Below are 55,551 nucleotides of genomic sequence, written 5' to 3'. Positions count from 1 at the left end.
CGTGACCTCAACGCCGAGAGGGTGGAGGACGCGCTCGGCGACATGGGCGCGTCCCGGGCCGAGGTCCGGGACGCGCATGCCCAGTGGACGAGGATGGCCCACTCCATGAGGGGTCCCAAGGGGCGGGCCGCGTTGCGGACGGCGCTCGGCCCGCCGTCGTACGAGGGCGCGAGACCGGTCGGGAGCGTGTCCTGCGAGGTGGCTCGCTGGGCGCTGCCGTCCTGGCCGGGCCTGGAGTTCGAGGTGCTGTCCGGTCCCGGTGGCGAGGTGTGGAACCAGTGGTTCGTCCGCCCCCGCGGCGACAGGGCGCTGGCCTTCGCGGACCTGGTTCCGTGGCGGTGCGTCGTCGGCGATGTCGGCACGAGTTTCCCCGGGGCCTCCCAGCGGGAGGGGGCGGCCCCGCACCACTGGGCGGTCGACTTCGTCCACGAGGGCACGGCCTACCGCGCCCTCTTCGTGTACGGCCTGTACCAGCGCCTCGACCGGTCGCCCCCTACAGTCGCCTGGTGATCAGGGCCAGGTCGCCGCCCGCCACCACGTCCATCACCCAGTTTCAGGCGCCGGTTGTTTTGACCGCCGACCCCGGGAGTCCTGCCGTGCCGGCCTTTCTCGCGGGGGGAGGCCAATCACGAAGGTCCGGGGCCGGGTCGCGGCTGTTTCAGTGAGAGGTAGCCGAGATGGCCTCCATCAACTCGCCGATCTTGTCTTGGGGCAGCTTTGCCGCGAGGTCGGCCTGGCTGATGATGCCGACCAGTTCCTTGTTCTCCAGCACCGGAATGCGGCGGATCTTGTGCTCGGCCATCTGGTGCAGGACCTCGCCGATGTCGGCGTTGGCGTCGATGGACCGCACCGGGGCTTTGGTGGTGAGGTCGCCGGCCTTGACCTCGGCCGGGTTCTTGCCCTTTGCGATGCATTTCACCACGATGTCGCGGTCGGTGATGATCCCCTTGAGCTGGCCGTTCTCATCGCAGACCGGCAAGGAGCCGACATTCAATTCGGCCATCCGCCGGGCGGCCTCGGCAAGGCTGTCGTTGATTCGCAGGCACTCACAGCCGCGGTGCATGACATCACGTGCTGTCGTCATAGTTGCTCTTCTTCCTCTCTGGGCCCTTTTCGCCTTTCCTACTCCGCCCGCCGGGCCGGGAAACCTCGCTCAACGGGTCCTTGACCTGCACCTTCGACAACCAGATCCGGAACATGGACAGCGCTGGGGACGCCCCCTACCCTCCCCTCCGAGGGACTGCAGAACTAACTGGACAGACCCGCGTTCCTACGCCCGCCACCGCGCGGCGATCACAGGGGCGACCGGCGACGGTGCTCCATGCGGGGCCGGCACCGCCGCCGCGGCACGTCGGCCGGACGTAGGGGCCCGTGGTCCACGGTCGAAATCAGTCTGCGGACGAAACTGCCCTGACCGGCCACGCAACGTCGTCAATCGCGAGCCACGGCGCGACGGCCACGGCCGTGGGCGTGAGCCCGGCGAACGACTGGACCTCGCGGTGGAGATGGGACTGGTCGACGTAGCCGCTCTCGGCGGCAACGCCGGCGGCGGCGTGACCCGCCGCGAGAAGGTGGGCGGCGTGGTCGAAGCGCACCAGTCGGGCGGCGCGTTTGGGGGTGATGCCCAGTTGGGACCGGAAGCGGGACCACAGGCGCTTGCGGCTCCAGCCGACCTCGTCCGCCAGGCCGTCGACCCGCACCCGCCCCCGGCTGGTGAGCGTCCGCCGCCAGGTGTAGGCGACCTCCGAATCGACCGGTGGGTGGGCGCCCAGTCGGCGGCCGAGGATGTCCTCCGCGATCGTGAACCGTTCGTCCCACGACGCGGCGGCGCGCAGCCTGTCCTCGGCTCGCCCGGCGTCGCGGCCCCAGACATCCTCAAGGGACACCACCGTCCCGCTGAGCTCGGTTGATGCGCCGAGCACCGCAGCGGCCGCGACCGGCTCCAGCCGGATCTGGAGGCACTCGCCGACCCCTCGGCCGGTTGCTCGAAGATCGCCGGGGAGGAGCCCGATGACGACATTGCCGCGTTCGTGCCGGCCCTGGGTGTCGTAGACGAGGCCTTCGCCCTCGCTCAGGTCGATGAGCAGGGTGACGGATGGGTGCGCGACCATGGCGATGTCCACGAGTGCGGGGGCACGGTGGCGGAACCCGGCCATGCTGATCCCCGGCAGCCGACCTGACCGGCGCGGGACTGCTACGTCCACCCACGCCCAGTCGGGAGGTGTCCCGGTCGACAGCACGTGACCATTCTAGGCCTCAGGGATCACCGGCGGGCTGTCAGCGGTCGTTGCCGTGAAGCCCAGCAGCAGTTCGCTGGTCGCCTCGGGAGCTTCGAACATGGGTATGTGCCCGACGCCGGGCAGCAGTTCGACCCGCGCGTTCGGCACCGCGTCGTACTGGTGGGCCGACGACGGCTCCCAGCGGCGGTCGGCGGTGCCGAAGATCACCAGCATTGGGACTTCGAGGGCGGCGAGCCGGTCGGGCACACCCCGCTGGGCGATGTACGCGGTGTTGCGGCGCAGCACCGTCCTGAACGTGCGGTACGTGGTGCCCCGTACATCGGCGACCAGGTCGTCTGGGATATCCACGGGGCGAGCGCACGTCGCGCTTATCGCCCTGCGGATCATCGCATCCGAACGCCTCGGCCACAGGAGCGGGCCGAGAGGCGGGGCCAGCAGGGCCCGGAGAAGCAACGGCTGCGGAAGGAGCGCATCGAGACTCGGGCCGGTGCTGATCAGCGCGAGCGACCGCACCAGGTCGGGGCGCTGTTCGGCAAGCGCGGTGGCGGTGTAGCCGCCGCTGGAGTGCCCGACCGCGGCGACTTGTCGAAGGCCGAGGTCGTCGAGCACCGCCGCCACCCGGCCCGCCTGCACGGGCACGTCGTATGACAGCGCGGGCGGGGACTGGCCGCAGCCCGGGAGGTCGACCCGGATGACGTGATGGTGGTCGGCGAGTGCCGGGACCATCGGGCTCCAGGAAGCGCCCGAAAACCCCGATCCGTGTATGAGCAACAGCGGCGGCGCCTCCCGCGGGCCGTCGTGAACCACGTGCATCCCATGCGACCGCTCAAGGTCATACTCACTCATGCAGAAGACGATGCATGGGCTGCCTACCATCGGTCTTGGACAAATGTCGTCGGCCGAGGTCGTAGGGGTACTCGCCGTGAGGGCTTCCTCATCTTTTCGCCCGTCTTCTTTGCCGGTCGGCAGCATCGAGGGCGCCTGCTTCGCTTCGTGCTCTACGCCACCGCCTTGACGGCCGAGCCCGCCTCGGCCCGGTCCCCCGTGACGCGGCGGCGCCGGGTCGGCAGCCCGAGCGTCGGGTTGGCGACGCCCCAGGCAGCGGTCTTGCAGACCAGTTCCTTGTAGACGGCGGCGAGCCGTCCGGTCAGGACCGCCTGCACCGCGCGGTCGTCGGCGGTGACGTACTGGATCAAGCCCTCCTTACGGCCCAGTGAGATGCACTGGTTGAAGTAGCGGATGGGCGCGTTCGGGAGCTTCCCGCCGGTCAGGCGAGCCGCGATCGCGTCGGCGGCCTGCCATGCGGTCGGAGTTCCCGAGGCGCACGACATCCGCAGCGGCTTGTCCCCGGGGCCTATCGCCATGGCGGCGTCGCCGACGGCGTACACGTCCGGGTGCGAGACCGACCGCATGGTCCGGTCGACCACGATCTGGCCGGTGCCGGTGACCTCCAGGGCGGTCGCCTTCGCGATCGTGTGGACCGTGAAGCCGGTGGTCCACACGGTGACCGTGGCCGGGATGGCCATGCCACCGGCGGTGGCGACGCGGTCGGCTTCGACGCCGGTGACGGCGGTGTGCTCGTGCACGGTGATCCCGCGCTTGCCGAAGATTTTCCGCAGGTGCTCGCGGCCCTTAGGCGAGAGCCAGTCGCCGAGGCCGCCGCGGGCGGCGAGGGCGACATCGAGGTCCGGGCGGGCCTCGGCGATCTCGGTCGCGGCCTCCAGGCCGGTGAGACCGCCGCCGACGACGACCACGGTCTGCCCGGCGTCGAGGCGGGCCAGGCGCTCGCGCAGCCGGAGTGCTCCAGGGCGGCTGGCGATCTCATAGGCGTGCTCGGCGGTCCCGGGGACGCCTTGGGCGTTCCAGCCGCTGCCGAGGGCGTAGACGAGCGTGTCGTAGGCGAGTTCTTCAGCGCCGGACCCGGGCGCGATCAAGCCGGCGCCGTTCGCGTCGATGAGGGCGACGGTCTTGCGGTCGACGTCAACGCCTGTGACCTTCGCGAGCCTCAGTTCGACGCCGGTGCCCGCGAACATGTCGCTGAATGGCCGGGACTTGAGGTTCTGGCCGACCGCCAGCTGGTGCATGCGGACGCGTTCGACGAAGTCGGGCTCGGCGTTGACGAGGGTGATGGCGACGTCCTCGCGCCGGAGCCGCTTGGCGAGGCGGCCGGCGGCGATGGCTCCGGTGTACCCGGCTCCGAGGACGACGATGCGGTGCGGCATTTCCTTGCTCCTGTCTTGCGCGGCTTTGCCACTTGAACCGGATGGCCCGCCGTTTCCTGACAGGAACGCGATGTGAAGCACCTCACATAGCGTTCAGAAGGCGTTGAACAGGGGCTCCCCGTGGTCGGTGGTCGCCCAGTGCGCGGTCGCGCGTTCGAGCTTGTCGGGGTTGATCTGGTTGCGGAGCGCGGCGATGCCCTCGGCGGTGACCTCCAGGCACAGGACGCCGACGACCCGGCCGTCCACGACGGCCACGACGGCGGGGTCGCCGTTGGCGGTCCAGGCGTAGACCTCGGGCGCGCCGCCGACCATGGCGCGCTTGGCCGCGGCGGGTTTGAGCAGGCCCCATAGGAACTTCGCGACCGCGACGGCGCCCTCGAACGCCTTGGCGCGGGCCGGGACCTTCCCGCCGCCGTCGCCGATCGAGATGGCGTCCTCGGTGAGCAGGCGTACGAGCGGCTCGATCTGGCCGCTGGTGGCGGCCGCCAGGAACTCCTCGACGATCCGCCGGGCGCCGGCCTCGTCGATCTGGGTGCGGGCCTTGCCGTCCGCGACGTGCTTCTTGGCGCGGTGGAAGATCTGCTGGCTGGCGGCCTCGGTGATGTCGAGGATCTCGGCGATCTCCCGGTGCGGGTAGTCGAAGGCCTCCCGCAGCACGTACACCGCCCGCTCGTTGGGGGTGAGGCGCTCCATGAGGGTGAGGACCGCGTACGAGACCGATTCGCGCTGCTCGGCAGTGTCGGCCGGGCCGAGCATCGGGTCCCCGGCGAGCAGCGGCTCGGGAAGCCATTGGCCCACATAGGTCTCGCGGCGTGCCCGCGCGGATGCGAGCTGATTGAGGCACAGGTTGGTGAGGACCTTCGTCAGCCAGGCCTCGGAGACCTCGATGCGGTCGAGGTCGGCGGCATGCCAGCGCAGGAACGTCTCCTGCACGGCGTCCTCGGCCTCCCCGGCGGAGCCGAGGAGGCGGTAGGCGATGGCCTCCAGGCGCGGTCTGGAGGTCTCGAACCGGTCGACGTCATTCGCGGGCAAGGACATGGCCCGATCCTAATTAGCCCGCGCGCGGATCGGCCGCCGCCGCGATGGAGCCCTTCACCGTCCGACGCGCCGCACATGCTCGGAGGAGCCCGTCGACGGCCACGCCATCCGGGAACACTGTTCTGTCGCAGCGAAGGTTGAGCGGTTCTCATCGAAGGTTGAGTGATCGTGCCTCGGCTGTGCCCCGTTCTCAGACGATCTGAAGCATGGATCACTCACTGCGCTGAGTGCCTCAGACAGTGGGACGACATCGAGGAGCGGGAAGTCTCGTCGATCATGAGGCATATGACTCAAGGCGTGGCCAAACTCCTGGCCCGCGCTCACAACGCGATGGGGCGATAGCTGAGGGCGGCTTCGACAATCTCCTCGGCTGTGGCGTCCTGTAATTCTTCCGGCGGCCGGAAGATCAGATCACTGACGCGTGGATGGAGCACATTGGCTTCTAGCAGGCGCAGGTAGTAGTCCGAGCCAGGGCTGGCCGCCATGATTCTGCGGGCAATTTCGGCGAGTTCTTCCCGTGTGATGTCCGATACCTTGGGCCGTTCCGGGCGGGCGGCATCGCGGGCGAGTTCCTCCAGATCCCGCGATTCCCAGTACGCGGCGAAGTCCGACGGCTCGTAGCTGTGTCCGGTCTGCATGTTGAACGCGGCGACGGCCTCGCGTGCCTCCATCAGCCTGCCGGTTTCCATGAGTTCCGCGATCCGGTCGATCTCCCTGCCTAGCTGCTCCTGGCGCTCGTGGGAGACGGGCGGGGGAAGCAGCTCCGGTCGTAGATCCATGCCCGGCATTCTGCATGCCTCTTATCACGCCGGACTATCTCCCGGGATGTCTCACCTCAACGGGAACCGCCTCAGATCAGACTGCAGGCGTCAGCTGTGCTCTCAGCTGCCTTCTGGCGTTGCTTGCGGCGTTCTCGGTAGGCCCATACTCGGCACGCGTCTGAGCACCAGAGCCGAGGCAGACCACGATCGCATCGACCGCATCGTCGGCGCGGCAGTTGGCCGGCTCGGCGGCAATCACGAGAGCACCAACGAGACGGAGCAGATGAGCTGAAAGAAGTTCCGCATGCCTCGCATGAGTTCACGACCGGCGGTTGAGGCGCTGGTCGGAAACGTTCGGGATGGCGCTGGCGATACGCCATCTGGCGGCAAGTGGCCGAACACCAGCGAGCTGCTCCCTGCACTCCGAGGCGGAGCGGGGCGGCGCACCTCTCGCAGAGGAATCCGGCAAGGGTGCGCCGCAATACGTCCCGGGCGCGTCCGCTCGCGGCCGCGAGTCGGTCCAGCTGCGGGCACCCTCGGAAGTCCGATGACTCCTGCAGGTGCGCCCGCAGGAGGGTCGGTGCGAGGTGGTTTGCGATGGCCAGGTGTTCGACGTAGGAGGCGACGCTCTCCCCCTGGCGGGGGCGGACGTTGATGGGCAGGCGGGCGGGTAGGCGGTGGTCGTCCGGGCTGCTGGCCGGCCCCGCATGGTCAGATCCGGGTGCGGGTCGACACACCGGAAGCGATCCAGCTGATCGGATCAAACCCTCATCGCGGCATGAGAGCGCAACAGTAACGGCCGGGAATCTGTCACCAGAGCGCTTTACCGTGGGTATGGTCGCCGAGTGCCCGATGCGATCTTTTCTCACCCTCGTCTCGCACGCATCTACGATGCCTTCGACGGAGACCGCGACGACCTGACGGCCTATCTCAACATCGCTGATGAGTTGGGCGCGGACCGTGTGCTCGACGTCGGCTGCGGGACAGGATGCCTGGCCGTCCTGCTTGCTGAAAGTGGCCGTACTGTCGTGGGCGTCGATCCGGCCGAGGCATCACTGGAGATCGCGAAGTCGAAGGATCGAACCGCAAGAATCACCTGGGTCCATGGTGATGCCACGACAGTGTCAGCGCTCGGTGCTGATCTTGCGGTGATGACGGGAAATGTGGCGCAGGTTTTCCTCACCGATGACGACTGGACATGGACGCTCCAGGGCATCCACGCCGCACTTCGTCCACGTGGCTACTTTGTTTTCGAGACGAGGCGTCCCGAACGCCAGGTCTGGGAGGAATGGGCTGCCGACGCTGCTCAGGTCATCCTCGATATCCCAGGGAGTGGACCTGTAGAGCAGCGTCGTGAGGTCACCGACGTGAGCCTTCCGTTCGTCTCCTTTCGCCACACCTACAGATTCCTGTTGGACGGCACGGTGGTCACCTCCGACTCGACACTCCGGTTCCGCAGTCGCGACGAGGTGGAATCGAGCCTGGTCACCCACGGCTATCGAGTGCTGGATGTGCGAGAAGCCCCTGATCGCCCAGGGCGCGAGTTCGTGTTCATCTCCGAGCGCACGACCTGAACCAGTGGGACAGTTCCAGAGCCCACTCACATCGATCACTGCCTGCCACGCGTCGGCGGACGGCCACGCGGCAGACGCGCAATGCGGCCTCTAACGGCAGACCACCGAGACCCCAGCGATCGTGGGAGCAGCCCATCCTACTGGCTCAGGTGGCTGAGAAACTCAGCCTCATGGCTCAGATCGAGTGAGAATAGCCCACTTCCAATAAAAAGGGACAAACACGGCAAGATCCCGTCCGATCGGAGTGATCAGGCGGGATCTCGTCAACGCGCTTCAGGCCATCTCGAGAACGGCCCACGGTGTGGCCCTGGCAGGTCAGGGACCATCCCCGCGTGCACGGGGGGCATTGGCCGACGCCCGCCCGGACGACCTCCTGGTGCCCGCGCTCGCCGCCGACCCGGCCGCCCGCCTGGCGGAGGAGCCGGGGTGTGCCACCCCGGCGCGGGGGCGGGTCGTCGTGGCGGAAGGTGGGCAGCGTGGTGGACGCCTTGATCGCTAACATGTTGAGATGACCGTATGGATGCCATGTCGGTCTTGCCGGTAGGTACGCTCTTCGGGGTCCCCGCCAGTCGCGACCTGTCCACGAGCAGGCTCGTCGTGATGGGGGTGCCGTTCGACATGGGATACCACCCCACCCGCATCGGCGCGCGTTCCGGTCCCGCGCACGTGCGGGCGCACTCGGCCCTCGTCGCCGAACACCTCGACGGGTTCGGGGTGAACCTGCTCCAGAAACTCGGTGTGGTCGACATGGGCGACGTCGACGTCCTGCCGGGCGATGTCGGGAAGAGCTTTCCCGCGATCCAGTCCGGGGTCTCGAGGATTCTTGCGGCGGGTGCGGTGCCCCTGACGCTCGGCGGTGACGGAGCGGTGACGCTTCCGCAGCTACGTGCTTTGAAGCAGCATCGTGACGATGACTTCGCCGTCATTCACTTCGACGCGCACACCGATGCCTACGATGGCATCTACCCCTACGAGTACAACAACGCCAACACCTTTGTTCACGCCGTGAACGAGGGATTGATCGACCCCGCAAGGTCGCTGCACGTGGGGATGCGCGACACGGACTACCGGGGCCATCCCGGGATCGTGGGCGTGGCCCGAGACCTCGGGTACGAGGTCATCACCATGGACGAGTTCCAGGCCATGGGCGTGCCCGCGCTCGTCGAGCGGATTCGTGCCCGGTTCGCCGGCATCCCGGTCTACCTTTGCTGGGACATGGATGTGTTCGATCCTTCGGCGGCGCCCGGTGTGGTCACGCCATCCTGGGGCGGGATCTCAGTCCGGGAGGGGCTGAGCATCCTGCGCGGGATGCGCGGGCTCGAGTTCGTCGCCTTCGACGTCAACACCGTGAGCCCACCACATGATCAGGCCGGCATGACCGGCAGCCTCGCGGCTCAGGTCGCGATGGAGTGCGTATTCCTCCTCGACGAATCCCGGCGGTAGTGGCCGGCGTCAGCCTTCGAACGCAGCGACGAACCAGCGGGTGATGCGGCTCGGGTGGGTGCTGGCGGCGCCGGCCGAGCGGACATGACAGGCCACCCTCGACCGCGGTGGCACACCCGCTCCCTGTGGTGCCTGAGCACGGGGGGCAACGCGCGGTAGGCTCCTGGCTACTGGGCCGAGGCGTTGATGTCCGCACCGGGGAGCCGAATGACAGACGTTCCAGCACTGCGTGTGCTCATGGGCTACGACGGCTCGCTGGCGGCGACTGCGGCCGTCGGCGTCGGCGCGCTGTTGTTTCCCGGCGCGCACGCCCGGATCGCCTACCTGTGGACCCCACCGTTCGCCCGCGAGGACCTGCGCCGCCGGTTGTGGACCGGCAGGTCGCATGTCAACGAGTTCGTGGAAGCCGTCGAACGCGAGGGCCGGTGGGAGGCCGACCAGATCGCCGCGGTGGGCACCACGCTCGCCCGGGCGGCCGGATGGGAAGCTGAGCCACTGGTCGAGCGCAGCTACGGTGGTGAGGGATTCAAAGTCGCCCAGCTTGCGCAGGAGCTGGACTCAGACGTGGTGCTGGTTGGATCGCGTGGCTTGAGCGGCGGCGCAGCGGTGCTGGGCAGCGTATCCGACATGATCGTGCATTACAGCCCGAAGCCCGTGCTGGTGGCCGCACATCCACTGCTCATCGCCGAACACGCCGCGCTGGCCGGCGGACCGGTCCTCATCGGCTGGGACGGATCGGCCGGTGCACACAGTGCCTTGACCGAGGTTGAACGACTGTTCCCAACTCGGGATCTGCTCCTGGTGTCCGTTAACGACGAAGGGGCGGCCGAGCAGCCGGCCGGTTTCACCGGGTCCGACACCGGCCGCCGGGTGGTTCGGCTGTCAGTGGAAAGCCGGCATGGGACGTCCGAGGGCGCCGTGGCGGACACGCTCGCCGGCCTCGCCCGGGAGCGGCACGCGGCGCTGGTGGCCGTGGGCTCCCGCGGCCGTACCACCCTGCGCGAGATTCTGCTGGGGAGTGTGGCGATGGGGACTCTGCACCGCGCTCATCGGCCTGTGCTGGTGGTGCCGCCGGCCGAGCGCCGCTCGGAGTATGTAGGCGTTTAGTCCTGCGGGACTTCTGTGGGTCTGGCCCGCTTTCCGCGACCCGCCATGCCTTCCAGATCACGATCATGTTGAGCCGGGGGTGCGGGCGGGCGCGGGTGCCGGGACGCCGCTCTGTGTCGATCATGGCACTGTTGTCGGTCGTGTTCCCGCACCTTGCCGCCGTTCGTATCGAGCGGGTGCGTCGGATGGGCGCAACCGTGCGGGTGAAGGCCGCAGCGACGGAGCCGGAGGGCGAATGCCCGGCCTGTGGGTTCGAGTCGGTGCGGGTTCATAGCCATGGAACCTACGTTGCCGTCGCGGTCGCGGTCGCGGGTGGTGCCGGAGGCCAGCGGTCGGCGGGCGGCTCCGGGAAGTGCGCCACGACCGACGGAGCTTGTGTTGAGGCTATCGTTTATTTGACTTGTTCCAGAAAAGGCGACTAGGGTTCTGGCGTGCTGACCATTGATGCCGCTGCCCTCTTGCGGGAGGCTTCACTGCGGGTGACCAGTTCGAGGGTCGCCGTGCTGAGAATGGTCGCGGACAACCCTCACGCGGACACTGACACCATCGCGAAGGCCGTCCGCCGCGAACTGGGCTCGGTGTCCACCCAGGCGATCTACGACGTCCTGCGCGCGCTCACCGACGCGGGCCTGGCCCGTCGCATCGAACCGGCCGGCTCACCCGCCCGGTTCGAGACCCGAGTGGGCGACAACCACCACCACCTGGTGTGCCGCTCTTGCGGTGCCATCGCCGACGTTGGCCGCGCGGTGGGCGAGGCGCCATGCCTCGACGCCGGGGACCCACACGGATTCGTGCTCGATGAGGCCGAGGTGACCTACTGGGGAACTTGTCCTGACTGCCTTGCACGCGACGAATGACCATGCGACGAACAACTCAACGAGGAGCGAGCTTTGCCTGAGAACAACCAGAAACCGTTGACCACGGTCGCCGGCGCGCCGGTTCCCGATAACCAAAACTCCTTGACCGCCGGTCCCCGCGGCCCGATGCTTCTGCAGGACGTGTGGTTCCTGGAGAAGCTTGCCCACTTCGACCGCGAGGTCATCCCGGAGCGCCGGATGCACGCGAAGGGCTCGGGCGCTTTCGGCACCTTCACGGTGACCAACGACATCACCCAGTACACCAGCGCGAAAATCTTCTCCGAGGTCGGCAAGAAGACCGAGATGTTCGCCCGCTTCTCAACCGTTGCCGGTGAGCGCGGCGCGGCCGACGCCGAGCGTGACATCCGTGGCTTCGCGCTGAAGTTCTACACGGACGACGGCATCTGGGACCTTGTCGGCAACAACACTCCGGTGTTCTTCCATCGCGACCCGCTGAAGTTCCCCGACCTCAACCACGCGGTGAAGCGTGACCCGCGCACCAACATGCGCAACCCCGAGAACAACTGGGACTTCTGGACCAACCTGCCCGAGGCGTTGCACCAGGTCACGATCGTGATGTCAGATCGCGGCATCCCGGCCTCCTACCGCCACATGCACGGTTTTGGCTCACACACCTACAGCCTGATCAACGCCGAGGGCGAGCGGTTCTGGGTGAAGTTCCACCACCGCACCCAGCAGGGCATCAGGAACCTCACCGACGCCGAGGCCGAGGCGCTGGTCGGCAAGGACCGCGAGTCCCACCAGCGCGACCTCTTCGACTCGATCGAGAACGGCGACTTCCCGAAGTGGAAGCTCTACATCCAGGTCATGCCGGAGGCCGACGCCGACAGCTACCGGTATCACCCCTTCGACCTCACCAAGGTGTGGTCGAAGAAGGACTACCCGCTGATCGAGGTCGGCCAGTGGGAGCTGAACCGCAACCCCGACAACTACTTCGCCGACGTGGAGCAGGCCGCCTTCAGCCCGGCCAACGTGGTTCCGGGCATCGGCTTCTCTCCCGACAAGATGTTGCAGGGCCGGCTGTTCTCCTACGGTGATGCTCAGCGCTACCGCCTGGGTGTGAACCACCATCAGATCCCGGTCAACGCGCCGAGGAACCCGGTCAACTCCTACCACCGCGACGGCGCCATGCGCATCGACGGCAACCAGGGCGCCACCCCGGGCATCGAGCCGAACTCGTACGGCCGCTGGCAGGAGCAGGCTTCCTACCGCGACCCGAGCCAGGCTGTGGGCGCCGTCGCCGACCGGTTCAACTACCGCGAGGACGACGACAACTACTTCGAGCAGCCTGGCATCCTGTTCAGAAACATGTCCCCTGAGCAGCAGCAGGTGCTCTTCGAGAACACCGCACGGGCGATCGACGGCGCCTCGCAGAAGACCATCGAGCGGCACATCGCCAACTGCACCCAGGCCGACCCCGCCTACGGCGAGGGCGTCCGCAAGGCGATCGAGGCGCTGGCGGCCGGCAAGCTCTGAGACCCTGCCACCCGCGAAGACCACCCGACGTGTTACACGGTCACGTGCAACACGTCGGGTATGGGAACGGATTTCGGCGACGCGATCAGGAAGAGTTACTCATGAGCGATGGTGAACTGACTCCGGAGCAGACCGAGCGCGTCGTGGCCATAGCCATGGATCTTGCCCGGGAAGGCAACACCGGGCAGTTGGCGGAGTTCGTCGACCACGGACTCCCCGTCGACGTGGCCGACCCGAATGCGAACACACTGCTCATGCTCGCGGCCTACCACGGACACGCCGAGACGGTGCGCGCCCTGCTTGACCGCGGCGCGAATCCGGATCTGCGCAACGCGCGCGACCAGACCCCCATCGCCGGTGCCATGTTCAAGGGTGCGGACGAGGTCGTGGCTGTGCTTCGCGAGGCGGGCGCAGACCTCGACGCGGGTACGCCGAGCGCACGGGCCGCCGCAGCCATGTTCGGCCGGGAGCACTTGCTGGCCGGCTGAACCGCCAACCATCCGGCGGGCGACCTGAGGCCAAAGACACCCCGGGGCGTGTTGCGCGACGTTCGAGATGAAGCCGCGGTACGGCCCTTGCCCTCGTGCTGGAAGCCCAGGAACAGGCGGTGGTCGCCGTTGCCCGGCACCTCGGCGAAGAAGACGATCTCGGGCCCCGGGCTTGATCGTCGCGGTGAGCGGGTTGAGGGGGTAACCGTTCTCGGACCCTTGGAGCCTCCCAGGGGTATGGCTCTTCACCTGCTGGGTGGCGTGCTCGTCATGTCCCGCACTTGCGGTGGGCGCCGCCATCGCGGCGTGCTCCTCGGCCGGAGCTCCTCCGACCGGCCCCGCCACCTTGCCCACGCCCAGGGTGCCGCCGAAGACGACGGCCAGCCCAGGACGCAGGAACCAAGCTTCGCTGCGGTGTTCATGACTGATTCGCCACTTCGTATCCGGCCTCCTCGACTGCGGCAATGATCTCCGCCGCGTCGACAGGGCCGTCACTGTCAACGGTCAGCAGCCCGGTGGCAAGGTCGACCTCGACGTTCGCGACCCCGGCCACTTCGCTGACCTCTTCCTTGACCGAGCTGACGCAGTGGCCGCAGGTCATGCCCTTGACGGTGTAGGTGGCGGTGCTCATATCGATCTCTCCTTCAATCCGGTCAGGAACGAACAAGCCTGGCGATGGCGTCGGAGGCTTCCTTGACCTTCGCGTCAGCCTCGGGGCCACCCTTCAACGTGGCCTCGGCGACGCAGTGAGCCAGGTGCTCCTCCAGCAACGAGAGGGCGAACGACCGCAGCGCACTGGTGGCCGCCGACACCTGGGTCAGGATGTCGATGCAGTACTTGTCGTCTTCGACCATCCGCTGCAGCCCACGAATCTGCCCCTCGACACGGCGCAGCCGCATCGCGTGGTCCTGTTTGCTGCCGCTGTATCCGGCCATGTCCAGCGCTCCCATCGGGTTCGTCGCCCAGAACAACACTATACCCCCCTACGGTATTCGGGTGCACTTTCCAGGCGTTCGCCGCGAGCGCCCGGTGCTGCTGCACATGAGCAGCCCGATCAACGTGGTGATCGGGCAGGACCTCGCTCCGGAGGCTCCGGCGACCGCGGCCGGGATGGTCCTCGGCGTCTCGGTCGCCCTCGGCGGGGCGCTGTACGTGGCGCTCGGCCGGCTCCAGGAGATCGCCGGACTCACCACCGGCATGACCATCGGGTTCGCGCTGGTCATCCCTGCCGCCGCAGTCGCACTGGCCGAGCTGTGGCGGGACCCGGAGGCCGGACGGTGAATCCGTAGCGCTTGACATATACCCCCCAGTGGTATTGATTAGCCGACGTCCCACATACCCCCCAGGGGGTATGCAACAACAAGACTCCTCTTCCAATAGCGATTGATCCAACCAAATACCCTACCCGGGTAAGGCATTTTGGAGTGTTCCCATGTCCGCACCATCCTCACGGCGCTGGACCGCCCTGGCCCTGATCGCCCTGGCCCAGTTCATCGTCATCATGGACACGTCGATCATCGGCGTGGCCCTTCCCCGCATCCAGGAAGACCTCGGCTTCTCCCAGGAGAACCTGTCCTGGGTGTTCAACGCCTACGTCGTCGCCTTCGGCGGGCTCCTGTTGCTCGGCGGTCGGCTGTCGGACCTGTTCGGCGCCCGCAGGTTGTTCGGTGCCGGCTGGCTGATCCTGCTCGCCGGCTCGCTGGTCGCCGGCGTCGCCCCCGAGGTGTGGGTCGAGCTGACCGGCCGCGCCGTCCAGGGCGTCGGCGCCGCCCTGATCGCCCCCTCCGCGCTCACCCTGCTGATGATGCTGTTCGGCCACGACCCCAAGGAGCTCACCAAGGCCCTCGCCCTGTACGGCGCGGCAGCTCCGGCGGGCGGCACCGCCGGCGTGTTCCTCGGCGGCGTCATCACCGAATACCTGAGCTGGCCGTGGGTCTTCTACATCAACATCCCGATCGCCCTCGTCGCGCTGCTGGCCACCGGCCCGCTCATGCCCGCCACCCAGAAGCAGCGCGGCTCCATCGACATCGCCGGCGCGCTCACCGTCACCGCCGGGCTCGGCGCTGCCGTCTACGCGGTCGTCCGGGCGCCCGAGGTGGGCTGGGGCTCGGCGCAGACCTGGCTCGTACTGGCCGGCGCCGTCGTCCTGCTGGCGGGGTTCGTCACGATCCAGGCCCGCCGCCGCGAGCCGCTCATGCGCCTGTCGATCCTGCGTACCCCGAACCTCGCCGCCGCCAACCTGACACAACTGCTGCTGGGCGGCGCGTGGATCCCGATGTGGTTCTTCCTCAACCTCTACCTGCAGCAGGTCCTCGGCTACGGCGCCTTCCCCAGTGGCGCCGCCCTGCTGCCGATGACCGTCCTGATCATGATCGGCATGATCGTGCTCGCACCGCGCGCCATCAACCGGTTCGGCCCCAAGGCCCTGACGGTAACCGGCCTTGCCCTGCTCACCGTCGGTATGGCCTGGCTCTCGCTGATCAGCCCGAACGGCAGCTTCGCCGTCGACGTGCTGCCCGCCAGCCTGGTCGCCGCCCTCGGCATGTCGCTGGCGTTCATCCCCTCCCTCGGCACCGCCATCTCCTCTGCTCGTCCCGAGGAAGGCGGCCTGGCCTCGGGCATCGTCAACACCAGCTACCAGGTCGGCAGCGCCCTCGGCCTGGCCGCGATGACCGCCGTCGCCGCCGCCAACGGCTCCGGCCAGCTGGGCAACCTGTCCGCACTCACCAGCGGCTTCTCCGCAGCGTTCATCGGAGCCGCCGGCATCGCCGTCGTGGGCGCCGTGCTGGCCGCGCTGACGCTGCGTTCCCGAGAGGCGGTGCAAGGCGAGCCCGTACAGGCCCAAGAAGCCACCCAGAACACCTGACCTACGGACGACTCGCCTGCGCTGGCCGCCGTCAGCCAGACAGCAAGCACCTCGCCAACCGCTGAGGCCACCGCGCCCCGGCTCCCGAACCTCGCGGAGCCGGGGCGCATCTGCGCCCTCATGAACTCACCCGAGGTCGTACGCGTATCTCGACCGCCAGAACCGTGTAACCAGCTGCGACCAGCCCGTCGGCCTGGGCGGTCCAGCGCGTCCTTCAGCTCGGGCGCCTGTTCTGCCAGGACATCGATGACTTCGTCCAGGTAGCGGTAGGCGGTGGAGCGTGACAGGCCGAAGCCGCGTCCGAGTTGGGATGTCGCCGCCGTCGCGGAACCCCCGGCCTGTGGCCAGGGGTTCCGTGGCCGTGCGCGGGCAATTCTCAAACGAGGCTAGAGGGCCGCTTCCTGGCGTGAGCGGCGCCTTCTGCGGATGAGCAGGAGCGAAGCTGCTGCCAGCGCGGACAGGACGATGCCGCCGGTGACGATCGTCGCTATGAGGGAGTTGTTGCCGTCCATGGTGGCGGCGACCGCTTTGGCGGTTCCTGCGGCGGAGAAGTGGATGTCGGCTTCGGCGGTGTGTTCGGTCAGTCCGCTTTCGAGGTGGAGGCGGGCGTGCCAGGGGCCGTCGGGGACGTGTTCGGTGAGGGGCGCGGTGACAGGGCCGGCGTTGCCGGGGGCGAGCGTGGTGCCTGTCCGGACCTGGTAGGGGCCTGCGGTCAGGCCGCCGTTGGTGAGTGTCACCTCGCCGCTCAGGTCGAGTGCGCGTCCTCCGGTGTTGCGCACCTGAGCCAGGACGAATTGCTGCCCGTCCGGCGCTCGTTGGGCGGTCAGCGTGTCGATGGTGAAGTCCGCGGCTGGTGGGTTATCGCCGCCGACGGACAGGTAGATCCGGACGCCGACGCGGTTAACTTGCCGGAGTCCTCCCCCGGGCGGCGGGTCTTCGGCCACCTCGGCCCAGATCATCGCGTAGCGCTCTCCGGGGGCGGCGTTCTTCGGCACGTCGATGGTCGCGGTGACCATCGAATGGGTGCGCGGGGCCAGGGTGAGCTCGTGCCGGCTTGTGCTGGTCCAGGTGGACAGGTCGTTGGGGGTGTGGCCGGGGGCGAACTGGAAGGTCCGGTCGCGAATCTCGGCTGCCGCCGAGTAGAGCGAGATGTGCTGGGGGGAGCCGGTGGTGTTGGTCACCTCGATGCGACGGTGGATGGCCGATCCCGGTTTGAGGTGGTCGACGATGTAGCGGCGGGCTCGTGAGTCGGCGCGTGCTTGAAGCGGCGCGTCGACCAGGCGGATCCCGATGCCGTTTCCGCGTGTGTGGCTCGTGGTGGCCGCCGCCGCGACGTCCGTGTGGAGCGTGGCGGTGGCCGGGGCGATGGCCCCGGCCACCAGCAGCCCGCAGAGGAGGTTGTGGATGCGCACAGGCTGTCGCTGTCTCGAGTGGGTCAGCCGACCGAGTGGGTGACGGTGCCGGTGTAGGTGCCGGCGACCTTTCCGTCCGGGATGGTGATGTTGAGCGTCGGGTTCCAGGTGGCGGTGTTGTCGCCGACGAGTTCGGTTCCGGTGAAGGCGACGCGCGGCACGTTGATGATGCCGCCGGGGCCGGGGGTGAAGGTCCCCGTCCCTGTGGTGCTGGTGGCCAGGCCTGGCGAGTAGGTGACGTTGATGTCGGGGATCGTCTCCGGCGCGGTGGCCCCACCGGTGGTGAAGTCGGTGCTGCTGACAGAGGCGCTCCAGGAGCCGTTCAGGACGCCGCGCTCGTCGGTCACCGTGACGGCGCCCATCTGCCCGGAGACGCTGGAGACGCCGGAGACCACCGAGCCCAGGTTGGACGAGTCCGGGGCGTTGATCGTGAGGTCGCCGCCGGTGATGGTGAACGTGGTGGTGGTGTCATCGGCCACTGCCGGCAGGGCGGTGGCGGCCACAAGGCCCAGGCCGGCGACTGCGGCGGCCACGGCGAACATTTTGCGCATCGTTACTCCGATGGTCAAGCGAGGATGTGAGAGGTGAGGCGATGCCGGAACAGCCGGCCCGTGGAGTGGTTCAAGGGGCCTACCGCTACGCTTCGCCTCTAAAGATAACGATGTGTAGTCAAATGATGATCAAGGGCGCGACCATGGGTTCTCCAGTGGAGATCATGGAAGTCCAGGCTCACCCTTTGCGAGGCTGATCGACGTTGGCATCCTCACCTCGTGATGCCACAGCAAAACGGAAAGCGGCCCGGCGCTGCCGGCCGGTACGCCAACAGCTGCTCAACCGCATCGACGAGCCGCTGGTGAAAGGGCTGAGTTAACGGTCGGCGGCCGGGAAATACCGGTCCAGGATGTCGGCCCACTCCGGCAGGACGACAAAACCGCCGTGGCCGTGGAACCGGCCAGCGGCGTGGATCTGCTGGACCAGCATGCCGTCTTCCGTCCACCTGGTGGCCACGTGGTCGTCGGTCATCGGGCCGGTGGCCTGGCAGGTCGGGCACAGACGGGCCTGGGTGCCGTGCTGGCCGGCGGTGTTCACCTCGGCGCGTCCGGCCGGTTACTGGTATGCAGGAGAGGCGGCACCCGACTCCCGTTGAACGGTCATATTTGCCGCGTTACCGGCAGGTTGTACGTGACACCGGTGAGGCGTTCGGACAACTGCCAGAGGCGCTGCGCCGTGACGGTGTCGTGGAGGGCGCGCTCGCGGGTGCGGCGCGTCGGTTCGCCGTGGATCTGCAGTGGCCCGTCGGGCACGATGTAGGCGCCTCCGGGCAGGTCGGGGACGGTCGCCGCGTACAGGGAGGTCTTCGCCCCCTCCGGCGTCGGGCGGAAGGCCACGCGCAGGAGCAGATGCACGGTGGCCAGGTATAGCCGTCCGCGGCCGCTGTGGACGCCACCGGTCAGCACGTTTGAACGGGTGAACCCAGGCTCGACGGCCATGCTGCGCAGCCTCAGCCCGGCGGCGTCCACCCTGCGCTGCAGTTCCATGGCGAAGTGGAGGGTGGCCCGCTTGGTCCGCCCATAGTGGAACGCCGGGCGATAGGAGCGTTCGGCGTTGAGATTGTCCAGGTCGAAGCGGGCGAAGCGGTGCGCCATGCTGCTGACGGCGATCACGCGTGGGTCGGGCGTGGCGAGCAGGTGCGGCAGGAGCAGGCCGGTCAGGGCGAAGGGGCCCAGATGGTTGACGGCGAACTGGGATTCGAACCCGTCGGCGGTCAGCGCGTACGGCACCATCGCGATGCCGGCGTTGTTGACCAGCAGGTCCAGCCGGTCGTGGTCCCACGCCGCCGCGAACTCGCGGATGGAGGCCAGGTGGGATAGGTCCACGTGGCGCAGTTCCAGGCGCGCCTGCGGCACCTCCTCCCTCATGCGGGCGAGGGCGGCCCGGCCGCGTTCGGGATCGCGGCAGGCCAGCACGACGTGGGCGCCGCGGCGCGCCAGCTCGCGGGCCGTGACGAATCCGATGCCGCTGTTGGCCCCGGTCACGACCGCGACTCGGTCGGACTGGTCGGGAATGTCGCTCAAGGTCCAAGGGGGAGGGGTGCCCATGGTTGTCACCTCACGGGGGATGCCGATACGTGCCATGGAGCATGCCCGTTTTTCGGGCGTGGCGTCGTTCATGTCCAGGATGAAGCGGCGTGATCAGTTGGTCATAGTGGGCCGTCTGATGCGCATATCGCATGTTCCGGAAATCCGCGGAGAAGGCCGGCCACATCGACGCCCTGTGCCGGCCGGGCGTGCTCAGCGTCGCGCGACGTCGTGGCCGACGGCGAGCCGGACCCGGCACGCGAGAACGACGCCGATCAGGTGCTGGCCATCTACCAGGCCGGGCTGGACACCGGCCCGGCCGGCTTCGAGACCACCGCCCCGAGCTGGGAGGGCTTCACCGCGGCCAAGCTGCCCCACCCGCGCTACGTAACCTGCGACACGAGCACCGGCCAGGTGCTCGGCCGGGTGGCCGCCTCGGCGGTCTCGGCCTGGCCGGTCTACGCCGGATTGGCCCTCGTACCGATGGACAGCCCCCGAGGGAATGCGCTGCAGTTGACCTATGATGCGGTGGAGAGGACGACCTGGGCGTGGAAAGGTCGGGGTGGCCCTGCTGGTCGCGGCGGTGACGATGGCCGGGGCCGCGCTGCCGGCGGAACGGGCCGGAGCACCGGAGATGGCCCCCTACGTCCCGGTCTGGGGCGTATTCATCCTGGCAGCCGTGGTGCTGGCCGCGACCGGTCTGGGTCTGGCTCTGGGCAAGCCCCGGCGGCATGGACGTGCGGAGCTGCGCGTGCTGTCGTGGTCATGGGTACTGACCGGGGTCATGCTCATCGTCGTCTCCATGTGGGGCTCCACAGCGGTGCTGCTGGCTCTGGCCGACACCGCGCCGGACGCCGCCAAACGGGTCGAGCTGCGACTGGACGCGGTCAAGACCGGCCTGACTGTGGGTGCCGGCGCCGCCGGGCTGGTGGCGCTGCTGCTGGGGGTGCGCCGTCAGTGGCTGGGCGAGCGCACTCAGGCCTACCAGGAATACGACGCGACCGAGAAGCGCGTGACCGAGCTGTACACCAAGGCCGCCGACCAGCTCGGACACGAAAAGGCCGCGGTGCGTCTGGCCGGGCTGTACGCCCTGGAACGCGTCGCGCAGCACAATCCCGAGCACCGGCAGACGATCGTGGACGTGATCTGCGCCTATCTGCGCATGCCTCCCGCCCTCACCGAACCCACACAGGCACAGCCTGCCCAGGACGACGACGGTCCTCCGGGCCGGACAAGGCCGGATGATCGGGAACAGGAACTCCGGGCGCTCGTCGACCCTCAGGAGCTTCAAGTCCGCATCGCGGCGCAGCGGATCCTCCGCGATCATCTACGCTGGAGCCGATCCGAGCAGTCGCCGCCCGCCACCTTCTGGCCCGGCATCGACCTCGACCTCACCGGCGCGTGGCTGGTGAAACTGGACCTGACCGACTGCCGGATGCGCTGGGCCGGATTCGGCAGCGCCACCTTCGAGGGGTTCGCCCGCTTCGACCGGGCCACCTTCGGCGGCAGGACCATGTTCGCAGGAGCCGTCTTCACCGGTACGGCCGACTGGGAGACCGCCAACTTCAAGGCGGGCTTCCAGGAGGCGCTGTTCGAGGGTGAGACGGTGTTCCGGGAAACCGTCTTCGCCCAGCGGGCCGACTTCCGGGGCGTGACCTTCACGGGCACCACGCTCTTCGATCAAGCCGTCTTCAAGGGTCTGGCCGTCTTCCGCCGTGCCCGATTCACGGCCGAAGCGCTTTTCAGCGGAGCCACGTTCGCCGGCGAGGCAGTCTTCCGGGAAGCGCAGTTCACCGGCCCCACCTCCTTCCGGGACGCCGCCTTCGCCACCGCGCCCGCTTTCTGGGAGACCCAGGTGCACGCCGCTTCCGGCGTAACGCGCAGCTGGCCCCCAGGCTGGCGCGAGGTCCCCTCCCCCGACGGCTCCGGCTCCACCCATCTCGTCGACGACGCCATCCCCGCTGATGCGCCATCCATTCCTGATAACACGGTGCCGTCAGCGAACGCACCCGGTGTGCTCGATGGGTGCTCGCACGCTCCGGACTACACCGCCGATACCCGGCACAACCCGTCACTGAAATCAGCCGAGTAACGACGGAGCAGCATCGAACAACAGTTATAGATTCGGCCCCACCGCGGTCCTGGTGGCCGAGATCGGCGAGGGCCGCCGCAGCTGGGCGCCGGTCCACATCTCGCGCTGCGCGGCGGCCATCCGCGGTTTCCATCGGATCTCCACGCGGTCGGGTCTCCCCGTCCGGTCAACTCGCCCAGGGTGCTGGTCACCGCCCGGCGATAGGCGTCTTCGATGAAGGTGGCCGACGGCCGCATCGTCGAGCTGACCGTCCAGTGCCCGAGCAGTTGCTGGATGGCCACCAGGTCCACGCCGGCGCTCGTAGTTGTGGGTGGCGCACGCCCAGGCGCAGCGCATGCGGGCTGAACCACTCTTCCTGCGGCAGTCCCTCCAGCTGCATGAGATAGCGCAGCCGGTTACGGATGGTGCCGCGATGCAGCGCCCCGCCAGACTCATCGGCGAACAGCACCGGCGAGTCGGGGAAGCGGCCGCGCACGTCGTTGAGGAACCAGCGCAGCACCAGGTCCAACCCGTCCAGCATGGGCACCCACCGCGGCCGCGGCCCGGAGGTGTGAGCGCCCTTGCCGAAGCGGACATGCAGAATACCGCTGGCCATGCCCCTCAACCGCAGTGGTCCGGCTGGGTCAAGCCGCTGCCGGTCCGAACAGGCGGTCCAAGTGGTAGTCGATGATCGCGGTGGCGGCCTCGTGGCTGCGCTGCCCGCTGAGGACACTGGAGGTCAGGCCGTTGACGAGAGCCAGAAGGCTGGCGACTTCGGTGCGCGGGTCACGATCAGGGGCGATGTCCCCGGCCTGCTGCGCGGCGGTCAACCGTACGGTGAGGAAGTTTTCCAGTCCGTTGGGCAGGGTGACCCCGACCGCGGCGAGCGCCGGATCGGTGAGGGCGGCGGTGTAATAGGCGGTCCAGGCCATAGAGTCCAGTTTGCTCTGCTCGTCGAAGGACAGGATCGTGCCGAGGACGGCGGCGAAAACGCCTCGCGGTGTCAGCTCGCCCGCGGCAGCGGCGGCCCGCTGCTTGACCCGGCGGTCCATGCGGGCGCCCAGCTCGGTGAGGCCGGACTCGAGCAGGGCCTGCTTGTTCGTGAAGTAGTACTGGACGACGCGCAGCGAGACCCCGGCCTCGGCGGCGATCTCACGCATCGATACGGCCTGCAGGCCGCGGGTGCTGGCGATGCGCAGCAGCGCCTCGGTCAACTGGCGCCGCCGCTCATCATGATCCACCTGTCGGGGCATGGCCGTTTCCTACCTGTTGTCGGTGCTGTGCTTCGGCGTTGCGATGCCGGGCCGCGCCTGGCCGGGAAAGGTGAGGATCCGCTCGGCGACCAGGTCCGGAGCCTCGACGGGCAGCGAGTGTCCGGTGCCGGGCACGATCTCCACGCGCCAGGACGGCGCGATGTCGGCCAGCCTCGCGGCCACCGCTTGCGCGTCGTGCAGCGTGCTGCGGGCGCCCAGCAGCACCTGTACGGGCACGGACAGCTCGCGTATCTGCTCGTCGGTGTAGGCGGGCGGGATGAGCACGCGCCGACGGAAGGACCAGCCGGCCCGCATCAGGCTCACCAGCCCATCCTCGCGCAGCAACCCGTTGTCCACTACGCCGGCCATGCGGTGTCGCAACCTACGAGGAAGCATGGAGGCGATGGCGCCGGCAGCGGCCCACCGGACGAACCGCCCGGTTATCGGCGCGAAGCCGCCCGGGTCCACCAGCGTCAGCGCCGCGACCCGGCCGCCCCCGCCGAGTTGCTGTTCCACCGCGGCCCATACCGCGGTCAAGCCGCCGGAAGAGAAGCCCGCCACGTGTGCGCGCTCGGCTCCGACTGCGGCCAGGACGTCGGTGAACCAGCCGCCGACCTCGGCACTGGTCGCGAGCGTCCGCCTCTGAACCGAGCGGCCTGGCTCGCCGAGCGGGTCGACGGCAAGGACCAGACGCGTGCGCGCCAGCGGCTCGATGTAGCGGTGCCAGGTCAGCGCGTTCCCGCCGGCACCGGCCACGAGGACCACGGGATCCCCCTCGGCGGGCCCGGCCCGGTGGATCCGCACGCTGCCGGCGCGGGTCTCCACGTCGATGGCGTCCACCGGCACCGGCCACAGCTCGCCGAGCACTCGGTCGTAGACGGCGTAGTACTTGTCGCGGGCAGAGTCGCTGGTGAAGGCGGACGGTCGGTCAGGAATGCGCATGATGGCCCCATCTCTCGAATGGATACAGTCGTATCCTAACGGGTGGCCGGCGAGGCCGCGACCGCAAATCACCATCGGAACTCACCCTTGCCCAGCACCTGCGAGCCGCCACCGAGAGCCAGGAAGGCTGACGGCCGATCAGTGGAGCCGCTCGCCGGGGCCCCGCACGCTGGTCACCTCGGCGATCACGCTCGGTTGCGGCAGGTGTGCGGTCGCCTCGCGCCTACCCGTTCGCGTGGGTGAGTTCGTAGCCCGCCTCTTCGACGGCGGCGCAGTGTCCGCAGGTCATGCTCGCACCATGTACTACCGGATGGCCGACGACGCCTGGCAGGCGGTGGTGCGGCAGCAGGTGGCGGGGATCGCCTCGTTCCTCGGCATCACCCGCCAGGGCCTCGATCTGGTCGGCCCCGACGACGAACGGGCTGCACGCGTCCGTCAAGCGCACGCCGCCTTCGCGTGGATGGCCAAGGTGTTCGAACAGGCCCCACCGCTGGACAAGGAGGATTCATGACTGGCCACGCGATCGTGATCGGGGGCGGCATCGGCGGTATGGCCGCCGCCGTCGCCCTGCGCCGCATCGGCTGGCAGGTGGATGTGCTGGAGCGCGTGCGCGCCTTCGGCGAGGTGGGCGCCGGCCTGTCGCAATCGCCCAACGCGATGCGCGGTTCCGCCTGGACATGGAAACCCGGCTCGACGTCACTGCGGCGTGAGCGGATCTCCGGCGGGTCAGCGCGCTGGTCCTGGCAGGATCCAACGACTAACCCGAGCCTGTGCTGCCTGCCAGTTCCGTAAGCCGGCGTTCGAGGAAGCGCCGTTCGGCGCCGCCATGCGCTACGTCAAACCCGGAGCGGAAGTCATCGCCAAGGTCACGGAGGTCCTGGCACCCCGACGCCGTACCCACTGATCAACCGAGTGGCGGCTTGCCGGAGCTATAGGAGTTCCGGGCCACGTAGCTAGGCGCGTCCGCGCGGCACTCTGGTGTGCTCGATCGCCGGCGTCCCGCACGCCGACCCGGACGGCCGCACCGTCTGGATCACCCGCCGGACGCTGGATCGCTGGAGTTCGGAATCTAGAGCTGCAGGCCCGGCGGCAGGTCTGCGTCGTCACCCAGAACGCCCTGCTCCGTCAGCGCCGGCGGTGTGAATGCCCGCCATAGCGGCCCAGCCTGGTCCTCACACGGTGGGTAGGAGGCCAAGGTAAGCAGTGCCTTGGGGTGCAGGATACGGATGAGGGAGTAGCCGGTCTCGATCACGTGCTGGGTGCGCCAGCTGGCCAGGGTGCGCGCCACCGCTGAGGGGCTGGCGCCGATCCAGGCCGCCAGGTCGGCTTGGGACAGTGGTGGTGCCAGCGCTGGGCCGTGGGGGGTGGGCCGTTCGCCGAAGCGGCGCCGCACATGCAACAGCAGCCGGGCCAGGCGCGTGGCGACGTCCAGACGGCCGCTGGTGTGCAGGGAGGCCAAGGCGTGCTGATGCTCGCCGCTGAAGATCGTCAGCAGCTGCTGAACGGCGGGCGCGCGCTTCACGCCGGGAATCACCTCGCGGGGGATCTGCAGGATGCGGCCCTTGGTCAGCACGTGCGCCCGGATCGGCGCCGTGGGGCCAAGCCAGGGCGGCGGCTCGGGAGCCAGGGCGTGCAGGGGGCTGACGACGTCGCCGGGCCCGGCGACGTCCAGGACGCTGTAGGACCCGTCGCCTTGGCCTACGCGCAGGCATACCCAGCACTCCTCCAGCGCGATGGTCAGACATTCCCCCACCGTCCAGGAGTGGTCGGTGTAGACCCAGCGCACGTCTCCGACCTTGAACAACGCCCGGCGGCTGGCAGGGGGCAGGAGGTCCCAAAGACCGGGCCAGCCCGCTGGTGCCGCTCGCGAGCCGCTTGCCCTCCTTCGGCTTCCCGCCCCGCCCGCTCTCAACATCAACATCGACATGTCGGAGGGCTCAAACGGTGTACAGCGCGATGAGAACCGCCGGGATGGCGCCCAGGATGATGGCAAAGGCCAGCAGCGCCCGTACCAGGGCGCGAGGCGCGGTGACCGCCATCCGGGTGGCGGCGTAGCCGGCCATGGCGACGATGACGATCGCCACGACCGCGCCCACGATGACCATGACCGTGGTGTTACTCATGAAGGATTACCTCACCGGTAGTCGATGTCCGTCTCTTCCGCGCACGCGTCCAGAGCCGTCCTCGCCTTTACCGGCCCCGGTCTGGACGCGCGCGCCCGTCCTCTTCGTCGAGCACTTTCACACGCATACAAGAGCGGTAAAACCCTTGCAGAGGCGACCATAGAGGTAGGGCAACACCAAGGGCCAGCACGAGAAGAACCGCGCCAACGTCACAAAAAAGCCGACCTCGACCTGCGGTAATGTGAAGCCACTATGGCGCACGACATGAAATTCGGAAGATTATTTATCATCCGAGTAGTACGGCTTTCTCCTCGGGGTTAAAGGGTTTCTTCCACTTCTTCGCAGCCTCGATGCTGAAATCGACGAGTCAGCGTTAATGGATGCGCTGATGTCCCCAACTCTTCGTCGAGCACTGGAAGCTCAGCACCCGGGAGGTGCAGGACTGGGGGTGGTAGCCCAACCCTGCGCCTCCCTCCATTCCTCTCTATCGAAACGGGCGCGGTAGGCAGCTCGCCGAGCTCCCCCGCCGTACCGCGTCGGTGGCCGCCGGCATCGCCAGCGCGGCCCGCAGCCACCGCTCCACCGCCCGCCGACTACCGCAACGCCGCCCGGATTGCCGGTCTCGCTCACGACCGCTGAGCCACCCGGTCGACCCGGGCCGCCGGGTCTGCACCCGGGCTCGTACGCGCACACCCGCGCGACTAGGCGCGTGGGCGCCAGCGCGCGCTCGCGTTCTACAGCAGCTCAGGTCAAGGAGGCGGCTAGGGCTGCGCTCGCATCAGGTAACTCGCGATCAGCAGCGCGAGGGTGACGAACCCCGCGAACCCACCGGCTCCGACCAGGATGGCCACTGCTACGGGAGCGCCTCCGAGCCAGGCCAGGCCGCCGCCCACCAGGGCTACGCAGGACCCGGACCTGATTGACAGCTACTGGGGTCGCGGGAGGAGTGGCTGCGGCGCTACACCACGCGTGGGCTGACCTTCCCACGGTGCCCGTCGCCAAGGAGGCAGCCGCTGCGCCACCCGAGGCCAGCGTGGCACCGGCCGCCAGCACGCAGAGCGCCGCGCCGGCCGCCCCTGCGCCGGCCGCCCCTGCCAGACCTGAACGATCCCAGGGCCTGGCCGCCGCTGCCGGTCAACGCCATGCCCTCCATGGCGTTGACGTTGAACTCCCCGGCTCGGAGTACAGCCCCGGGGTCGAGGAACAACGGGACAGTCATTAACGGTGAGATGGATCACGGTACAGATGGTCACCGCGAGCGCGCTGTCGCAGGTCGCCCACGCCAAGGCCGGTCCGTTGAAGCCGCCAGGCCCGAAGAAGTCGGCGTCCGCGCCGACGATGAACAGCACGGCGACTGCGGCCAGGCCGCCACGCAGCCACACCCATCCGACGCGGGCGTCAACCTCTCCGGCCACCGTTCTGACGTGCCAGCCAAGTGCTCCTACTCCGATTCCGGCCGTGGGCGCCATGTGCCGTCGAGCGGAATGCCGGCGGCCGCCGCGATCCGGTTGCGTGATTCGACCAGTCGGGTCCTCAGCGCCGCCAAGTCCACGCCCACCAGCACGCCGTCGCGTTTGACCACGCGGCCGGCGACGAGGACGGTGTCCACCAGGCCGGGATGGCCGGCGCTGACGATGGTGGCGACCGGGTCGGTGACCGGGAACACGGTCAGGTCGTCGGCGCGCAGAAGGATGATGTCGGCGTCCTTGCCGGGCGTGATGCTGCCCGTTCGGGCGTCGAGCCCGCACGACTGGGCGGCATCGACGGTGGCGAACTCCAGCAGGTCCCGGGAGCGCAGGCCGCCGTCCAGGCCGCGCTGCACGGCGAAGGCGGTACGCATCGTGGAGAACATGTCGCCGCCGACCGACGGGACGTCGTCGATGGACAGCGTCGGGCGCAGGCCAGCGGCCAACGCCCGGCCGGTCATCGGCGATCCGAATCCCATCTTCAGCTCGACGTCCGGGCTGATCGACACCGAACTGCCCGCGTCGGCGAGCATCCGCAGCTCTTCGTCGCTGATCCCGTTGGCGTGCACGAACGTGGTGGTGTCCCGCAGCAGACCGTGCGCGCGCAAATCGGCGACCGGGCGCTGCGTCCCGCCGGCGTCGATATGCAGGCTGGTGCGCAGGCCGAGTTCGGCCGCCAGCTTCAGCTCCCGGGCGACGGTGCCCATGCTGGTGTCCTCGGGTCCGCGCAGCCCCAGCGCCATGGTGACCAGGCCGTCCCCGGCCAGGTCGGAGCGGACGCGGCGGATCTCGGCGTCGACGGGGTCGGGGGTGCCCCATCCGGCGCCAAGGCAGAAGATCGACCGCCCCGGCGCGTCCCGCAGCGCGGCGACGGCGGCGTCCTCGTGCTCGTGGCTCTGCGCGACGTGGTACCAGTCCAGCATCGTGGTCACGCCGGAGTGCAGGGCCTCCAGGCGGCCGAGCAGGGTGCCCGCATAGACGTCCTCGGGCTGATAGTGGGGTTTGACCGTGCCGTGCATGGCCACCGCCCACTCGGGGAACGTCCAGTCCGCGCCGACGCCTCGGAACGCGGTCTGCCAGGTGTGGCGGTGGTTGTCGACGAAGCCGGGCATGACGATCCGGTCGGTCGCGTCGATCACCTCGGCGTCCGGCGCGTCGACGCGCTCGGCCACCTCGACGATCACGCCGTCCTCGATCAGCACGTCACCGCGGTCGAGATCGCCGACAGCCGGGTCCATGCTGACCACGGTGCCGCCAGTGAGCAGGGTCTTCATCGCATCTCCTGGAGGCTGGAGACCCCGTCCTTCAGGGCGGGGAGGAAAGCCGGAGTAATGCCATTATATCGAACACCCATTCGATATTTGGCTGATCTTGCAGTACGGTGTGCGGCCTGGCGCAGATCGTGAAGCGGGCTTACAAATACCGCTTCCGCAAACGGTCGCTCAGGTGGTCGCAGCTTCGGCGAGCACCGCGTCGGCCGCGGCGAGCGCGTCGGCGACCAAGTCGGCCGTGTCCTCCGTGCCCGCGGCCAGCCGGACCAGGCCCAGCGGAACCGATTCCGCGATCTGTTCCTCGCTGAGCATCCCGCGCCACATGGACGCCGGATGCACGGCCAGCGATTCCACGCCGCCGAGGCTGGCCGACCGGCGGGGGTAGCGCAGCCGGCCGAGGAAGGCGTCGGCCATCTCGAAACCACCGGCGAACTCGATGCCGAGCACCCCGCCGAAACCGCTCATCTGGACGGCGGCCAGCTTGTGCTGCGGGTGGGTCGCCAGACCGGGATAGTGCACCTTCGCCACTGCTGGATGCTCGTTCAGCGCCTCCGCGAGCGCCAGGCCGTTGGCGTTGTGCCGCGGCACCCGCAGCGGCAGGGTGCGCATGCCGCGCAGCAGCAGCCACGCGTCGATCGGGCCGAGCGTGGCACCGGTGAGCAGGCCGACGTCCCAGATTCGGTCCAGGATCTTCGCCGGCCCGGCCAGCACTCCGGCGGAGACGTCCGAATGGCCGTTGAGGTACTTGGTCGCGCTGTGCCAGACCAGATCGATGCCGAAGTCCGCCGGTCGCTGGTTCAGTGGAGTGGCGAAGGTGTTGTCCGCCATGGTCAGCACGTTGTGCGCGCGGGCCAGGTCTGCGACGGCGCGCAGGCCGGTGATCTGCAGCAGCGGATTGCTCGGGGATTCCACCAGGATCAGGCGGGTCTGCGGGGTCAGTGCCTTCGCGAACGCCTCCGGGTCGGTCTGGTCCACCAGGGTGGTCGACACGCCGAGGCGCGGCAGCAGGTTCAGCAGCACCGACGCCGTGCCCCCGTAGGTGGACTTCTGCCCGATGACGTGGTCACCGGCGGACACCAGGGCCAGCACGGCCGTGGTGAGCGCGGCCATCCCGGACGCGGTGACCATGGCCGCCTCGGTGTTCTCCAGTTCGGCGACGACGGTGGCGACCTGTGCGTGGTTCGGGTTGCCGAAGCGGGTGTAGAAGTCCTTGCCCCGCGGGTCGACGGCGACCTGCGCGAACGTCTCCGCGTCCTCGGCCGAGAACGTCGCCGTCTGGTAGATGGGCGGTGCCACGGCACGGCTGGGATGGACTTCGCGATCGGCGTGAACGGTGATGGTGCTCTTGCCCGGCATGGCTGGCCTTCCGTGGACCGTCGGTGTGACTCCAAGAAGCGTGGCCGACCGACGCTCCGATGTGACCGGATCTCAGCAACTTTGGCAGCAAATTGCGCTCAGAGCAGGCGCACGATTGTGGTAGCCAAGCCTTGGGAGCAATAATCTGCCGCCATGGATGAGGTAGACCGGTCGATTCTGGCCGTGCTCGAACAGCACGGTCGCATCAGCAACACCGAGCTCGCCGCCCGGGTCGGGCTGTCGCCGTCACCCTGCCTGCGGCGCGTGCGTCAGCTGGAGGAAGCCGGGGTCATCCGCGGTTACCGGGCGCTGATCGATCCCGCCGCGGTCGGCCGCAGTCTGCGGGTGTTCGCGGGTGTCCGGCTGATGCGGCACACCCGCGCGGACGTGATCGCGTTCGAGCGTGGGGTCACCCGGCTGCCCGAGGTGGTCGCCTGCCACCACATCACCGGCAACTTCGACTATCTGCTCCAGGTCGAGGTGGCCGACCTGCCCGCCTATGAGGACTTCCACGCCAACCAGTTGGCCACCCTGCCCAGCGTGGCCACGGTGACCAGCTACGTCAGTATGAAGACGCTCTCCGCCGACACCACATGACGGTCCCGTCCCGACGCCGGTGGTCCGGCGCATGGATCGCCGCGTAGCTCGGGGTCGATACTGGCAACTGTCGCGCGTTGTCGTTCCCCTAGACCCTACTGGTGACGTTCCGTGCTTCTCGGCGGCGTAGCGGTTCAGCCGCGGAACCCGCGGAAGACGCCGTCCGCATCGGCGCTCTCGGCGAACTCGCCGAAGTCCATGTTGGCGATGGAGAGGTTGGCATGAATCGTGGGGAGCTCGGAGGGGACGGCTGGTATGCGGGCGCCTACACCGCGCGGCGCCTCTGGCCGCCGTCGTCTGGCACTACCGCGCCACCGGCCAGCCCATCACCAGTGACTCATCGTTCACGACATCAAGCGATGCGGGGCCTACCCATTCAGGCTACTTCTCGGGACCTTTACGTTGTAGATCAAAGCAGAACTTGGATCCTGGTACGAGTCACGCACGACGAGTGAGCGCCAACGAAGGCAGGCCAGTTGAACATCACCGATCGCTTCGATGGCGATGAGAGTGCCGGGACCCGCCGCCCCGTGACGGTCCGACAGAGTGAGTGACGGCCGGGGCCACGGTCCAACGACGGTCCAGGCAGCGCAAAGGCCGGCCCCTCCGATGGAGGACCGGCCTCTGACCTGCTGCAACATGGTGGGCGATACTGGGATCGAACCAGTGACCTCTTCGGTGTGAACGAAGCGCTCTCCCGCTGAGCTAATCGCCCGCCCTGTGCGACACCTCGCGGTGTCGACGGGAAAACCATACCGCACTCTGGCACCCGCTGGCGAAGCGTGACGGGCCTCGGGTGAGGCGGCGGCCGGCGCGGGGTAGGGATTCGAGTGAAAGGCGGTGGTTGCCCATCGGCGTAGGGGCTCGTTGGCATACCATCGAGCTGTTCCGGTAGGCGCTCCTCGTGATCCTTTCTCCAGAAACGTTCATGATGGGGCCGACCGGGACTGGCTCGACAACTCGCAAAACCCTCGCAAATACAACCCGATTGATGCCGTTTAGCCAGGTAGATGCCTAAATGTCCAGCTGTGATATGCGTTACAGAAGGCCCCAGTAGCGGAATCTTTCCTACGGGTTTCTTCGTTCCGCGTCATAGCTCAGGACGAAGTCCGTCAGAGCAGTGAAAGCCCCGAAGAGGGGACCTACGACGAAAAGGTTTGGCTGACGATGAACAGCACCACCGTCTCCGCCGAGCTTGGCCTTCGGCTTGTGGTCCCCGACCGTACTACCGTCCCCCTGCTCGCCGGACTGAGCTACACAGCCGACGACCCGTACGCCATCCGCATGGCCTTCCACGTAGGGAACGACGAACCGGTCGAGTGGATCTTCGCCCGCGAGCTCCTCACCGTGGGCATCGTGCGGCGTGTCGGCGACGGCGACGTGCAGGTCTGGCCCGCACGCGCCGACGGCGAGCGCACCCTGCACATCAGCCTGACGTCACCGTTCGGGCAGGCGCTCTTCGAGGTCCCGCTCGCCCCGCTCACCGAGTTCCTCCATCGCACCTACGAGAAGGTGCCCGCGGGCCGCGAGGTCGACTTCATGGACCTCGACGCCGAGCTGACGAACATGCTCTGGCCGTCCTGACCTACTTCGGAAGCGAGTCCAGCGCCCGGCGCATCCGGGCGATCTCGATGCTCTGACCCGAATACACGTCCCTGGCCAGCATCCGCATGGCCTGGTCACGGCCGTCGGCCAGTTGCTCCCCCGCCATCTTCAGCGCGCCCTCGTGATGCCTGATCATGAGCTCCAGGAACATGCGGTCGAAGGCCGTGCCCCGGGCCGCGCGCAGCGCGTTCATCTCCTCCAGCGTGGCCATGCCGGATCCGGCCGGGCCGTGCGCGTGGTCGGCGGGCACCGGGCGGCCGAGGGCCGACAGCCAGGATGACATGAGGGTGATCTCGGGCCGCTGGGCGACCGCGATCTGCTCGGCGAAGCGCCGGATGCCGGGCGTGGTCGTCCGCTCGGCGACCAGGCCGGTCATCTCCAGTGCCTGCCGGTGATGCGGGATCATGCCCTCGGCGAATCGGACATCGGCCGCCTCCGGCTTCGTGACGCCCTGGCCGATGCGTTCGCCGGGTGTGGCCGTACGTGCCGGACTACCCGGACCCTGTGGGACGATCACCGGTGCGTCGGTGCCGATCGGGGCCGGCCGGTCCGGCTCCTGAGCGCAACCGGCCAGTACGAAAATCGCCACAACCGTGACAATTGGCGTGCGCGATCGGAATCGTACTGACATAGCTTCCATACTGGGCCACAAGACTAGGGGTGCGTGCGTGATCTCTGCGAAGGTACGGGGGGCGGCGTTGTGCGCGGTTTTTCTGCTGGTTGCCGCGTGTGGTGGAGGGCCGGGAGCGGCCGAGCCGACGTCGCCGGGCACCGGCACGGCGCCTGAGACGGGCAGCCCCGCCGCCGAGGGTGACGTGATGACGAGCGACAACGTCAAGCTGGTCGCCAATCTGCCACGCACCGCCCCGCTCAACAACGAGATGGACTGGAACACCGACCTGGCGTTCCAGGGTGACTACGCGTTCGTGGGCAACTTCGGCGGGTTCTCGATCTACGACATCAGCGACCCGACCGCGCCCAAGACGGTCAGCCAGGTCGCCTGCCCGGCTCAGCAGAACGACATCTCGGTCTACGGCGACCTGCTGATCCTGTCGGTCGACCAACCGCGCAGCGACGAGACCTGCGCCTCGACCGAGACGCGCGCCTGGGAAGGGCTGCGCATCTTCGACATCAGCGACAAGAAGAACCCGCAGTACGTCTCCGCGGTGCGCACCGACTGCGGCTCGCACACCCACACGATGGTCCCGAAGGGCGAGACGCTCTACGTGTACGTCTCCTCCCCCGGCCCCGAGCCGGACTCGACGACCTGCCCCGAGCCGCACGAGGTCATCCAGGTCGTGAAGATCCCGACCGACGACCCCAAATCGGCGGCGATCGTGTCCAAGCCGGACATCTTCCCCGAGCAGCAGCGAGGCGCGGCCGGGTGCCACGACATCACCGCCTACCCGGAGAAGAACCTGGCCGCGGCCGCCTGCTTCGGCGACGGCGTGCTGCTCGACATCTCCGACCCGGTCCAGCCCAAGGTGCTGCAGCAGATCCGCGACGAGGCGAACTTCCAGATCTGGCACTCGGCGACCTTCAACAACGACGCGACCAAGGTGGTCTTCGGCGACGAGCTGGGCGGCGGCTCCCTGCCCACCTGCGACAGCCACACGCCGCAGACCAAGGGCGCGAACGCGATCTACGACATCGTCGACGGCAAGCTGGAGCGGCGCGGCTACTTCAAGATGCCCCGGCAGCAGCAGAAGAACGAGAACTGCGTGGCCCACAACGGCTCGCTGATCCCGGTGCCCGGCAAGGACGTCATGGTGCAGGCGTGGTACCAGGGAGGCGTGTCGATCTGGGACTTCACCGACTCGTCCGCGCCCAGGGAGATCGGCTACTTCGAGCGCGGCCCCTTCGAGGAGGACGGCGTGGCGGGGTCCTGGTCGGCCTACTACTACAACGGCTACATCTACTCCAGCGACATCCGTAAGGGCCTGGACGTCATCTCCATCGACGATCCCCTGACGGATCCCGCCAAGAAGGTCAAGATGAAGGACTTCAACGTGCAGACGCAGCAGTCCTACTGAGGCGCCTGGATCGTCCCGGTCCGCCACTTGCCATAGGTGGTCGTGAACGACGAGGTGACACGGGTATTGGAGTTGAGCGCACGCCAGGAGAAGTCGAACAGGACCGGTCTGTCATGCGCATCCAGCCGCAGCTTCCAGGTGATCTGGCTGTCGCCGAGCTGCTCCGAGGTCCACCCTCCGGTGATCTCGGACAGCTTGTCCTGTACGACCGCGGGGGCCGTGTCGGCGACCAGAGACCCGGAGTAGACCCGCTCGGCGCCGCTCACCCGGGGCGTGAGGTTGATGAGGTCCAGCATGACGCCGATCCCGCTGGTCACCGGCACCATCGTGGCGAACTCGAACGCGGCCGAGTCCTGCTCTCCGGTCACCCGCCGCCCGTTGAGGTAGGTCGCCTGGTCGTCCGCCGTCTCGATGAACACCACCTGGGCGGTCTCGCCTTCGGAGGAGGCCCGCATGCTGAAGTCGGTCGCGATCATGCCCTTGGTCCCGTAGGCGAGTTGGCCCTTCGCCGTGCCGTAGAAGGCGCTCTGGCTCAGGCCGCCGTCGTAGGAGAAGTCGGCCATCGAGGTGACGGTGACCGCGGCCTCGACTGCGGCGACCAGCGCCGCCGGTCTGGCGGGCGGCGGGCTGGCGGGCGGCTGTTCCGTCTCGGTCGCGGACGGGCGTGACGTCCCCGCGGAGGGACTCGGAGTGACCGAGGGCGGCGGGGTGGTCGCGGTGCCTGCCGGGGAGTCACCGGGTGCGCCGAGGACGGCCTGGCGCCACAGCAGCGCGCCGGTCACCGCCACCGCCGCGGCGGCGGCCCCGGCGCCGAGGAGCACGCTCCGGCGCGAGACGCGCGACGAGCCGGCCGCCGTGGCGCCCCGCCTGAGGACGTCCACCTCGCCGCCGGGCCGGTCCTCCCCGAGCAACTCCAGCAGCACGTCACGGGCGGCGGGCCGCTCCGCCGGGTCCTTGGCCAGGCTCCGGGCGACGACCCCGCGCAAGGGCTCGGCGAGCCCGGTCAGGTCGGGCTCGGCCCGCATGATCCGGTAGGCCACCGCCGCGATCGTGTCGCCGCCGAACGGCGGGCGGCCGGTGGCGGCGAACACCATGGTCGAGCCCCAGGCGAACACGTCGGCGGCCGGGCCCGCCGGCTCGTCGGCGAACTGCTCCGGAGCCATGTAGGGCGGTGTGCCGACGAGCCCGCCGCGGGTGGCGGTGAGCCCGGTCAGCCGGGCGATGCCGAAGTCGATGACGCGCGGCCCGTCGGGCGCCATCAGCACGTTGGCGGGCTTGAAGTCGCGGTGCACGACGCCCGCCCGGTGGATCGCGGTCAGCGCGGTGGCCGTGCCGATGGCCAGCCGGGTCAGGGCCGCGCCGCCCAGCGGGGCGACGGCGGACAACGGCGGGCCGTCGATGTATTCGCTGACGACGTACGGAGGGTCGTGGTCGAGGTCGGCGGCGATCACCCGGGCGGTGCAGAACTCGGCGACCTGGCGGGCGGCTGCCAGCTCCCGGGCGAAGGAACGGTCGATGCCGCCCGTCATGACCTTGATCGCCACATGTTCGCCGCCCGGAGCCTCGCCCAGGTAGACCACGCCCTGGCCGCCCTCGCCGAGCCTGCCCACGATGGTGTGATCGCCTAATCGCCCGGGGTCTCCCGGGCGAAGCCCGCCGGCAGCCAACTGAGCCTCACCTTCCACGAAAAAGTGCGGCCACGGTATCTCAGGGGTTGAGGTCGGCGGCGGAGCGTTCGGCGAAGATCCGCATCGCCTTGGCGGTGATCGGGCCGGGCGCGATCGGCAGCTCGGTCTCGTCGACCAGCCTGATCGGCTGGACGTCGCGGGTGGTGGAGGTGAGGAACGCCTCCTCGGCCGTGTAGAGCTCGGCCAGCGGCACGTCGACCTCCTCGCCGCCGCACCACTCGAGCACCAGCGCCCTGGTCACGCCGGCCAGGCAGCCGGACTCGAGCGTCGGGGTGAGCAGCCGGCCGTCGCGGACGACGAAGATGTTGGAGCCGGTGCCCTCGCAGAGGTCGCCCGCCAGGTTGCCGAAGATCGCCTCGCCGCCGCCGCGGGCCTTGGCGTGGGCCAGTGCCTTGGCGTTGTCGCCGTAGGAGGTGCTCTTGACCCCGGACAGCGCGCCCCGCTCGTTGCGCGGCCAGGGGACGACGGCGACGTTGGCGGTGCCGGGGAACGGCTTCTGCTCGTCGACGATCACCACGGAGGTCGTGCCCTGGTCGCCCCGGTCGGAGCCGAGCGGGCCCGGGCCGCTGGTGTAGGTGATGCGGATGCGGCCGAGCGCCCAGTCGGGCGCGGCGTCCAGGCACTTGCCGACGCCGTCGGCGATGGCCTCGACGTCGGGTTCGGGCAGGTCCATGCGCTGGGCCGAGACCTTGAGCCGGTCGAGGTGCCGGGTGAGCGCGAACGACCGGCCGTGAACGATCTTCACGGTCTCGAACACGCCGTCGCCGACCATCAGGCCGTGGTCGAACACCGAGACCGTGGCCCGCGAGGGGTCGATCAGTTCCCCGTTGACCCAGACAGGGATAGTCATCAATTGCCTCCTGAGGATGCCAGTGAGATGAGCCTGGACGCTTTCAGCTCGGTCTCCAGCCATTCACGCCCGGGGTCGCTGCCCCACGTGATGCCCGCGCCCGTGCCGAACCGGATCTCTCGAGCGGAGATCCAGAAAGTGCGGATGCCCACGGCCAGCGCCGCCCGGCGACGGTCGGCGTCGACCCAGCCCACCGCCCCACAGTACGGCCCCCGGGGCTCCGCTTCGAGTTCATTGATGATGCGCAAGGCGGATGATTTGGGCGCTCCGGTCACGGAGCCGGGCGGGAACGTGGCCGCGAACAGCTCCGGCCAGCCCGCCCCGGGCGCCAGCCGGGCTCGTACGGTCGAGACGAGGTGGACCAGGCCCGGATGCTCCTCCACCGCGCAGAGCTCCGGCACCTCGACGGAGCCGACGGCCGCGACCCTGCCGAGGTCGTTGCGGACCAGGTCGACGATCATGACGTTCTCGGCGTAGTCCTTCTCCAGGAGGTCGCCGGCGGTGACGCCGGTGCCCTTGATCGGCCTGGACTCCACCACGTCGCCGTCGCGCGACAGGTAGAGCTCGGGCGAGGCCGACACCACGCTGAGCCCGGGCACCTGGATCACGGCGGAGTAGGGGGCCGGGTTGCCGGCGGCCAGGCGGGCGGCCAGCGCCAGCGGGTCGGCGTCGTCGGAGACGGGCGCGGTCAGCACGCGGCACAGGTTGGCCTGGTAGACCTCGCCCCGCTCGATGTGGTCGCGGATGGCCCGGACGCCGCGCTCGTAGGCGGCCCGGTCGAGCGAGCTGCGCCACCGGCCGGGGCTCGGGCCGCGCCAGGGCCGCCGGGGCTCGGGCAGCGGCGCGGGACGTACGCGGTCGAAGCGGGCGCACGTCACCTTGCCCTCGTAGTCGACCACGACAGCCCACCAGCCCTCGCCGTCGAGGGCGGCGAGGTCGGTCGTGAGGTCGCGCAGGCCCGTGGCGAGAAGACCGGCTACATGGGCGAAACCGTCGAGCACGCCTCCCATTCTCCCAGCAACCTGACGAACTCCAGCGCCGCCGGAAGTGGTGTTCGCGGCAGTGCCGCGTAGACCCTGCGCGCGGGAGTCCGTCCCCGCAGTGGCCGCAGCACCAGATCGGCGGGAACGGCCCGCGCCGCCAGCTCCGGCACGAGCGTCACCCCGAGTCCGGCGGCGACGAAGCCGAACTTGCCCGTCCATTCGGCCACCCGCAGCCCGGTGCGCGGGGTGAACCCGGCCGCGGCGCACGCGGTCACCAGCAGCGTCGGCTGCCCGCCCTGCGCCGCCTCGATCCAGCTCTCCTCGGCCAGGTCGCGCAGGTCGAGGGTGTCGTCCCCGGCCAGCGGGTGCGTGCGCGGCAGCGCGACCAGCAGCCGGTCGTCGCGCAGCGGCACGATCCGGCCGCCCTCGACCGGCAGCCCCGACGGATAGTCGCTGATCACCGCGACGTCGAGGGCGCCCGCGTCGAGCAGCTCCATCAGCCGTCCGGTCAGCCCCTCGACCAGCCTCAGCTCGACCTCCGGGCGCCGCTCGGCGAAACGCCGCAGCGCGCCCGGCACGAGGTCGACGTTGGCCGTGGCGAACGCGCCCACCCGCAGCGTGCCGCCGCTGCCGCCGTGGATGGCGGCCAGCTCCTCACCCGCGCGTTCGAGCCGGTCGAGCACGGCCACGGCGTGCCGGTGCAGCGACACTCCCGCGGGTGTCAGGCGTACGCCTCGGGCCAGGCGCTCGAAGAGCGGCCCTCCGGCGGCGCGCTCGAGCGTGGCCACGCGCCGGGAGACCGCCGACTGGGTGTAGCCGAGCAGCTCGGCGGCGGCGGTGAACGACCCGCTCCTGGCCACCTCGTCGAGGAGGCGGAGCGCGCCGGCGTCCAAGGCATTCACATTAATCATGGCTGGCATGCAATCTAGTCGTTGGTGGAATACCACGCATCCCGCTTCAATGAGGCACGTGATTGCATTTCTTGGACAGGGACGCATGGGCGTCCCCATGGCCCGGCGGCTCGGCGAGGCCGGGCACGAGGTGACGGTGTGGCGGCGCGGCACGGGGGTCTCCGTCGCCGAGGCAGTGGCCGGGGCCGACCTGGTCATCACCATGCTGCGCGACCCCGCCGCGGTGCGCGAGGTGCTGGCGGCGGCGCTGCCGGGCCTGCGGCCGGGGGTGACGGTGGTGGAGATGTCGACGATCGGGCCCGAGGCCGTGCACGAGCTGCGCGCGCTGCTGCCCGCGGCGGTCGGGCTGGTCGACGCGCCCGTGCTGGGCAGCGTCGGCCCGGCGGCGGAGGGCACGCTGACCGTGCTGGCCGGAGGCGACGTGTCGGGGTGCCGGGACGTGCTGTCGGTGTTCGGCGCGGTGCGCGAGACGGGGCCGCTCGGGTCGGGCGCGGCGCTGAAGCTCGCCGTCATGAGCGCGCTCGTCCCGGCCCAGGTGCTGCTCGCGGAGACCTTCGCGTACGGCGAGGCGCACGGCGTGTCCGGCGAGGCGCTGGCGGACGTGCTGGCGGGCACCCCGCTGGGCGCCCTGTCGGAGCGGCTGCGGACTCCCGCCGGGCAGACCCGCTACGCGCTCGGGCTGGCGGCCAAGGACCTCGCGCTGGCCGCCTGGGACGGGGCGACGCTGGCCACGGCCGCCAGGAAGCGCCTGCAGGAGGCCGAGACGGCCGGGCTGGGCGACCGCGACCTGACGGCGATCGCCGGGCAGGTCATGGGCCGGCCCGCGCGCCGGACGGTCCCGCTCAACCCGCCCACCGTGCCCGCGACCAACGGCGCCTACTCGCACGCGGTCCGGGTCGGCGACATGCTGTACGTCTCGGGGCAGGCCGCCTTCGACGAGCGCGGCGACGTGGTCGGCGAGGGCGACATGGCCGCCCAGTCGGAGCACATCTTCCAGTGCGTGTCGCGGATTCTCGCCGACCAGGGGGCGATGTTCGAGGACATCGCCTTCATCAGGTCGTACGTCACGGACATGGACAACCTGATGGAGTACCGCCGGGTGCGCCAGAAGTATCTCACCGGCCCGCCCCCGGCCAGCACCACCGTGGAGGTGTCCCGGCTGTTCAAGCCGGGACTGCTGCTGGAACTGGACCTGATCGTCGCCCTGCGCTGACCCGGTCAGGCGAGGGGGCGGCGATCCCCTCGCCTGATCTACGCGAGCGGGCCGGTGACCGATTCGGCCGCCGCGACCACCGAGCCGTCGGCCACCAGGCGCACGGCCGACTCGATCTCCGGAGCGAGGAACCGGTCGGGGCCCGGCCCGGGAACGGCCTCGCGCAACGCCTTCACCACCGCCGCCGTCGCCGGGGCGGGTCGCAGGGGGGCGCGCAGGTCGAGCGCCCGGGCGGCGGTGAGCACCTCGACCGCCAGCACGCGGGTCAGCCCGTCGACCGATCTGCGCAGCTTGCGGGCCGCCGACCAGCCCATCGAGACGTGGTCCTCCTGCATGGCCGAGCTGGGGATCGAGTCGACGCTGGCGGGCACGGCCAGCCGCTTCATCTCGGAGACGATGGCCGCCTGGGTGTACTGGGCGATCATGTGGCCGGAGTCGACGCCGGGGTCGTCGGCCAGGAACGCGGGCAGGCCGTGGTTGCGGGCCACGTCGAGGAAGCGGTCGGTGCGGCGCTCGGACATGGAGGCGAGGTCGGCGGCCACGATCGCGAGGAAGTCCAGCACGTACGCGACGGGGGCGCCGTGGAAGTTGCCGTTGGACTCGACGCGGCCGTCGGCGAGCACCGCGGGGTTGTCGACGGCGCTGGCGAGCTCCCAGCCGGCGACGTTGGCCGCGTGGGCGATCGTGTCGCGGGCGGCGCCGGTGACCTGCGGGGCGCAGCGCAGGGAGTAGGCGTCCTGGACCCGGGTGCAGGCCTCGGGGTCGCGATGGCTCTCCATCACTCCGGAGTTTTCCAGAATTTCCACCATATTGGCGGCCGACAGGGCCTGGCCCGGTTGCGGCCTGAGCGCCTGCAGCTCGGGGGCGAAGACGCGGTCGGTGCCGAGCAGGGCCTCGACGCTCATCGCGGCGCTGACGTCGGCGGTCCGGACGAGCCTGGTCAGATCGTGGATGGCGAGGATGAGCATGCCGAGCATGCCGTCCGTGCCGTTGATCAGCGCGAGGCCCTCCTTGGCGGCCAGCTCGACGGGCTCGATCCCGGCCTGCTTGAGCGCCTCGGCCGCGGAGACGAGCTGCCCGGACGCATCGCGGACGACGCCCTCGCCCATGAGGGTGAGCGCCACGTGCGCCAGCGGCGCCAGGTCTCCGGAGCAGCCCAGGCTCCCGTACTCGTGGACGACCGGCGTGATGCCCGCGCTGATCAGCGCGGCCAGGGTCTTGGCGGTGGTCGGCCGGATGCCGGTGTGGCCGGTCGCGAGAGTGTGCAGGCGCAGCAGCATGAGCGCGCGCACCACCTCGGTCTCGACCTCCGGCCCGTTGCCCGCCGCGTGCGAGCGCACGAGCGAGCGCTGGAGCTGTGCGCGCAGCGCCGGGTCGATGTGCCGGGTCGCGAGCGCGCCGAACCCGGTGGAGATGCCGTAGGAGGGCGTCGCGCTCTCGGCCAGCTCGTCCACCCGCTGCCGCGCCGCCGAGACGGCCGCCATCGCGTCGTCGGTCAGGCGCACGGCGGCGCCGTGACGGGCCACCCGGATGACGTCGTCGAAGGTCAGGGGTTCCGGTCCGACGTTCACGACCTCGATGTCGCGCATGAGCTTCACTCCCGCTTAGGTAACTGGCGTATGCGATGTTAGCTCCTTACTGGAGAACAGCTTCGCCAGCCCTCCCCTTCCCTCGTCCGTGAGGACCACCGCCCTCGGAACCGTCCCCCGGACGTACCAGCCGCGCTCGAGGAGCACGCCGGTCAGAGCCGCGCCGAGGGCCCCGCCGAGATGCGATCTACGCTCGGTCCAGTCGAGGCATTCGGGCGCGAAGCGCCGCCTGGCCCGGCGGGCCGCGGCCACGTCCACGCCGAGCCCCGACAGCAGTCGTTCCCCCTCGGCGGTCAGCTCGCCGTCCCGCCAGTGGCCGCCCTCCCTGAGCCGGTCGAGCAGCAGCACGCCGGCCCGTCCGGCCAGGTGGTCGTAGCAGGTGCGCGCCTCCTCCAGCAGGCGCGCCTGCCGTGACTGGCGCAGGGACCGTACGGGAGGCCGGGCGCTCATCCGGGCCAGCACCTCCAGCACCTCGGCGACCTCGTGCCCGGCCAGGCGGTAGTAGCGGTGGCGGCCCTGCCGTACGACGTCCACGAGCCGGCCGTCGAGCAGGCGGGACAGGTGGGCGCTGGCGGTGGCCGCGCTGACCCCGGCCAGCCTGGCGAGCTCGCCGGCGGCGAGCGCCCGGCCGCCGAGCAGGGCGGTCAGGATGGCGGCCCGGGTGGGGTCGGCGATGAGCGCCGCCACCGGGGCGATGTCGGCGTCGCGTGCGACGTGCTCCACTCCCATGTTCCGACGCTAACGCACAGACGTTTCGCCACCGGTCTAAGCGTCTTTGCGCGCCCTTGACAGGCAACCGATAGGTTGCTTGAATCCCCATATGCATCCAAACGGTTGCCCGATCCGGTGAGCTCCATGGACGCGGTGTTCAAGGCCCTGGCCGACGCCAGCCGCCGCCAGCTGCTCGACAGCCTCAACCGGCGCAACGGCCAGACCCTGCGCGAGCTGTGCGCGGGGCTGGACATGTCCCGGCAGGCCGTGACCAAGCACCTGTCCGTGCTGGAGACGGCCGGCCTGGTGGAGACGGTCAGGCGTGGCAGGGAGAAGCTCCACTACCTGAACGCCGCGCCCATCAACGAGATCGCCGAGCGGTGGATCGACCGCTACGACCGCGAGCGGGCGCACGCGCTCGCCGACCTGAAACGAGCCCTGGAGGGCACCGCCATGTCCGAGACCACGTTCGTCTACATCACCTACATCAAGACCACCTCCGAGCGGTTGTGGGAGGCGCTGACCAACCCGGCGTTCATCAGCCGCTACTTCGACGACTCGGGCCCGAGTTCCGACTGGACGCCGGGCGCCCCGATCGCCTGGAAGGCCGACACGGGCGGCGAGTTCAAGGACTGGGGCCAGCGGGTGCTGGAGGCCGAGCCCGGAAAGCGGCTCTCCTACACCTGGCACAACTACGAGCAGGAGCTGGCCGACATGTTCGGCTGGAGCGACGAGAAGCTCGCCGAGCTGAGGAAGGAGCCGATCTCGACGGTGTCCTTCGAGATCGAGCCCGCCGGCCAGGGCACGGTCAAGCTGACCGTGACCCACGACGGCTTCGCCCCGGACAGCGAGATGCTCAAGGGTGTCAGCCAGGGCTGGCCCGGCATCCTGTCCAACCTCAAGACCCTGCTGGAGTCGGGCGAGACCCTGTCCTTCGGCTGACGCCCCAAGTCCTCCGGCTGACGCCCCGAGTCCTTCGGCTGACGCCCCGAGTCCTTCGGCTGACGCCCCGAGTCCTCCGGCTGACGCCCCGACACCGTCCGGCCGGGCCCGCCCCGGATCTCCGGCCCCCGGCCACGCCGGACGAACGGCCCGGCGGGCTCCTCGGTGTGGCCGGGGATCCGGCACCTCCTCGCGGGGAGCTCAGGCATTAGGCTCCGAGGGGCGACAGGGCGATCGAGCGGGAGTTCTTCCGATGGCAGCAGCAGACGGCGTGGCGCTGGTGACCGGCGCGTCCCGCGGCTTAGGTGCCGTGATCGCGCGGCGGCTGGCCGCCGACGGATGGGCGGTGGCGGTCAACTACCACTCCGACGCCGAAGGGGCCCGCCGGGTGGTGACGGAGATCCGCGACGTCGGCGGCACCGCCGAGGCGTTCGGCGCCGACGTCACCGACGAGGCCGCGACGGCCGAGTTGGTCGCGCAGGTGGCCGACCGGCTCGGCCCGGTGAAGGCGCTGGTGCTCAACGCGACCGGCCCGCAGCCGGCCATCGCCGTCGAGGACCTCACCTGGGAGGCGCACCTCGACCAGCTGCGCTTCTTCGTCAAGAGCCCCACGCTGCTCGTGCGGGCCGTCCTGCCCGGGATGAAGGCCCTCGGCGGCGGCCGGGTGATCCAGATCGGCTCCGACATCGTCGACCGCCTCGTGCCCGGCATGTCGGCCTACGTCGCGGCGAAGGCGGCGCAGTTCGGGCTGACCCGGTCGTGGTCGCGCGAGCTCGGACCCCACGGCGTCACGGTCAACCTCGTCGCGCCCGGCTGGATCCCGGTCGAACGGCACGCCGACGCCGGCCGGGACGAGCTCGACGCCTACCGGGCCGAGGTGCCGCTGCGCCGGATGGGCACGCCCGACGACATCGCGGCCACCGTGTCGTTCGTCGCCTCCGACGCGGCCGCCTTCATCACCGGCGAACGCATCACCGTCAACGGCGGCCACAGCTAGATTTCTTCTAGATTTCGTCGTGCCTTCTCGTGCCTCACGAAATGGCCTTGGAGCTCAGCCTGCCGACATTGGTGGATGGGCCCCACAGCGCATGCGGGCTTCATCCGGCCACTGCCGGCGCACGAGTCGCGCCAGCACCCGCTTCGCGTCGGCGAGCTGGGATGGCAGGGCGACAGCGTGCCGAGACCGCCACCACCACGCCGCCGAGCCGACCACCAAGGGGGCGGCTGTGAGAGGAATCGATATCAGTTGAGCGACGTTAGCTGCCGTCTGCTCCCCAGGGGCGGTCGGCAGCGCTGCTCGCTTGCGCGAGGATCCGCTCGTGAAACTCGGTTCGTCAGCGATTCGTGCTCGTTGAGCGACCTCCGGGCCCGGGCGAGCCCCGAACACCGGCACATTTAGCCGCCGGCCCGAGCGATTCGCGGCCACGATCGCCCCATGACAGACAATCCCGCTCATCTCATCACCGAAGCGGTCGACCGATGCCTCGCGCTCGCCGCGACCTGGCCGGCCTGGGACGGCAGGCCGATCATGACCGACGGCGCCAACGTGTGGACCCCGTCGAAGGCGGCCCGCCGCATCCAGGACCACCTGGTCGACCACCTGGCCGAGGTGGAGGCGCTGCTCGCCGGCGCCGTCCCGCAGCCCGACGCCTGGCACGGCCGGATGGTGACGCTGGAGTCCGACTGGGCTCGGTTCACCGAACTCGACCTCGACGAGGCCCGCTCCCGCTGGACCAGGCTCGGCCAGGCGTACCTGAACCGCTACGCGACGGCGCCCGACGCGTGGGACGTGCCCCGCGATCCCAACTGGACCCTGCGCCAGATCGCCGAGCACGTCGCCGGGATCACCTGGTATGCCGAACAGGTCGGCGACCTCCGGTTTGGGGACTCGGCCAGGATTCGCTAGAGTTCTCTCGTCACCGCAATCGCGGCGGCGACGCGGAAGTGGCTCAGTGGTAGAGCATCACCTTGCCAAGGTGAGGGTCGCGGGTTCGAATCCCGTCTTCCGCTCTGAGCTTCCGGCACGGTGGAGTGGCCGAGAGGCGAGGCAGCGGCCTGCAAAGCCGTCTACACGGGTTCAAATCCCGTCTCCACCTCGAAGGACGATTAGCTCAGCGGGAGAGCGCTTCCCTGACACGGAAGAGGTCACTGGTTCAATCCCAGTATCGTCCACCATGTGTTTACGCAGGTCAGAGCACGTTTCTGGCCTGCGTTTCCGGTTTCCCGGCAGGAAGTCCGCCGCCACCGCCCCCGATCCCACCGGATGCCCCGGCTCCGCGCTCGTGATCGCTGCCGAGCCCGTAGCATTCGGCTGTCCGGACGAGGAAGGGACGCCGATGAGCGTGCAACTGGGCGTGTGGCCACAGGACGTGCCGCTCACCCTCCAAGCCCTGGCTCAGGACCTGGGCGCGGCGACGAGCGGCGAGCTGGTTCTCGGCTTCGGCCCGGACCTGGAGATGATCGAGAGCCCCGAGACCTCCTCTGAGGAGATCATGGAGCCGCACCCGGCGGTGGCGGGCTTCTACGCCGAGCTGACCGCGCGCCTCCCCGACCTGACCGAGGACAACTACCTCTGCTCCCCCTGGGCGGAACCACTGACCATCGGCAGGCACGCGGTGCTGATGAGCGTCGTCTTCTCCCGTGTCGCCGAGGTCTGCCGCCTGGTGACCGACCTGGCCGACCGGCACGACCTGCACTGCTTCGCCCCTCGCGACCTGCCACTTCGCCCGGCTGGGCCCGGGGCGGGGCCGTGATGGACGAGCGGCGGGTGGTGCGGGTGTCCAAATACCTGGCCAAGCACCTTCGGCACCAGCCGGAACGGATCGGCATCACCCTCGACGCGCACGGCTGGGTGGAGGTGGACGTGCTGCTGGAGGCCGCCGCGGCGCACGGCTTCCCGATCTCCCGCGCGGAGCTGGAGCGGGCCGTCGCCGACAACGACAAGCGCCGGTACGTGATGGAGGGCGGGCGGATCCGGGCCAGCCAGGGTCATTCGGTCCGCGTCGATCTGGACCTGCCGGTGACCGAGCCGCCGCCGGTCCTGTTCCACGGCACCGTGGCCCGGAACGTGGACTCGATCATGGCCGAGGGACTGCGGCCCATGAAGCGCCACCACGTGCACCTGTCCCCCGATCCGGAGACCGCGACCCGGGTGGGCGCCCGGCGCGGGGCGCCCGTCGTGCTCGTCGTCGACGCCGCGGCGATGCACGCCTCAGGACACCTGTTCCGGTGCAGCGCCAACGGTGTCTGGCTCGTCGACCACGTCCCGCCCGCTTTCCTGCGGGTGGCGGAGAGCCGGTTCGGGCCTCAGGGCCCCAGAAGTCAATAGTTCGGCCACAGGACTCCGGCAAGGGCTCTCCCGGACGAGAAGATCTGATCTCCCGGGGTTTCGGCCGTCTCATGGAAACGGCCGTTAATCGCCCGGTGTGGTCCCCGAGCGCGGCCAGGTAGCCGCCCATGTTGAGCCGGGAGTTCCCGTACGTGTCACCGTTGGCCACTTCCCGCGATCCCAGGTCGAGTCACCCGCGTGGGGGCGCCGTGGAGCCGCGGACGACCAGGGTGACGGGCAGCAGCGTGGAACGGGCGGGGCGGTCGGGCTCGCCGATGCAGTCGAGGAGCATGCGGGCGGCCTCGGCTCCGAGCTCGTGGTGCGGCACCGCGACCGTCGTCAGGGGCGGGCGCAGCTTGTCGAGGAACGGCATGTCGTTGAAGCCGATGACGCTCATGTCGCCCGGGCAGGACAGGCCGCGCTCGGCGAAGACGTCGTAGCAGCCGAGCGCGATGAGGTCGTTGCCGGCGACGACGGCGGTGCAGCCGGGATCGCGGTCGAGGAGGCGGCGCATGGCGGCGGCGCCGTCGTCCTCGTTCCAGTGCGCGCACTCGACCGTGAGCGTGGGGTCGTCCTCCAGCCCGTGGTCGCGTACGGCGTGCCGGAAGGCCCGCGCGCGGGCCAGGCCGGTGGAGGTGTTCAGCGGGCCGGCCAGGTGGGCGATCCTGGTGTGGCCGAGCTCGGCCAGGTGCCGCACGGCCAGCGTGACGCCGGTGACGTCGTCGCCGGTGACGGCGGGGATGTGCAGGTCGGCGACCTGCCGGTTGACCAGCACCATGGTGACCCCCTGCTCCTGCAGGTGCTGGAGCAGCGGGTGGTCGAGCCGGGCGGTGGCGATGATGAGCCCCTCGACCTGGCGCGACCGCAGCGACTCGATCTTGACGCGTTCGCGTTCGGGGTCGTTGTCGGTGTTGACGATCCAGACGTTGTAGCCGTCGGACTCGAGGACGCTCTCCACGCCGCGGACGATCGGCGGGAACAGCGGGTTGGTCAGGTCGGGGATGACCAGGCCGACGGTGCTCGACCGGGACGTCTTCAGGCTGCGCGCGATGGGGTTGGGCTGGTAGCCGAGCGCCTCGGCCGCCCGCATCACGCGCCGGGCGGTCTCGGCGCTGATCTGCTGCCGGGTCTTGGGGTTGAGCGCCCGCGACGCGGTGGCGGTGTGCACGCCCGCCGCCTGGGCGACGTCGCGGAGCGTGGGGGCCGAGGAGTGTTGGGCGCCGGATCAGGGCCGCCGAATGGCCGGACCCGGCCTTCGCGAACGTCGGCGTCCGGGGCGACCTCGGCGAGTTCGCGGACGCGCGCGTCACCGACCGCGACACGTTCGCCGGGGCGCTCGCCGAGACGAGGTTCATCGACGCCGTCGCCCGGGTGATGGCCCGCCGGATGGAGACCGACGCCTCGATCGTGGTGATGGGCGAGGACGTGCACCGGCTGGGCGGCGGCACCAACGGCGCGACGAAAGGGCTCAAGGAAGCCTTCCCCGACCGCGTCCTCGGCACCCCGATCAGCGAGAACGCCTTCGCCGGGCTGGGTGGCGGCATCGCGCTCGACGGCCGCTTCACGCCCGTGGTCGAGTTCATGTACGCCGACTTCATGTGGGTCGCGGCCGACCAGCTGTTCAACCAGATCGGCAAGGCCCGGCACATGTTCGGCGGCGACGACGCGGTGCCGCTGGTGCTGCGCAGCAAGGTCGCCATGGGCACCGGCTACGGCTCGCAGCACTCCATGGACCCCGCCGGGATCTTCGCCACCTCCCCCGGCTGGCGCGTCGTCGCGCCCTCGACGCCGTTCGACTACGTGGGGCTGATGAACAGCGCGCTGCGCTGCCAGGACCCGGTCGTCGTGCTGGAGCACGTCGACCTCTACTCCTCGACCGGGGAGGGGCCGGTCGACGACCTCGACTACTGCCTCCCGGTCGGCAGGGCCGCCGTCCGCCGCGCCGGATCGCGGCTCACCGTCATCTCCTACCTGGCGATGACGTCGTACGTCCTCGAGGCGGTCGAGTCACTCGGCGACGTCGACGCCGAGGTGATCGACCTGCGCTGGCTCGACCGGGCGAGCATCGACTGGGACACGATCGGCACCAGCGTCAGGAAGACGAACAACGTGCTCATCGCCGAGCAGGGGGCGCTCGGCACGTCCTACGGCGGCTGGCTGGCCGACGAGATCCAGCGCCGTTTCTTCGACTGGCTGGACCAGCCCGTGCAGCGGGTGACCGGCGGCGAGGCCTCCCCCAGCATCAGCAAGGTCCTCGAACGCGCCGCCATCGCCAAGAGCGAGGAAGTCGCCGCCAAGCTCACCGAGATGACGGGATACTGACGTGGCCAGGCTCCTGCGCATGCCCGAAGTGGCCGCCAACGCGGTCGAGGCCGTCCTCCAGGGCTGGCCCGTCGCCGAGCGCTCCCCGTTCGCCACCGGCGACGTGATCGCCACCATCGAGACCGAGAAGGCCGTGGTCGACGTCGAGGCCGACGCCGAAGGCGTCCTGCTGCGCGCCCTCGTCCCCGAAGGGGCCACCGTCCCCGTCGGCGCCCCCATCGCCCTCCTCGCCGACCCGGGCGAATCCGTCCCGGACATCGACGCCGTCCTCGCCTCCCTCGACGTGACCGGCTCACCGGCCACACCCGGAGGCGCGCCCGGACCGGCCGGCGTTCCCGGAGGGGCGGCGGGCGGGGCGACCCGGTCCGGCGATCGGGCTCTCGGGCGCGTCTTCTCCAGCCCGCTGGCCCGGCGCCTGGCCAAGGAGGCGCGGCTGCCTCTGGAGGAGATCTCCGGCACGGGCCCGAACGGACGGATCATCCGCAGGGACGTCGAAGCCGCGATCCAGCGCCACACGAGCGCCCCCACCGCGCCACGCCCTCCGGCGCCGCACCCGGCGGAATCCGGACCACACCAGGTGCGAGCCGCGCATGTACCGGCGCGAGCACAGGGACGCGCTCCGGCCGGAGACCCTTCGCCCCCGGCGGCGGCGAGCGGCACGACCCTGTCGGCTCAGGGGCGGGTCGAGGCGCACACCGACATCCCGCACACGCGGGCGCGCCGGGCGATCGCGGCGCGGCTGACGGGGAGCAAGCGGGACACGCCGCACTTCTACCTGCGCGGCACGGCGCACGCCGGCAGACTGCTGAAGCTCCGCCGGGAGCTCAACGACGGCGGCGCCACGGTCAAGATCTCGGTCAACGATCTGGTGGTCAAGGCGGCGGCCAGGGCGCACGTGCTCGTCCCGGCCATGAACGTCATCTGGACCCCCGAGGCCACCAGGAGGTTCGAGTCGGTGGACGTGGCGGTGGCGATCGCCACGGAGCGGGGGCTCGTGACCCCCGTGCTCAGGTCGGCCGAGCGGGCGACGCTCACTTCGCTGGCCGCCGCGGTGAAGGACTTCGCGGAACGCGCCAGGGCCGGCCGGTTGCGGCAGGAGGAACTGGAGGGCGGCACACTCACCGTGACGAACCTGGGCATGTACGGCACCGAGGAGTTCGCGGCGATCATCAACCCGCCACAGTCGGCGATCCTCGCGGTCGGGGCGGTCCGGGAGGAGCCGGTGGTCAGGAAGGGCAAGGTACGGGCCGGGGCGGTGATGCGGGTGACGCTCTCGGTGGACCATCGCCCGATCGACGGCACCGTGGCCGCCGAGTGGATGAGGGCGTTCCTCGACCTGCTGGAGCACCCCGTTCGGATCCTGGTCTGACACGCAGCGTGTCTGGGCCTCCTTGGCGAGAGTCAGTGCGTCTACGCTGGCGGGTGCTCCCGGCGTCCCCCTGGAGCATCCTCCGTCCCGAGGAGAGACAGATGAGCGCGCTCGATCGCCGGACCTTCCTCGGCCGTGGCCTCGCCACCGCGGGTGGCGCGCTGGCCGCCGGCATCGCCGTCGACACCCTGGGCGCACACGCCGCCTGGGCCGAGACCGGCCGGAGCATGCCGGATCCGCGCGATGTGGGTTACGGTCCGTTGCGCCGCACCCGTTCGCGGAACACCGGCGAGGAGCTGCTGGCGCTGCCCGCCGGCTTCTCGTACGTGGTGCTGGGCCAGACCGGGACCCCGATGTCCGACGGCGTCGCGACGCCGATCGCGCACGACGGCATGGCCGCGTTCCCCGGCACCCGCCGGGGCACCGTGCGGCTGATCCGCAACCACGAGGTGCGCACCGCGCCGGGCTCGCCGGTGGGCCGCGTGCACGTGCCCGGTTCGGCGAGGTATGACGAGCTGGGCGTGGGCGGCACCACCACGCTGGAGGTGGACCCGCGCACCGGCGAGGTGGTGCGGCACTTCGTCAGCCTGAACGGCACCATCGTCAACTGCGCGGGCGGCCGGATGCTGCACGAGCGCGGCTGGCTGACCTGCGAGGAGACGACGGCGGGGCCGGCGCAGGGCTGGCAGCGCAAGCACGGCTACATCTTCGAGGTGCCGCTGAACGGCCCGGCGCCCGGCAGCCCGGCCGCCTCGATGCCGCTCACCGCGATGGGCCGCTTCTCGCACGAGGCCGTCGCGGTCGACCCGCGCACCGGCTACGTGTACGAGACGGAGGACGACTCGGGCAAGCCCGACGGGTTCTACCGGTTCCGGCCCAGGGATCCGCGGAACCTGGCGGCCGGCGGCGTGCTGGAGATGCTCAAGATCGAGGGCGTCGACGGCTACGACTGCCGTGAGGGCCAGCGGATGGGCGCCCGGCTGCCGGTCGAGTGGGTGACGATCGACGATCCGGATCCCGACCTGGAGAACGGCGCCCCGACCTGCACCCAGCAGGGCCTGGCCAAGGGCGGCGCCAAGTTCAACCGCCTGGAGGGCTGCTGGTACGGCGACGGCAGCGTGTTCTTCAACTCGACCAGCGGCGGAGACGCCAAGAACGGCGACGCGCCCGGGGCCGACGGCTACCGGGAGGGCTACGGCCAGGTCTGGCGGTACGTGCCCGGCCGCCGCCATGAGGGCACGCTGGTGCTGGTGTACGAGTCGCCGGGGCGCAAGGAGCTCGACTCGCCCGACAATCTCACGTTCACTCCGCGCGGCGGCATCGTGCTGTGCGAGGACGACGCGTCCTCGGCCGACGCCGACCCGCATCCGCTGGCTCCGGGCCTGACCAACGTCAACCGGCTGATCGGGCTGGATCCGCGCGGCGGGCAGCCGTTCGAGCTGGCGGTGAACATCGTCGACGACAGCGAGTTCGCCGGCGCCTGTTTCAGCCCCGACGGTGCCACGCTGTTCGCCAACCAGCTGGGCAGCACCACCGAGCCGGACCCGCCCGGCCGCACCTACGCCATCCGGGGTCCCTGGTCACGCGGGCCACTCTGAGCGGCTCTTACCAGCTCTGAGCAGTAAAGATTTACCTTGCCCGGATTCGCCGGTCCCACAGGTGGTTTCGGCATTCCCATCAGACAAAACGAATAATTCAGTCAAAACACATCTAAAGTTTCGGGGCATTCTGTGTCGCATGCGTAACCGGAAAGCCCGCCTGACCCTCTGCGTAGGCGCCATCGCCGTGGCCGCCGGGTTCGCGACGCCCGCGCACGCGCAACCCACCGGCCCGGCGACCGCGCTCGCCACCGTCCAGGCGCCCGCCGACACCACCCCCGCCGTGTACGGCCGCGCCGCCTACCTGCTCGACGCCTCCACGGGCAAGGCGCTGCTCGGCAGGAACGCCGACACGCGCATGCCGATCGCCAGCCTGACCAAGACGATGACCGCCTACGTCGTGCTCCAGTCCGCCAAGCCGACGGACATGGTGGAGATCACGCCCGAGGACGTGCGCTACGCCGTGAACGGCGGCGGCACCAGCGCCTACCTGCGCGCCGGTGACAGGCTCCCCGTCAAGGAACTGCTGTACGGGCTCATGCTGCCCTCGGGCGCCGACGCCGCCCACGCGCTGGCCCGCGCCTACGGCCCCGGCGTCCCCGGGTTCGTGGCCAAGATGAACGACACCGCCCGCCGCCTCGGCATGACCGACACCGAGTACGTCAACGCCGACGGCCTGCCCATGCCCGGCGGCGACGGCCACTCCACGGCGAGGGACCAGGCCCTGCTGGGCGTGAAGGCCCTGGAGAACCCGCTGCTGAAGCAGGTCACCGCCACCCGCCGGCACACCGTGGAACAGACCGCCGACCACCGCTCCTACACCTGGACCAACACCAACAAGCTGCTCGGCGCACCCGGAGCCCTCGGCCTGAAGACCGGGTTCACCCGCGCCGCGGGGTTCAGCCTGGCCTTCGCCGGCGAGCGCGACGGCCGACTGCTGGTCGGCGTGCTGCTCGGCGAGACCGTATCCAGCCGGCGCTTCGACACCGCCAGGACGCTGCTGGAGTGGGGCGCGCGCCAGGCGTGAGGCCCTACCGCGCCGGCCGCTCCATACCGTGCGGCCCACTGCGGGTGGAAGATCGACGGACTCTCCGAGAAGTCATCGCCGCCTAGCATGGCCACCAGGAACGGAGCCGCCATGAGAGTGATCATCTTCGGCGCGACCGGCATGGTCGGCCAGGGTGTGCTGCGCGAATGCCTGGCCGACGACCGGGTCGAGGCCGTGCTGACGGTCGGCCGCACGCCCACCGGGCAGCGGCACCCCAAGCTCCGCGAGATCACCCACGGCGACCTGCTCGACCTGGGACCGATCGAGGGCGAGCTGGCCGGCCACGACGCCTGCTTCTTCTGCCTCGGCGTCTCCTCGGCCGGCATGAGCGAGCAGGACTACCGCCGGGTGACCTACGACTTCACGCTGGCGGCCGGCACCACACTGGCCCGGCTCAGCCCCGGCTCCACCTTCGTCTACGTGTCGGGGGCGGGCACCGACGCGCAGGGGCGCACGATGTGGGCCCGGGTCAAGGGCGCGACCGAGAACGCCCTGCTGGCCCTGCCGCTGGAGGCCTACATGTTCCGCCCCGGCTACATCCAGCCGCTGCACGGCATCACATCGAGGACGCGGTGGTATCGCCTGGCCTACGTGGTGACGGTCCCGTTCTACCCGCTGCTGCGGCGCCTCCTCCCTTCGGCCGTCACCACCACGGAGCAGATCGGGAAAGCCATGATCACCGTCGCCGAGCGCGGCGCCCCCAAACGCGTCCTCGGCCCCGCCGACATCAACGCCCTCTGACCCGCATCCCCCCGCCGCCACCCGGCAGGGTGCGAGGAGGCGGGAGGGCACACCATGATTGTGGAATAACCGGGCGCGCTACCGCGCTGAGAGGATTGTCAAAAGTTCAACAGTCAAGGGCGGTGACTATAGTGCAGTTCGGGATCTTCAGCGTGGGTGACGTGACCACGGACCCCACCACCGGCAGGACGCCGACCGAGCACGAGCGCATCAAGGCCATGGTGGCCATCGCGCTCAAGGCGGAGGAGGTCGGGCTCGACGTGTTCGCGACCGGCGAGCACCACAACCCGCCGTTCGTGCCCTCCTCCCCCACGACCATGCTGGGCTTCATCGCGGCCAGGACCGAGCGCATCACGCTCTCCACGGCCACGACGCTGATCACCACCAACGACCCGGTGAAGATCGCCGAGGACTTCGCGATGCTGCAGCACCTGGCCGACGGCCGGGTGGACCTCATGCTCGGCCGGGGCAACACCGGGCCCGTCTACCCGTGGTTCGGGCAGGACATCCGGCAGGGAATCCCGCTGGCCGTCGAGAACTACGCGTTGCTGCACAAGCTGTGGCGCGAGGACGTCGTCGACTGGCAGGGCCGCTTCCGCACGCCGTTGCAAGGCTTCACCTCCACGCCGCGCCCGCTCGACGGGGTGCCGCCGTTCGTGTGGCACGGCTCCATCCGCAGCCCCGAGATCGCCGAGCAGGCCGCCTACTACGGTGACGGCTTCTTCGCCAACAACATCTTCTGGCCGAAGGAGCACTTCGTCCGCCTGATCACCCTCTACCGCCAGCGCTACGCGCACTACGGCCACGGCACGCCCGAGCAGGCCGTCGTCGGGCTCGGCGGGCAGGTGTTCATGCGCAAGAACTCCCAGGACGCGGTCCGCGAGTTCCGTCCCTACTTCGACAACGCCCCGGTCTACGGCCACGGCCCGTCGCTGGAGGAGTTCACCGAGGAGACGCCGCTCACGGTCGGCAGCCCGCAGCAGGTCATCGACCGGACGCTCACGTTCCGCGAGTCGTTCGGCGACTACCAGCGCCAGCTGTTCCTGATGGACCACGCCGGGCTTCCGCTGAAGACCGTCCTGGAGCAGCTCGACATCCTCGGCGAGGAGGTCGTACCCGTGCTGCGCAGGGAGTTCGCCGCCGGCCGGCCCGCCGAGGTGCCGGACGGCCCGACCCACGCGTCCCTCCTGGCGGCCCGCGCCTCCCAGCCCGTCGTCGCCTGACCCGTCCCCAGCCGGCAGGACCGATCCGGTCGAACCGATCCGGTCGAACCGATCCGGTCGAACCGATCCGAAGGAGATCATCCATGAAGCTCGTCGTCGTCACGGCGGGACTGACCCAGCCGTCCTCGACCCGCCTGCTCGCCGACCGCCTCGCGGAGGCGACCGCGCGGCGGCTCGAGGAGGCGGGCGGCGCCGTCGAGGTGCGCGTGATCGAGCTGCGCGACCTGGCCGGCGAGATCGCCAACAACTTCGTGACCGGGTTCGCGGGCGCTCGGCTGCGCGACGCCATCGACGCGGTGACCTCGGCCGACGGCCTCATCGCGGTCACACCGATCTTCACCGCCTCCTACAGCGGCCTGTTCAAGTCGTTCTTCGATGTCATCGGCAACGACGCGCTGGTCGGCAAGCCGGTGCTGATCGCCGCGACCGGAGGCACCGCCCGCCACTCGCTCGCGCTGGAGCACGCGCTGCGACCGCTCTTCGCCTACCTGCGCGCCATCGTGCTGCCCACCGCCGTCTACGCGGCCTCCGAGGACTGGGGCGGAGGCGGCGACGACTTCACGGACGTCCTGTCGGACCGCATCGCCCGCGCCGCCGGCGAGCTGGCCGACCTGCTGGCACACCGGCACCCCACCCCCGCCCAGGACACGCCCGAGCCGTTCGAGGACGTCGTGCCGTTCGAGCAGCAACTCGCCGCCCTGCGGCCCTGATCGGCGAGACCGCCGCGTGGCGGTC

Annotated in this window: 55 protein-coding genes, 4 tRNA genes and 2 pseudogenes (1 of these 61 only partly in view); 31 read left to right on the top strand and 30 right to left on the bottom strand. The window is 69.8% G+C overall.

Going from position 1 to position 55,551, the window contains the following annotated elements; translation table 11 throughout:
- Window positions 1-510, top strand: partial view of a hypothetical protein gene (locus AB0C16_RS13405; RefSeq protein ID WP_357682180.1) — the 3' portion only. The gene continues 48 nt to the left of window position 1, outside the view; only the last 510 of its 558 coding nucleotides appear in the window; its start codon lies beyond the left edge, outside the window; its stop codon occupies window positions 508-510.
- Between the two features lie 148 nt (window positions 511-658).
- Here the strand turns inward: AB0C16_RS13405 and AB0C16_RS13400 are convergent, their stop codons facing one another.
- From AB0C16_RS13400 to AB0C16_RS13375, 6 genes are all read right to left on the bottom strand, one after another.
- Window positions 659-1,084 carry a CBS domain-containing protein gene (locus AB0C16_RS13400; protein ID WP_357682178.1) on the bottom strand — a complete coding sequence of 142 codons (426 nt, stop codon included), beginning with the start codon at window positions 1,082-1,084 and terminating at the stop codon, window positions 659-661.
- 304 nt (window positions 1,085-1,388) lie between these two features.
- Entirely contained in the window at window positions 1,389-2,240 is an 852-nt protein-coding gene (locus AB0C16_RS13395; RefSeq protein ID WP_357682176.1) for a helix-turn-helix domain-containing protein, read from the bottom strand.
- A gap of 9 nt (window positions 2,241-2,249) precedes the next feature.
- Entirely contained in the window at window positions 2,250-2,966 is a 717-nt protein-coding gene (locus AB0C16_RS13390) for an alpha/beta hydrolase (protein ID WP_357682174.1), read from the bottom strand.
- 272 nt (window positions 2,967-3,238) lie between these two features.
- Complete coding sequence (locus AB0C16_RS13385; protein WP_357682172.1) at window positions 3,239-4,462, bottom strand: FAD-dependent oxidoreductase; 1,224 nt, start codon at window positions 4,460-4,462, stop codon at window positions 3,239-3,241.
- A gap of 93 nt (window positions 4,463-4,555) precedes the next feature.
- On the bottom strand, window positions 4,556-5,500 hold the full coding sequence (locus tag AB0C16_RS13380) for an RNA polymerase sigma-70 factor (RefSeq protein WP_357682170.1): 945 nt from the start codon (window positions 5,498-5,500) through the stop codon (window positions 4,556-4,558).
- Window positions 5,501-5,820: 320 nt separating this feature from the next.
- Window positions 5,821-6,279 (bottom strand): hypothetical protein, encoded by a 459-nt coding sequence (locus tag AB0C16_RS13375; protein ID WP_357682168.1) that lies wholly within the window; start codon window positions 6,277-6,279, stop codon window positions 5,821-5,823.
- 827 nt (window positions 6,280-7,106) lie between these two features.
- Here AB0C16_RS13375 and AB0C16_RS13370 point away from each other — a divergent pair.
- From AB0C16_RS13370 to AB0C16_RS13345, 6 genes are all read left to right on the top strand, one after another.
- Entirely contained in the window at window positions 7,107-7,835 is a 729-nt protein-coding gene (locus AB0C16_RS13370) for a class I SAM-dependent methyltransferase (RefSeq protein WP_357682166.1), read from the top strand.
- A 516-nt stretch (window positions 7,836-8,351) separates the two neighbouring features.
- Window positions 8,352-9,278 (top strand): arginase family protein, encoded by a 927-nt coding sequence (locus tag AB0C16_RS13365; protein WP_357682164.1) that lies wholly within the window; start codon window positions 8,352-8,354, stop codon window positions 9,276-9,278.
- Window positions 9,279-9,485: 207 nt separating this feature from the next.
- Window positions 9,486-10,385 carry a universal stress protein gene (locus AB0C16_RS13360; protein WP_357682163.1) on the top strand — a complete coding sequence of 300 codons (900 nt, stop codon included), beginning with the start codon at window positions 9,486-9,488 and terminating at the stop codon, window positions 10,383-10,385.
- Window positions 10,386-10,816: 431 nt separating this feature from the next.
- Window positions 10,817-11,242: a Fur family transcriptional regulator gene (locus tag AB0C16_RS13355; protein ID WP_357682161.1), complete on the top strand. Its 426-nt coding sequence runs from the start codon at window positions 10,817-10,819 to the stop codon at window positions 11,240-11,242.
- A 33-nt stretch (window positions 11,243-11,275) separates the two neighbouring features.
- On the top strand, window positions 11,276-12,739 hold the full coding sequence (locus AB0C16_RS13350; protein WP_357682159.1) for a catalase: 1,464 nt from the start codon (window positions 11,276-11,278) through the stop codon (window positions 12,737-12,739).
- A gap of 101 nt (window positions 12,740-12,840) precedes the next feature.
- Window positions 12,841-13,227, top strand: coding sequence for an ankyrin repeat domain-containing protein (locus AB0C16_RS13345; RefSeq protein WP_357682157.1), 387 nt, complete (start codon window positions 12,841-12,843; stop codon window positions 13,225-13,227).
- Between the two features lie 418 nt (window positions 13,228-13,645).
- On the opposite strand, the gene AB0C16_RS13340 is transcribed toward AB0C16_RS13345, so the two are convergent.
- Together AB0C16_RS13340 and AB0C16_RS13335 are read right to left on the bottom strand one after the other, a co-directional pair.
- On the bottom strand, window positions 13,646-13,858 hold the full coding sequence (locus AB0C16_RS13340; protein ID WP_357682155.1) for a heavy-metal-associated domain-containing protein: 213 nt from the start codon (window positions 13,856-13,858) through the stop codon (window positions 13,646-13,648).
- 22 nt (window positions 13,859-13,880) lie between these two features.
- A complete protein-coding gene (locus tag AB0C16_RS13335; RefSeq protein WP_357682154.1) occupies window positions 13,881-14,162 on the bottom strand; it encodes a metal-sensitive transcriptional regulator in 282 nt (93 codons plus the stop codon).
- 61 nt (window positions 14,163-14,223) lie between these two features.
- Between AB0C16_RS13335 and AB0C16_RS13330 the strand changes: the two genes are divergently transcribed.
- Both AB0C16_RS13330 and AB0C16_RS13325 read left to right on the top strand, forming a co-directional pair.
- Entirely contained in the window at window positions 14,224-14,508 is a 285-nt protein-coding gene (locus AB0C16_RS13330) for a hypothetical protein (RefSeq protein WP_357682152.1), read from the top strand.
- Between the two features lie 151 nt (window positions 14,509-14,659).
- Window positions 14,660-16,093, top strand: a complete 1,434-nt coding sequence (locus AB0C16_RS13325) for an MFS transporter (RefSeq protein ID WP_357682150.1) — start codon at window positions 14,660-14,662, stop codon at window positions 16,091-16,093.
- 203 nt (window positions 16,094-16,296) lie between these two features.
- Here the strand turns inward: AB0C16_RS13325 and AB0C16_RS13320 are convergent.
- From AB0C16_RS13320 to AB0C16_RS13300, 5 genes and pseudogenes are all read right to left on the bottom strand, one after another.
- Window positions 16,297-16,404: pseudogene (locus tag AB0C16_RS13320) on the bottom strand (transposase family protein); the annotation flags it as partial.
- Window positions 16,405-16,479: 75 nt separating this feature from the next.
- Window positions 16,480-17,505, bottom strand: coding sequence for a peptidase (locus AB0C16_RS13315; protein WP_357682148.1), 1,026 nt, complete (start codon window positions 17,503-17,505; stop codon window positions 16,480-16,482).
- Between the two features lie 23 nt (window positions 17,506-17,528).
- Window positions 17,529-18,074 carry a hypothetical protein gene (locus AB0C16_RS13310; RefSeq protein ID WP_357682146.1) on the bottom strand — a complete coding sequence of 182 codons (546 nt, stop codon included), beginning with the start codon at window positions 18,072-18,074 and terminating at the stop codon, window positions 17,529-17,531.
- 298 nt (window positions 18,075-18,372) lie between these two features.
- On the bottom strand, window positions 18,373-18,594 hold the full coding sequence (locus AB0C16_RS13305; RefSeq protein ID WP_357682144.1) for a hypothetical protein: 222 nt from the start codon (window positions 18,592-18,594) through the stop codon (window positions 18,373-18,375).
- A gap of 62 nt (window positions 18,595-18,656) precedes the next feature.
- The gene (locus AB0C16_RS13300; RefSeq protein ID WP_357682142.1) at window positions 18,657-19,580 is read right to left on the bottom strand and encodes an oxidoreductase; all 924 of its coding nucleotides are present in this window, start codon (window positions 19,578-19,580) and stop codon (window positions 18,657-18,659) included.
- A gap of 565 nt (window positions 19,581-20,145) precedes the next feature.
- Here AB0C16_RS13300 and AB0C16_RS13295 point away from each other — a divergent pair.
- Window positions 20,146-21,675: a pentapeptide repeat-containing protein gene (locus tag AB0C16_RS13295; protein WP_357682140.1), complete on the top strand. Its 1,530-nt coding sequence runs from the start codon at window positions 20,146-20,148 to the stop codon at window positions 21,673-21,675.
- Window positions 21,676-21,862: 187 nt separating this feature from the next.
- Here the strand turns inward: AB0C16_RS13295 and AB0C16_RS13290 are convergent, their stop codons facing one another.
- From AB0C16_RS13290 to AB0C16_RS13280, 3 genes are all read right to left on the bottom strand, one after another.
- Window positions 21,863-22,195 carry a hypothetical protein gene (locus AB0C16_RS13290; protein ID WP_357682138.1) on the bottom strand — a complete coding sequence of 111 codons (333 nt, stop codon included), beginning with the start codon at window positions 22,193-22,195 and terminating at the stop codon, window positions 21,863-21,865.
- A 103-nt stretch (window positions 22,196-22,298) separates the two neighbouring features.
- Window positions 22,299-22,907 carry a TetR/AcrR family transcriptional regulator gene (locus AB0C16_RS13285; RefSeq protein WP_357682136.1) on the bottom strand — a complete coding sequence of 203 codons (609 nt, stop codon included), beginning with the start codon at window positions 22,905-22,907 and terminating at the stop codon, window positions 22,299-22,301.
- A 9-nt stretch (window positions 22,908-22,916) separates the two neighbouring features.
- Complete coding sequence (locus AB0C16_RS13280) at window positions 22,917-23,849, bottom strand: alpha/beta fold hydrolase (protein WP_357682134.1); 933 nt, start codon at window positions 23,847-23,849, stop codon at window positions 22,917-22,919.
- Between the two features lie 310 nt (window positions 23,850-24,159).
- On the opposite strand from AB0C16_RS13280, the gene AB0C16_RS13275 reads away from it, so the two are divergent.
- The gene (locus AB0C16_RS13275; RefSeq protein WP_357682132.1) at window positions 24,160-24,360 is read left to right on the top strand and encodes a hypothetical protein; all 201 of its coding nucleotides are present in this window, start codon (window positions 24,160-24,162) and stop codon (window positions 24,358-24,360) included.
- Window positions 24,357-24,641 carry an NAD(P)-binding protein gene (locus AB0C16_RS13270; protein WP_357682130.1) on the top strand — a complete coding sequence of 95 codons (285 nt, stop codon included), beginning with the start codon at window positions 24,357-24,359 and terminating at the stop codon, window positions 24,639-24,641. Before AB0C16_RS13275 ends, AB0C16_RS13270 begins: the two co-directional genes overlap by 4 nt.
- A 277-nt stretch (window positions 24,642-24,918) precedes the next feature.
- On the opposite strand, the gene AB0C16_RS13265 is transcribed toward AB0C16_RS13270, so the two are convergent.
- From AB0C16_RS13265 to AB0C16_RS13250, 4 genes are all read right to left on the bottom strand, one after another.
- Complete coding sequence (locus AB0C16_RS13265; protein ID WP_357682128.1) at window positions 24,919-25,635, bottom strand: Crp/Fnr family transcriptional regulator; 717 nt, start codon at window positions 25,633-25,635, stop codon at window positions 24,919-24,921.
- A 151-nt stretch (window positions 25,636-25,786) separates the two neighbouring features.
- Window positions 25,787-25,972, bottom strand: a complete 186-nt coding sequence (locus AB0C16_RS13260; protein WP_357682126.1) for a hypothetical protein — start codon at window positions 25,970-25,972, stop codon at window positions 25,787-25,789.
- A 1,441-nt stretch (window positions 25,973-27,413) separates the two neighbouring features.
- Window positions 27,414-28,712: an amidohydrolase family protein gene (locus AB0C16_RS13255; RefSeq protein ID WP_357682124.1), complete on the bottom strand. Its 1,299-nt coding sequence runs from the start codon at window positions 28,710-28,712 to the stop codon at window positions 27,414-27,416.
- Window positions 28,713-28,880: 168 nt separating this feature from the next.
- Window positions 28,881-30,065: an aminotransferase class I/II-fold pyridoxal phosphate-dependent enzyme gene (locus AB0C16_RS13250; protein WP_357682122.1), complete on the bottom strand. Its 1,185-nt coding sequence runs from the start codon at window positions 30,063-30,065 to the stop codon at window positions 28,881-28,883.
- Window positions 30,066-30,218: 153 nt separating this feature from the next.
- Between AB0C16_RS13250 and AB0C16_RS13245 the strand changes: the two genes are divergently transcribed.
- The gene (locus tag AB0C16_RS13245; RefSeq protein ID WP_357682120.1) at window positions 30,219-30,662 is read left to right on the top strand and encodes an Lrp/AsnC family transcriptional regulator; all 444 of its coding nucleotides are present in this window, start codon (window positions 30,219-30,221) and stop codon (window positions 30,660-30,662) included.
- 640 nt (window positions 30,663-31,302) lie between these two features.
- Here the strand turns inward: AB0C16_RS13245 and AB0C16_RS13240 are convergent.
- Window positions 31,303-31,377, bottom strand: a tRNA-Val gene (locus AB0C16_RS13240).
- Window positions 31,378-31,829: 452 nt separating this feature from the next.
- Between AB0C16_RS13240 and AB0C16_RS13235 the strand changes: the two genes are divergently transcribed.
- Window positions 31,830-32,246, top strand: coding sequence for an SsgA family sporulation/cell division regulator (locus AB0C16_RS13235; protein WP_189127954.1), 417 nt, complete (start codon window positions 31,830-31,832; stop codon window positions 32,244-32,246).
- 1 nt (window position 32,247) lies between these two features.
- On the opposite strand, the gene AB0C16_RS13230 is transcribed toward AB0C16_RS13235, so the two are convergent.
- Window positions 32,248-32,856 (bottom strand): DUF305 domain-containing protein, encoded by a 609-nt coding sequence (locus AB0C16_RS13230; protein WP_357682118.1) that lies wholly within the window; start codon window positions 32,854-32,856, stop codon window positions 32,248-32,250.
- Window positions 32,857-32,935: 79 nt separating this feature from the next.
- On the opposite strand from AB0C16_RS13230, the gene AB0C16_RS13225 reads away from it, so the two are divergent.
- Window positions 32,936-34,300 (top strand): hypothetical protein, encoded by a 1,365-nt coding sequence (locus tag AB0C16_RS13225; protein ID WP_357682116.1) that lies wholly within the window; start codon window positions 32,936-32,938, stop codon window positions 34,298-34,300.
- Here AB0C16_RS13225 and AB0C16_RS13220 read toward each other — a convergent pair.
- The 4 genes from AB0C16_RS13220 to AB0C16_RS13205 form a co-directional block, all read right to left on the bottom strand.
- A complete protein-coding gene (locus AB0C16_RS13220; protein ID WP_357682114.1) occupies window positions 34,294-35,910 on the bottom strand; it encodes a serine/threonine-protein kinase in 1,617 nt (538 codons plus the stop codon). The two genes, AB0C16_RS13225 and AB0C16_RS13220, sit on opposite strands and share 7 nt — an antisense overlap.
- A 97-nt stretch (window positions 35,911-36,007) precedes the next feature.
- Window positions 36,008-36,838, bottom strand: coding sequence for an aminotransferase class IV (locus AB0C16_RS13215; protein ID WP_357682112.1), 831 nt, complete (start codon window positions 36,836-36,838; stop codon window positions 36,008-36,010).
- Entirely contained in the window at window positions 36,838-37,839 is a 1,002-nt protein-coding gene (locus tag AB0C16_RS13210) for a chorismate-binding protein (protein WP_357682110.1), read from the bottom strand. The genes AB0C16_RS13215 and AB0C16_RS13210 overlap by 1 nt, the downstream gene beginning before the upstream one ends.
- Entirely contained in the window at window positions 37,815-38,732 is a 918-nt protein-coding gene (locus AB0C16_RS13205; RefSeq protein ID WP_357682108.1) for a LysR family transcriptional regulator, read from the bottom strand. Before AB0C16_RS13205 ends, AB0C16_RS13210 begins: the two co-directional genes overlap by 25 nt.
- A gap of 58 nt (window positions 38,733-38,790) precedes the next feature.
- Here AB0C16_RS13205 and AB0C16_RS13200 point away from each other — a divergent pair, with 58 nt between their 5' ends.
- The gene (locus tag AB0C16_RS13200) at window positions 38,791-39,945 is read left to right on the top strand and encodes a Rid family hydrolase (RefSeq protein WP_357682106.1); all 1,155 of its coding nucleotides are present in this window, start codon (window positions 38,791-38,793) and stop codon (window positions 39,943-39,945) included.
- Between the two features lie 38 nt (window positions 39,946-39,983).
- Here the strand turns inward: AB0C16_RS13200 and hutH are convergent, their stop codons facing one another.
- Both hutH and AB0C16_RS13190 read right to left on the bottom strand, forming a co-directional pair.
- Window positions 39,984-41,534 carry a histidine ammonia-lyase gene (gene hutH, locus AB0C16_RS13195; RefSeq protein WP_357682104.1) on the bottom strand — a complete coding sequence of 517 codons (1,551 nt, stop codon included), beginning with the start codon at window positions 41,532-41,534 and terminating at the stop codon, window positions 39,984-39,986.
- A 15-nt stretch (window positions 41,535-41,549) separates the two neighbouring features.
- Window positions 41,550-42,263, bottom strand: coding sequence for a metalloregulator ArsR/SmtB family transcription factor (locus AB0C16_RS13190; RefSeq protein WP_357682102.1), 714 nt, complete (start codon window positions 42,261-42,263; stop codon window positions 41,550-41,552).
- A gap of 126 nt (window positions 42,264-42,389) precedes the next feature.
- On the opposite strand from AB0C16_RS13190, the gene AB0C16_RS13185 reads away from it, so the two are divergent.
- From AB0C16_RS13185 to AB0C16_RS13150, 8 genes are all read left to right on the top strand, one after another.
- On the top strand, window positions 42,390-43,187 hold the full coding sequence (locus tag AB0C16_RS13185; RefSeq protein ID WP_357682100.1) for a metalloregulator ArsR/SmtB family transcription factor: 798 nt from the start codon (window positions 42,390-42,392) through the stop codon (window positions 43,185-43,187).
- 253 nt (window positions 43,188-43,440) lie between these two features.
- On the top strand, window positions 43,441-44,184 hold the full coding sequence (locus AB0C16_RS13180; protein WP_357682098.1) for an SDR family oxidoreductase: 744 nt from the start codon (window positions 43,441-43,443) through the stop codon (window positions 44,182-44,184).
- A gap of 438 nt (window positions 44,185-44,622) precedes the next feature.
- Complete coding sequence (locus AB0C16_RS13175) at window positions 44,623-45,093, top strand: hypothetical protein (protein ID WP_357682096.1); 471 nt, start codon at window positions 44,623-44,625, stop codon at window positions 45,091-45,093.
- A 32-nt stretch (window positions 45,094-45,125) separates the two neighbouring features.
- Window positions 45,126-45,197: transfer RNA gene (locus AB0C16_RS13170), tRNA-Gly, on the top strand.
- Window positions 45,198-45,212: 15 nt separating this feature from the next.
- Window positions 45,213-45,283, top strand: a tRNA-Cys gene (locus tag AB0C16_RS13165).
- A gap of 4 nt (window positions 45,284-45,287) precedes the next feature.
- Window positions 45,288-45,362: transfer RNA gene (locus AB0C16_RS13160), tRNA-Val, on the top strand.
- A 161-nt stretch (window positions 45,363-45,523) separates the two neighbouring features.
- On the top strand, window positions 45,524-45,940 hold the full coding sequence (locus AB0C16_RS13155; protein ID WP_357682094.1) for a hypothetical protein: 417 nt from the start codon (window positions 45,524-45,526) through the stop codon (window positions 45,938-45,940).
- Window positions 45,940-46,515, top strand: a complete 576-nt coding sequence (locus tag AB0C16_RS13150) for an RNA 2'-phosphotransferase (RefSeq protein ID WP_357682092.1) — start codon at window positions 45,940-45,942, stop codon at window positions 46,513-46,515. Before AB0C16_RS13155 ends, AB0C16_RS13150 begins: the two co-directional genes overlap by 1 nt.
- Before the next feature lie 190 nt (window positions 46,516-46,705).
- On the opposite strand, the gene AB0C16_RS13145 is transcribed toward AB0C16_RS13150, so the two are convergent.
- Together AB0C16_RS13145 and AB0C16_RS13140 are read right to left on the bottom strand one after the other, a co-directional pair.
- The gene (locus AB0C16_RS13145) at window positions 46,706-47,605 is read right to left on the bottom strand and encodes a LacI family DNA-binding transcriptional regulator (protein ID WP_357682410.1); all 900 of its coding nucleotides are present in this window, start codon (window positions 47,603-47,605) and stop codon (window positions 46,706-46,708) included.
- Window positions 47,582-47,701: pseudogene (locus AB0C16_RS13140) on the bottom strand (LacI family DNA-binding transcriptional regulator); the annotation flags it as partial. The gene AB0C16_RS13145 and the pseudogene AB0C16_RS13140, both read right to left, overlap by 24 nt.
- Window positions 47,702-47,739: 38 nt before the next feature.
- Between AB0C16_RS13140 and AB0C16_RS13135 the strand changes: the two are divergent.
- The 7 genes from AB0C16_RS13135 to AB0C16_RS13105 all read left to right on the top strand — a co-directional run bounded on the left by AB0C16_RS13135 (window position 47,740) and on the right by AB0C16_RS13105 (window position 55,526).
- A complete protein-coding gene (locus tag AB0C16_RS13135) occupies window positions 47,740-48,837 on the top strand; it encodes a transketolase C-terminal domain-containing protein (protein ID WP_357682408.1) in 1,098 nt (365 codons plus the stop codon).
- A 19-nt stretch (window positions 48,838-48,856) separates the two neighbouring features.
- On the top strand, window positions 48,857-50,206 hold the full coding sequence (locus AB0C16_RS13130) for a 2-oxo acid dehydrogenase subunit E2 (protein ID WP_357682090.1): 1,350 nt from the start codon (window positions 48,857-48,859) through the stop codon (window positions 50,204-50,206).
- A gap of 101 nt (window positions 50,207-50,307) precedes the next feature.
- The gene (locus tag AB0C16_RS13125) at window positions 50,308-51,804 is read left to right on the top strand and encodes an alkaline phosphatase PhoX (protein ID WP_357682088.1); all 1,497 of its coding nucleotides are present in this window, start codon (window positions 50,308-50,310) and stop codon (window positions 51,802-51,804) included.
- 139 nt (window positions 51,805-51,943) lie between these two features.
- Complete coding sequence (locus AB0C16_RS13120) at window positions 51,944-52,831, top strand: D-alanyl-D-alanine carboxypeptidase family protein (RefSeq protein WP_357682086.1); 888 nt, start codon at window positions 51,944-51,946, stop codon at window positions 52,829-52,831.
- A 111-nt stretch (window positions 52,832-52,942) separates the two neighbouring features.
- Window positions 52,943-53,593, top strand: coding sequence for an NAD(P)H-binding protein (locus AB0C16_RS13115; protein ID WP_357682084.1), 651 nt, complete (start codon window positions 52,943-52,945; stop codon window positions 53,591-53,593).
- Window positions 53,594-53,724: 131 nt separating this feature from the next.
- The gene (locus AB0C16_RS13110; protein ID WP_357682406.1) at window positions 53,725-54,816 is read left to right on the top strand and encodes an LLM class flavin-dependent oxidoreductase; all 1,092 of its coding nucleotides are present in this window, start codon (window positions 53,725-53,727) and stop codon (window positions 54,814-54,816) included.
- An 83-nt stretch (window positions 54,817-54,899) separates the two neighbouring features.
- The gene (locus tag AB0C16_RS13105; protein WP_357682082.1) at window positions 54,900-55,526 is read left to right on the top strand and encodes an FMN reductase; all 627 of its coding nucleotides are present in this window, start codon (window positions 54,900-54,902) and stop codon (window positions 55,524-55,526) included.
- The last annotated feature ends 25 nt before the right edge of the window (window positions 55,527-55,551 follow it).

The organism is Nonomuraea sp. NPDC048916 (assembly GCF_040649575.1).
Lineage (GTDB): Bacteria > Actinomycetota > Actinomycetes > Streptosporangiales > Streptosporangiaceae > Nonomuraea.
Note: the sequence above shows the minus strand (reverse complement) of the source record. Positions and strands in the feature narration are given on the sequence as shown.

Excerpts from the sequence above, each read along its gene's own strand:
- AB0C16_RS13400 (WP_357682178.1), bottom strand. The coding sequence starts at position 1,084 with ATGACGACAGCACGTGATGTCATGCACCGCGGCTGTGAGTGCCTGCGA.
- AB0C16_RS13390 (WP_357682174.1), bottom strand. The coding sequence starts at position 2,966 with ATGGTCCCGGCACTCGCCGACCACCATCACGTCATCCGGGTCGACCTC.
- AB0C16_RS13385 (WP_357682172.1), bottom strand. The coding sequence starts at position 4,462 with ATGCCGCACCGCATCGTCGTCCTCGGAGCCGGGTACACCGGAGCCATC.
- AB0C16_RS13380 (WP_357682170.1), bottom strand. The coding sequence starts at position 5,500 with ATGTCCTTGCCCGCGAATGACGTCGACCGGTTCGAGACCTCCAGACCG.
- AB0C16_RS13375 (WP_357682168.1), bottom strand. The coding sequence starts at position 6,279 with ATGGATCTACGACCGGAGCTGCTTCCCCCGCCCGTCTCCCACGAGCGC.
- AB0C16_RS13365 (WP_357682164.1), top strand. The coding sequence starts at position 8,352 with ATGGATGCCATGTCGGTCTTGCCGGTAGGTACGCTCTTCGGGGTCCCC.
- AB0C16_RS13360 (WP_357682163.1), top strand. The coding sequence starts at position 9,486 with ATGACAGACGTTCCAGCACTGCGTGTGCTCATGGGCTACGACGGCTCG.
- AB0C16_RS13345 (WP_357682157.1), top strand. The coding sequence starts at position 12,841 with ATGAGCGATGGTGAACTGACTCCGGAGCAGACCGAGCGCGTCGTGGCC.
- AB0C16_RS13340 (WP_357682155.1), bottom strand. The coding sequence starts at position 13,858 with ATGAGCACCGCCACCTACACCGTCAAGGGCATGACCTGCGGCCACTGC.
- AB0C16_RS13335 (WP_357682154.1), bottom strand. The coding sequence starts at position 14,162 with ATGGCCGGATACAGCGGCAGCAAACAGGACCACGCGATGCGGCTGCGC.
- AB0C16_RS13325 (WP_357682150.1), top strand. The coding sequence starts at position 14,660 with ATGTCCGCACCATCCTCACGGCGCTGGACCGCCCTGGCCCTGATCGCC.
- AB0C16_RS13290 (WP_357682138.1), bottom strand. The coding sequence starts at position 22,195 with ATGCTGGACGGGTTGGACCTGGTGCTGCGCTGGTTCCTCAACGACGTG.
- AB0C16_RS13285 (WP_357682136.1), bottom strand. The coding sequence starts at position 22,907 with ATGCCCCGACAGGTGGATCATGATGAGCGGCGGCGCCAGTTGACCGAG.
- AB0C16_RS13280 (WP_357682134.1), bottom strand. The coding sequence starts at position 23,849 with ATGCGCATTCCTGACCGACCGTCCGCCTTCACCAGCGACTCTGCCCGC.
- AB0C16_RS13275 (WP_357682132.1), top strand. The coding sequence starts at position 24,160 with ATGGCCGACGACGCCTGGCAGGCGGTGGTGCGGCAGCAGGTGGCGGGG.
- AB0C16_RS13270 (WP_357682130.1), top strand. The coding sequence starts at position 24,357 with ATGACTGGCCACGCGATCGTGATCGGGGGCGGCATCGGCGGTATGGCC.
- AB0C16_RS13260 (WP_357682126.1), bottom strand. The coding sequence starts at position 25,972 with ATGAGTAACACCACGGTCATGGTCATCGTGGGCGCGGTCGTGGCGATC.
- AB0C16_RS13255 (WP_357682124.1), bottom strand. The coding sequence starts at position 28,712 with ATGAAGACCCTGCTCACTGGCGGCACCGTGGTCAGCATGGACCCGGCT.
- AB0C16_RS13250 (WP_357682122.1), bottom strand. The coding sequence starts at position 30,065 with ATGCCGGGCAAGAGCACCATCACCGTTCACGCCGATCGCGAAGTCCAT.
- AB0C16_RS13245 (WP_357682120.1), top strand. The coding sequence starts at position 30,219 with ATGGATGAGGTAGACCGGTCGATTCTGGCCGTGCTCGAACAGCACGGT.
- AB0C16_RS13235 (WP_189127954.1), top strand. The coding sequence starts at position 31,830 with ATGAACAGCACCACCGTCTCCGCCGAGCTTGGCCTTCGGCTTGTGGTC.
- AB0C16_RS13215 (WP_357682112.1), bottom strand. The coding sequence starts at position 36,838 with ATGACTATCCCTGTCTGGGTCAACGGGGAACTGATCGACCCCTCGCGG.
- AB0C16_RS13205 (WP_357682108.1), bottom strand. The coding sequence starts at position 38,732 with ATGATTAATGTGAATGCCTTGGACGCCGGCGCGCTCCGCCTCCTCGAC.
- hutH (WP_357682104.1), bottom strand. The coding sequence starts at position 41,534 with ATGCGCGACATCGAGGTCGTGAACGTCGGACCGGAACCCCTGACCTTC.
- AB0C16_RS13190 (WP_357682102.1), bottom strand. The coding sequence starts at position 42,263 with ATGGGAGTGGAGCACGTCGCACGCGACGCCGACATCGCCCCGGTGGCG.
- AB0C16_RS13185 (WP_357682100.1), top strand. The coding sequence starts at position 42,390 with ATGGACGCGGTGTTCAAGGCCCTGGCCGACGCCAGCCGCCGCCAGCTG.
- AB0C16_RS13180 (WP_357682098.1), top strand. The coding sequence starts at position 43,441 with ATGGCAGCAGCAGACGGCGTGGCGCTGGTGACCGGCGCGTCCCGCGGC.
- AB0C16_RS13175 (WP_357682096.1), top strand. The coding sequence starts at position 44,623 with ATGACAGACAATCCCGCTCATCTCATCACCGAAGCGGTCGACCGATGC.
- AB0C16_RS13155 (WP_357682094.1), top strand. The coding sequence starts at position 45,524 with ATGAGCGTGCAACTGGGCGTGTGGCCACAGGACGTGCCGCTCACCCTC.
- AB0C16_RS13150 (WP_357682092.1), top strand. The coding sequence starts at position 45,940 with ATGGACGAGCGGCGGGTGGTGCGGGTGTCCAAATACCTGGCCAAGCAC.
- AB0C16_RS13145 (WP_357682410.1), bottom strand. The coding sequence starts at position 47,605 with ATGCGGGCGGCCGAGGCGCTCGGCTACCAGCCCAACCCCATCGCGCGC.
- AB0C16_RS13130 (WP_357682090.1), top strand. The coding sequence starts at position 48,857 with ATGCCCGAAGTGGCCGCCAACGCGGTCGAGGCCGTCCTCCAGGGCTGG.
- AB0C16_RS13125 (WP_357682088.1), top strand. The coding sequence starts at position 50,308 with ATGAGCGCGCTCGATCGCCGGACCTTCCTCGGCCGTGGCCTCGCCACC.
- AB0C16_RS13120 (WP_357682086.1), top strand. The coding sequence starts at position 51,944 with ATGCGTAACCGGAAAGCCCGCCTGACCCTCTGCGTAGGCGCCATCGCC.
- AB0C16_RS13115 (WP_357682084.1), top strand. The coding sequence starts at position 52,943 with ATGAGAGTGATCATCTTCGGCGCGACCGGCATGGTCGGCCAGGGTGTG.
- AB0C16_RS13105 (WP_357682082.1), top strand. The coding sequence starts at position 54,900 with ATGAAGCTCGTCGTCGTCACGGCGGGACTGACCCAGCCGTCCTCGACC.